Origin of the sequence: Streptacidiphilus carbonis (genome assembly GCF_000787775.1) — a bacterium.
GTDB classification, from domain to species: domain Bacteria; phylum Actinomycetota; class Actinomycetes; order Streptomycetales; family Streptomycetaceae; genus Streptacidiphilus; species Streptacidiphilus carbonis.
Genome location: NZ_BBPM01000002.1, coordinates 165480 through 208047, shown reverse-complemented (window position 1 = coordinate 208047; position 42568 = coordinate 165480). Strand labels below are relative to the sequence as shown.

Sequence of the window (42568 nt, the reverse complement as noted above, 5' to 3'; positions counted from 1 at the left end):
AGGGGGAAGAAAAGACAGGCGGCAACGCCATGGGAAAGATTGGCTGGTATGGACGTCGGCACACTGGTCGAGCAGGCACGGGCGGGCCGCCCCCGCGCCGTCGCACGGCTGATCTCGTTGGTGGAGAGCGCGTCGCCGGAGCTGCGCGAGGTCATGGCCGCGTTGGCGCCGCTGGCGGGGAACGCCTATGTGGTGGGTCTGACCGGTTCGCCGGGGGTCGGCAAGTCCACGACCACGTCTGCCCTGGTGAGCGCGTACCGACGGCTGGGGCGGAGGGTCGGCGTGCTGGCGGTCGACCCCTCGTCGCCGTTCTCCGGCGGCGCGCTGCTGGGTGACCGGGTGCGGATGCAGGACCATGCGACGGACCCGGACGTCTACATCCGCTCGATGGCCACCAGGGGCCACCTCGGCGGGTTGGCCTGGGCGGCGCCCCAGGCCATCCGGGTGCTGGACGCGGCAGGGTGCGACGTCGTCCTGGTCGAGACGGTGGGTGTGGGGCAGTCGGAGGTCGAGATCGCCGCCCAGGCCGACACCACGGTCGTGCTGCTGGCTCCCGGGATGGGGGACGGGATCCAGGCCGCGAAGGCCGGCATCCTGGAGATCGGCGACGTCTATGTGGTCAACAAGGCCGATCGTGACGGTGCGGACGCCACGGCTCGCGAGCTGCGGCACATGCTGGGCCTGGGCGAGAGCCGCAGTTGGCAGCCACCGATCGTGAAGACGGTGGCAGCCCGTTCCGAGGGCGTCGAGGAACTGGTCGACTCCCTGGAGAAGCACCGTGCCTGGATGGACGAGCACGGCGAACTGGCCGTACGCAGGCAGCGCCGCGCGGCCCAGGAGATCGAGACCATCGCCCTCACCGCCCTGCGCCACAGGTTCGACCACCTGCACGGCGATCAACGCCTACCGGCCTTGGCCCAAAAGGTCGCTGACGGTCAGTCGGACCCCTACGCGGCAGCGGACGAGCTGATCGCCGGCATCACCAACATCTGAAGACGCCGCCTGGGGCGGGGTGGTCGCGGCAGGCGCCGTCAAAGCGAAGAATGAGTCATCGCCGCTCAAAGGCGGAAGCACGCTTACGGACTCATTCTGGAGCAGGCCCCAGAGCGACTGCCCCGCCCCGGCCCGCCCCCGCTGCCATGCAACCACCCGCGCCGCAGGCAACCCGCGCCGACCACGAAGCTCAGCTTCGTCCGCGCAGGTTGCGCAGGTGTTCGGCGATCGGCGCGAGCGACTCGTACATCGAGGAGATCTGCTCGGGTTCGAGCCGATCGATGAAGTGCTCGCGCACACTGCGGACATGGTGCGGGGCGACCTGCCGCATGGTCTCCCACCCGTGCTCGGTGAGCACGGCGTAGAGCCCGCGCCGGTCGCCGGGGCACCCCTCGCGGGTGACCAGGCCGGCGGCCTCCATGCGGGTGATCTGGTGGGAGAGACGGCTCTTGGACTGGAGGGTGGCCACGGCCAGGTCCGTCATCCGCATCCGGCGCTCGGGGGCCTCGGAGAGCTCGACCAGGATGGTGTAGTCGTTGATGGCCAGGCCGAACGGCTGGAGCCCGCGCTCCATCTGGTAGCCGAGGAGCCGGCCGACCTCCAGGTGGGCACGCCAGAGCCGTTGCTCCTCGGCGGTGAGCCAGGGGGCTTCGTCCGGAGCCTGGGGCGGAGCCGTCTTCTCGCTGGTGTCCATGGGGGAGATGATACCTGTGATTGTTTAAAGTTGTACTACTTTTAGAATCCGAGCTGCTGTCCCAGCGCCCCGAGGTTCGGCCGCATCTGGCCGCCCTGCTGAGGCGGTGCCTGGCCGGGGATGCCGGGTTCGTCGGCCACCAGACCGGTGGCGAGTTCGGTCATCAGGACCTCGGTGGACTGCAGTAGAACCTGGCCCGCGCCCACGAACTCGAACTGGTGCTCCTCGCCGGAGGCTCCTCCGATGCCGGTGAGCCGGCGCACCCCGCCGAGGACTCCGCGCATGTAGGCGTGGTCGAAGTGGTGGCAGGGGGAGGGGCAGTCGGCCCAGCCGACCAGGGCCTGCGGGTCCACCCGAATGGGTGGCTCCACGAAGTGGACGGGGCCGTTGGACGCGGCGACGAACTTGCCCGAGCCGATCAGGGTGAGGAAGCCGGGGATGATCGACTGCTTCAGGGCCAGGGTGGGCGCGTAGGCGAGCAGGTTGCCGGAGCGGACGGTGAGGTTCCCGTTCTCCAGGTCGTACGAGTTCACGTCGTAGGACCGGTCGGCCAGGATCATGTGGCCCCGACCCTCGGCGACCACCCAGTCGGCGGCGTGGGTGGGCGAGTGGAAGCTGGTGGAGATGAGCGAGTCCAGCGCGCCGTAGCCGATGGGGTGGAAGGAGATGTTGCCGTAGTAGGCGACCATCTTGCCCTTCTGCAGGAACCAGCGGCCGTCGAGGGCGACGGAGAAGGCATAGGGGTTGACGTTGTCGTCGACGGGGAGGGTCGAGGGGTCCCAGATCACCGGGCCGGTCACAGCTTCTCCTCGCTGGCCTGGACGAAGACCGTTCCGTTGCCGGTCAGTTCGAGTTGGAAGGCCTCGCCGGAGCCGCGGCCGACGGCCTCGCGCCAGCCGATGGAGGTGCTGACCTTGCTCCGCACCTCGCCGCGGTGGGCGACATAGGCCTGCGGGTCGACGTGGACCGGTCGGCCCGGGGTGATCGGGATCTCGAACACCCCGCCGTGGGCCAGCACCGCGGCGGCGCCGTGGCCGGTGAGGGTGGTGGTGAACAGGCCCTGGCCGGTGGCCTGGCCGCGGATGATGCCGCGGAGTCCGCCCTGGGATCCCATGAACATGGTCGACTGCTGGAGCGAGCCCTCGAAGACCAGCAGGCGGTCGGCCTCGACGTAGAGGGTGTCGCCGGCGAGCGCGATCACGTGGGTGTGGTGGCCGCCGTGGCCGAACATCGCGCTGCCGCTGCCCTCGACGGTCATCAGCGGGGTGTCCTCGTGGGCGATCCGGCGCCCCAGCATGGAGCCGATGCCGCCCTGGCCGCCCATGATGTTGGGGGTGAAGGTCACCTCGCCGCGGTAGGCGAGCATCGCCCCGCGCTGGCTGAACAGCCGCTGGCCCGGCACGACGGAGGCTTCCACCATCTTGCTGTTGATCTGAGTGAGCATCAGGCGTCACCTGCGAAGGTGCGGCGTTCGGAGGGTTGGACGTAGACCAGTCCGTCGCCCTCGAACTCGATCTGGAAGCTCTCGCCGCCGGTCTCGCCGACCACCGCGCGCCACGTCACGTCGGTGCGGAAGCTCTGCTTGAGGTTGCCGGTGTGGGCGACGTACGCGCCCGGGTCGACCCGCAGCGGCAGACCCCGGGCGACCCGGAGGATGACGGCCGGGCCGTCGGAGGTGACGGCGGCCCAGCCCTGGCCCTCCACCTTGGTGGTGAACAGGCCGTGGCCCTCGGAGGCGCCGCGCAGCCCGGTGAACTCGGTGCCGGTGCGCAGCGTCGCCTCGGTGCAGAGCAGGTTGCTCGCCTCGACGTGCAGCCGCTCGCCGGAGAGCCGGACCAGGTTGATCTCGGTGGCGCGCTCGGCGAACCAGCAGGTGCCCTGGCCCTGGACCTCCATCACGGTCATCTTCTCGCCGGTGATCCGCCGGGTGACCAGGCCGCGCAGGCCCTCGCCGCCGCCGGACATCCGCTTGAAGGTCATCTGGCCGTCGTAGGCGACCATGGAGCCGTTACGGGCCTTCACGCTGTCCCCGGCGAGATCCACCGCGAGCACCCGCGAGCCCTGCATTCGAAACTGAGCCACGCGCACACCGTAATGGGGCCGGTACGGCGTTGTCAGGTGCGCGCGTGCTCGCCGGCCGAGGTCTCCACCTCCAGCAGCGAGGCGGTGTGCCGCTCCGCCTCGAACTTGGCGGCGCCGCCGCGGAGCCCGAACAGCCGCTTGGCCAGCAGGATGTAGACCACCGCGAGGACGTTGATCAGCAGTGTGGCGATCTTGATCCAGCTGACCTTGTCGGTCAGCTCGTAGATCTCCAGCGGCAGGAACGCCGCGGTGGCGACCACGGTGAGGTATTCGGCCCAGCGCTTGGCGGCCCACAGGCCGAAGCCCTCGACGATCTCGATCAGGGCGTACACCAGGAGCGCGGCGGCGGTGATCTCCAGCGTGGAGTGCTTGTAGCTGAAGGTCTTCTGGATGGTGCCCACGATGGGGGAGTTGTTGAGGTCGTAGTGGAAGTGCTGGGCGATCGGCTGGAACAGGGTGAGGTTGTCGTTGAAGAACTGCTGCACCGAGGTCTGGCTGTTGCTGAACTTCCACACGGCGATCGCCACCAGGACGATGAACACCCCGCGGATCAGCCGTTCCACGGCGAGGACCCGGAGGATGAACAGGTCGCGCAGCGCCTTGCCGCGGAGCACCAGCGGGGCGTCCTCGGCCTTGCCGCTGCCGTGCGGCTCGCCGAGGGTGAAGTCTCCGCAGCGCAGGCAGCGCCAGGCGTCGCCGAGGGCGGTGTCGGCGTGCAGGTGCTCGTGCAGGTGCGGCTCGGCGGGCGCGTAGGTGACGTGCCCGCGCCGTGAGCAGGTACGCCGGTTCCAGTCCCAGTTCATGAGTCCCCCGTTGAAGGCCGATGGCGAGAGCAGAATATCGGTCGGAGATACTGGGGGACGTCGTTCGCTTCCCGAAGGGTTCCCCTGTGAAGAACAGTGCCGTCCACCGCCTGCGTCTGGTGTCCATGCCGGAGGGGCTCTCGTTCGTCCTGCTGCTGGTCTGCACGGTGCTGAAGTACACGACCTCGTTCAACGCGGTGCCGGTGCTGGGGATGCTGCACGGCATCCTGTTCATCTTCTACGTGGTGTTCGCGCTGTGGGCCTGGTACGCCCAGCAGTGGAGCTTCAGGCACGCCGCGTGGGTGCTGCTGCTCTCGGTGCTGCCCGGCGGCGGCTTCTACGCCGAGCGGCTGCTGGGCCGGGAGGAGCGGGAGGGCCTGACCGCCCCCGCCGTCGCGGTCTGATCCTGACGGTACGGTAAGGGCGTGCCCAAGCCGCTGAGCCTCTCCTTCGACCCCATCGCCCGTGCCGACGAACTGTGGGCGCGGCGCTGGGGCGCCGTGCCGTCGATGGCGGCGATCACCTCGGTCATGCGGGCCCAGCAGATCCTGCTGGCGCAGGTGGACGCGGTGGTGAAGCCCTACGGGCTGACCTTCGCCCGGTACGAGGCACTGGTGCTGCTCACCTTCAGCCAGGCCGGCGAGCTGCCGCTGTCGAAGATCGGCGAGCGGCTGATGGTGCATCCGACCAGCGTCACCAACACGGTGGACCGGCTGGAGCGGTCCGGGCTGGTCGCCCGGCGGCCCAATCCGCTGGACGGCCGGGGGGTGCTGGCCGCCATCACCGAGCGGGGGCGGAGGGTCGTCGAGGACGCCACCCGCGACCTGGTGGCGATGGACTTCGGGCTCGGCAGCTACGACGAGGCCGGCTGTCGGGAGATGTTCGAGCTGCTGCGTCCGCTGCGGATAGCGGCGGGCGACTTCACCGAGCCGGCCGTGGAGCCCGGGGCGGTGTGAGAGATCCACTTTTGGCTGGCTACGCTCGTTCCGTGAACAAGTCGAATCGTCTGCTGACTGCCTACCGGGTGCTCGCGTATGTGACGGGCGTCGGGCTGATCGTGCTGACCCTTGCCTGCATCGCGGAGTACGTCTTCAACGTCGACGGGGCCGCCTCCGTGGTGGGTGTCGTGGGCTTCATCCACGGCTGGGCCTATGTGGTCTACGTGGTGCTCGCGTTCACCCTGGGCAACAAGCTGGGCTGGCCGATGGGCCGGATGGCGCTGATCATCCTCGCCGGGACCGTGCCCACCTGCTCCTTCATCGCCGAGCGCAAGGTGATGGCGGGCATCCGTGCGCAGGTCGACGAGGAAGCCGTGTCGCTCGTCGACGCCTGAGCCCGTCGACTCCCGAGTGTGAGGCGCGTCTCCCTGGGGCGCGCCTCTTTTGCGCGCTAGAATTACTAGGACATCCTACTAAATTGGCGCCTGACGATGGAGTCGCCCGGTGGACGCACGTGAGCGGTGGCAGCAGCGGTACGACTCGGCGAGGAAGCGTGACGCCGACTTCAGTACGTTGAGCGGTGACCCGGTCGAGCCGGTGTACGGCCCGGAGGACGGCGGGGCGCCGGACCGGATCGGGTGGCCGGGGGAGTTCCCGTTCACCCGCGGGCTGTACGCCACCGGGTACCGGGGGCGGGCCTGGACGATCCGTCAGTTCGCCGGGTTCGGCAATGCCGAGCAGACCAATGAGCGCTACCGGATGATCCTGGACGCCGGCGGGGGCGGGCTGTCGGTCGCCTTCGACATGCCCACACTGATGGGACGGGACTCGGACGACCCGCGCGCCCAGGGCGAGGTCGGGCACTGCGGGGTGGCCATCGACTCGGCGGCGGACATGGAGGTGCTCTTCGCCGGGCTGCCGCTGGGCGAGGTCACCACCTCGATGACGATCTCCGGGCCCGCCGTACCGGTGTTCTGCATGTACCTGGTCGCGGCCGAGCGGCAGGGCGTGGACCCCGGTGTGCTCAACGGGACGCTGCAGACCGACATCTTCAAGGAGTACATCGCCCAGAAGGAGTGGCTGTTCGGCCCCGAGCCGCATCTGCGGCTGATCGGCGACCTGATGGAGTACTGCGCCGAGCGGATCCCCGCGTACAAGCCGCTGTCGGTCTCCGGCTACCACATCCGGGAGGCCGGCTCCACGGCCGCGCAGGAGCTGGCGTTCACCCTGGCCGACGGCTTCGCCTATGTGGAGCTGGGGCTGTCGCGCGGGCTGGACGTGGACGTCTTCGCGCCGGGGCTGTCCTTCTTCTTCGACGCGCACCTGGACTTCTTCGAGGAGATCGCCAAGTTCCGCGCGGCCCGCCGGATCTGGGCCCGCTGGCTGCGGGACGTCTACGGGGCGAAGACGGACAAGGCGCAGTGGCTGCGGTTCCACACCCAGACGGCCGGGGTCTCGCTGACCGCGCAGCAGCCCTACAACAACGTGGTGCGCACGGCGGTGGAGGCGCTGTCGGCCGTGCTGGGCGGCACCAACTCGCTGCACACCAACGCCCTGGACGAGACCCTGGCGCTGCCCTCCGAGCAGGCCGCGGAGATCGCGCTGCGGACCCAGCAGGTGCTGATGGAGGAGACCGGCGTCGCCAATGTCGCCGACCCGCTGGGCGGCTCCTGGTACGTGGAGGCACTGACCGACCGGATCGAGGCGCAGGCCGAGGCGATCTTCCAGAAGATCCAGGACATGGGCGAACCCGGGCACCAGGGCGGACCGATGACGGCCGGCATCCTGCGCGGTATCGAGAACGGGTGGTTCACCGGGGAGATCGCCGAGGCGGCCTTCGTCTACCAGCAGGCCGTGGAGAAGGGCGAGAAGCGGGTGGTCGGCGTCAACTGCCACACCGGCAGCGTCACCCCGCCGCTGGAGATCCTCCGGGTCAGCCACGAGGTCGAGCGCGAGCAGGTCCGCGAACTGGCCGCGCGGCGGGCCGCGCGCGACGAGGCGGCGGTGCGGGCCGGGCTGGACGCGATGCTGGCTGCGGCACGGGACGGCAGCAACATGCTCCCGCCGATGCTGGACGCGGTCCGGGCGGAGGCCACCCTGGGTGAGATCTGCGACGTGCTGCGGGCGGAGTGGGGGACCTACACGGAGCCGGCCGGGTTCTGATCCGGCTTCGAGGTCAGCGGGGTCAGCAGCAGGGTGGTGAAGCGGCTGATCCACTCCGGTGAGGCGCACTCGCCGCTGACCAGCATGCGGTGCTCGACGGCGCCCGCGATGGTGTCGAAGATGATGTCGACGTCCTCGCGGGCCGCCTCGGGGCCGGCGTCCGGGGCCAGCTCGCCGCGGGCCTGCGCGGCGGCGCGGCCCTGATGGACCAGCCGCTTCTGCGGATCGATGATCGCCTCCCGGACCCGTCGCCGCAGCGCCGGGTCCCGGCTGGCCTCGGCGAACAGCGCCAGCAGGGCGGCCTGGCTCTCCGGCCGGGCCAGCAGCCCGGCGAACTGCCGCACCACGGCTTCTATGTCGGCCCGCAGGCTGCCGAGGTCGGCCATCCGGAGTTCGTCGAACAGCACCGCGACGGCGTCCACCACCAGCTCGTTCTTGGACGGCCAGCGCCGGTACAGCGTCGTCTTCGCCACCCCGGCCCGTACCGCGACGTCCCCCATGGTCACCCCGCCCCACCCCAGCTCCGCCAAGGCCTCCCTGGTGGCGGCCAGGATCGCGGCATCGGCGTCGGCGCTGCGGGGACGGCCCTTGCGCGGGGCGGCGGCTTCGGTCATGGGGGTTCCTTGCGACGGGGGGTCCACGGAGGTTATCCGAGTGGACTGCGGAGCTGGGAACACCCGTGCGCATCGGAGTGGCGCAGTTCACGCGGAAGTGCGTGCGCCCGGGGGTGGTGGGGATATACGCTACGACTCGTAGCGAAAGAAGTGACAACCACGCTGCCGCGCGGATGGGGATCCGCGCACACCTGATGCAGTGGGCGATTCACACCGGAGCGCTTGGACGGGGGAGGATAGGCCCATGCAGCCACGGAACATGTCCATGCGCGGCGCGGTCGACCTCGCCGCGGTGAAGGCGGCGGCGGAGGCCGCCGAGAAGGCGGAGCAGGCCCGCGCAGCCCGCGCCCGCCAGGCCCAGGAGGGCGGCGAGGTCCCCTCGGCCGGGCCCCTGGTCTTCGATGTGAGTGAGGCCGAGTTCGAGGCCGAGGTCGTCCCGCTGTCCGCCGAGGTGCCGGTGGTACTGAACTTCTGGGCCGAGGGGTACGCCCCGGCCGAGGAGCTCAACCCGGTCCTGGAGAAGCTGGCGGCCGAGTACGACGGCCGCTTCGTCCTGGCCAGGGTCGACATCAGGAACAGCCAGAACCTGGCCCGCCAGCTCCAGATCCGGGACCTGCCGACGGTGCTCGCGGTCGTCGCCGGTCAGCTCGTCCCGCTGTTCGAGGGTCCGGCCCAGGAGGCCGAGATCCGGCAGCTGCTGGACCAGCTGATCACCGTCGCCGAGCAGCGCTTCGGCATCGTCGGCGAGGTCGGCGCCCGTTCCGGCGGTGCCGCCGGCGAGCCCGCGGAGCAGCCCGAGCCGGCCGATCCGGCGATGTCCGCCGCGCACGAGGCGCTGGACCGGGGCGACCTGGGCGGAGCGATCCAGGCCTACCGCAATGTGCTGTCCGACCGTCCGGGCAGCTTCGAGGCCAAGCTGGGGCTGGCGCAGGCCGAACTGCTGCAGCGGGTGCAGGTCATGGACCCGCAGGCGGTGCGCAAGGCCGGGGCCGAGCAGCCCGACGACATCGCGGCCCAACTGGCGGCGGCGGACCTGGACCTGGTGGGCGGTCATGTGGACGACGCCTTCGGCCGGCTGGTCGACCTGGTGGGCCGGACCTTCGGCGAAGACCGCGACCGGGTGCGCCAGCACCTGCTGGGTCTGTTCGAGGTCATCGGGGCCGAGGACCAGCGGGTGGTGAAGGCGCGCGGGGCGCTGGCGCGCAAGCTGTTCTGAGGGCTCTGCGGTTCACTGCGCGGGTTTGTGGGAATCCTGGAGATTTGGCGACAAAGTCGGGACAAGAGCACGTGTTTACCAAATCTTGACATCCGGCGGCGGTAGTCACCGTGCGTGGCGATCGTCGCCGGATTGATGGGTGTATCGGCACTTTGCCCAGGTGCTGGACCTCCGGGATGTCACGCTCCGTAGTTCAGGTGCCGTTCATCTGCCCCTCTGGGTTCACGCACTCCTTACTCGTCAGTAATGAACTACTTGTGCAGCGGCCCCGTTTGGACCAACATCGGGCACGCCCGGTCCTTGTCCACCGCCTCGACGGCCAGTCGGGGGAGTGGACGCGGAATCCCCACCGGGCAGGGGCCGGCGATCCGGTCTCTTGAGGACAGGGGGGTCTCCAGCCCCGTCCGGTGGAGCCTGTCCTCACCCTGCCGCGTACCCAGCGCGGCATGTGGTTGTCACTCGGGGGTGATCGCCGATGCTGCCGATCAAGAGAATTCGTGCTCACGAGCTCAAGCCCGCAGCCGACGCGCTCCCCTTCCCGAGGACGTAGCTCTTCTCCCCATCCCAGGCCGGGGCCCAAGCGGGGCAGGCCGGAGATGTACGTCCGAGAAGGAGGACCTCGTTATGTCCCAGACTTTCGGCAGGACCCGCTGGAAGCGGTTCGCCGTTGTCATGGTTCCGACCATCGCTGCCACGGCTGCGGTCGGCGTCAGCATCGCCCAGGGTGCGCTCGCAGCGTCATTCAGCGTCTCCGGGCAGCAGTTCAAGGTGTCGGCCGGCAAGCTGGTCGGTCAGGGCTTCACCCAGTACGGCACCGTCCTTTCGCATGACACCAGCCAGGCCACCAACTCCAACACGGCTGTGCCGGTGGCGGTTTCGGGCTTCAGCTCGGCCACCATCAACCAGCTGTGCCAGTCGGTGGACTTCCCCACCCCGTTCGGGTCGTACACGCTCACCATCAACGCCGGTGGCTCGTACGACCCGGTGACGGGCAAGGCCACCGGTCCTGAGGTCGACGCGAAGTCGCTTTACATCGACATGACCGACCTCAAGGCCGACACCGCGACGTTCAACGGCATCAACATCGGTGTCGCGACCGGCGCGCTCGGCGGGGCCGGGACCCACAACGGCGACCCGACCAGCGCGGGCGCCTTCGCTCAGGAAGCCGACTCGGCGACGCTGACCGGCGTCCAGCAGACCGCGTGGGCGACCTCCGCCTCCACGTTCTCGCTGAACGGCCTGCACATGTCTCTCGCTTCGGGTTCCAAGGGCTGCTTCTGACCCACCGGGTGCGGCCGGTCCACCCCCCGGCCCCCCGGTAGGACTCAGAAAGGCTCCGCACCACACTGTCGGGGAGGGGCCCAGGTCCCTCCCCGCTGTGTTCCCGAACGTTCCGCACCACTCCAGCCGAATGCACTACTCCACCAGGGAGTCGCCACGTGACGAGCGCGACCGTACCGGCGCGGCCCGAGCCCGGGAACGCCTTCGCCAAGGGACGCCGGGCCTTCCGGAACTGGCGCCGCAGCCGCCCTTTCTGGGGCGGACTGCTCGTGGCCCTGGCCAGCCTGCCGATCATGTACTTCCCGTACAACGACCTGAGTGTCGGCGCCCTGCGCATCCATATGGCGACGACCGCGGGCGCGGGTGCGGCGGTCATCGGGCTGCTGCTGCTCGCCCTGGGCATCTCGGTGTGGTTCCAGCCGCTGATCCGGACCTTCGCGGGGATCGCTGCCATCGTGCTGGCGCTGGTGTCGCTGCCGGTGTCCAACTTCGGCGGCTTCGGCCTGGGCCTGTTCCCCGGGCTGATCGGCGGGGCGCTGGTGTGCTCCTGGGCGCCCAACAAGGAGCAGCCGGAGAAGCCCGCGGCCGATGCCGAGACCGGTGACGACACCGATGACGAGGAAGAGGTGAAGCTCAACCACCTGATGGCTGACCAGAACGGCCGTCACGCTGGTGAGCCCGCCCAGCCCGCCCAGGAGGAGACGACAAGTGAGTGACCCCGACTCCAACCGGTCGGACCGTCCCATCCCCTCGGAGCAGCCCGCCCCGCCCCGTTCCGGCGCGCGCCACGCGGCCCCCAGGATGAGCGTGCGCGACCGGATGCAGCTCCCGGTCGGACGGATGCTGGCGATGACCGCCGTGCCGACGGCGCTGCTGGTGGGTTCGATCGCGCCCAAGCTGGCGTTCGCCGCCGACGCGTCCAAGACCGCTTCGACCAGCACCGCGCAGGCGACTCCCAGCGCGGGAGCGACCGGCGCGGAGTGCACCCAGGCCTCCTCGGCGGCGACGCCGAGCGCAAGCAGCAGCGCGAGCAGCGCCGCGAAGAGCGCCGCCAAGACCGCGACGGCCTCGCCGAGCGCCGCCGCGTCGTCCGCGTCCGCCTCCGTGCAGAAGCGGTTGGGGGCGGCCACGAAGAGCGCCGCGACCACCGCGGCCACGGCCGCGCCCAGCGCCTCGTCCCCGGCCGGCGCCGCGGCGACCCCGTCGGCCTCGGCCACGACCAAGGCCGCGACCAAGTCCACGGACCCGATCACCGGCCTGCTGGACGGCCTCGGCGGCCTGCTGAGCGGCAAGAGCGCCAGTGCGGCCACGGCCAGTCCCTCCGCCAGCGCCTCCCCCACGACGGCCCCGCGTGCCGCCGCAGTCGCGACCGCTTCGACCCCGAGTGCCGCGGCCACCTCTGCCGCCGCCTCTCCCTCCGCTTCGGCGCCGGCGGCCGGCAGTTCGGCCGGTGCGACCGCGTCGCCCAGCAGCAGCGCCTCCTCCAGTGCGCCGGCGAGCCCCACCGCCAGTGCCTCGGCGAACCCGAGCTCTTCGGCGGCCGCGGCGGCCAACAAGCTCTGTGACGCCAGCAAGCTGGCCGCTCCGGTGGAGACCCTGCCGGCCGGGACCTTCCCGGTGGACCCGTGGACCCTGAAGACCAGTCGGCTGGAGCTGATCAACGCTCAGTTCTGGGGCGTGAAGACGGTCCACACGGCCGGCGGCGACGTCCGGGTGCTGAAGTTCACCGCTCAGGAGGTGAACATCGACAACCTGGACATGTCCGCACCGCAGGATGGCCGGAAGCTGCACGTCCAAGGCGGTTCGGGCACGACGTCCACGATGCGCGGGGGCACGGTCACGATGTACGTGACCAGCCTCTCCGGGACACTGTCCAAGGCCGAGGGCATCCCGCTGGCCTGGCTGGGCGTCAGCCTGACGCTGACCCCGGACACCCTGCCGGCCTGGCTGTACGACCTGATCGGCTCGGTGCCGATCCCGCTGACGCTGGAACTGACCAACGCCACGGCGATCCAGGCGGGCCAGACCGGCGGCAACCTGACCATCCCGGGCATGCACCTGTACTACACCCCGCTGAGCTGACCACCCCACCCCTGGTCGGCACACGACGAAGGGCCTGTCCGGACTGACCGGACAGGCCCTTCGTCGTCCCGCGGCGGCTTGCGGCTCCCGCGCAGCGTCAGCGCTTGCCGCCGTTGCCGCTCTCGCCCAGGTGGTGCACCCGGAGCATGTTGGTGGTGCCGACCACGCCGGGGGGCGAACCCGCGGTCACGATCAGGGTGTCGCCGTCGGTGTAGCGGCCCAGTCCGCGGACCGCCTCGTCGACCTGGTCGACCATCGCGTCGGTGTTGCCGACCTGCGGGGTCACAAAGGTCTCCACGCCCCAGCTCAGGGCCAGCTGGTTGCGGGTGCAGGCGTCGGGGGTGAAGGCCAGCACCGGGATCGGGGAACGGTAGCGGGACAGCCGGCGGGCGGTGTCACCGGACTTGGTGAAGGCCACCAGCGCCTCGGCGCCGAGGAAGTCGCCCAGCTCGCAGGCGGCGCGGGCGACGGCGCCGCCCTGGGTGCGCGGCTTGCGGCCCGGGTTCAGCGGCTGGAGGCCCTGCGACAGCAGTTCCTCCTCGGCCGCCTCGATGATCCGCGACATGGTCTGCACGGTCTCGATCGGGTACTTGCCCACGCTGGACTCGGCGGAGAGCATGACCGCGTCCGCGCCGTCCAGGATGGCGTTGGCGCAGTCGGAGGCCTCGGCGCGGGTGGGGCGCGAGGCGGTGATCATCGACTCCATCATCTGGGTGGCGACGATGACCGGCTTGGCGTTCCGGCGGCACAGGGTGATCAGGCGCTTCTGCACCAGCGGCACCCGCTCCAGCGGATACTCGACGGCGAGGTCGCCGCGGGCCACCATCACCGCGTCGAAGGCCAGGACGATCTCCTCCATGGCCTCCACCGCCTGCGGCTTCTCGACCTTGGCGATGACCGGGACGCGGATCCCGACCTCGTCCATGACCTCGTGGACGTCCTTGATGTCGGCGGCGTTGCGGACGAAGGAGAGGGCGACCATGTCGACGCCGAGGGCCAGCGCGAAGCGCAGGTCCTCCTTGTCCTTCTCGGACAGGGCGGGGACGTTGACGGCTGCTCCGGGCAGGTTGATGCCCTTGTTGTTGGAGAGGACGCCGCCTTCGACGACGCGGGTGACCACGCGGGGGCCGTCGACGCTGACGACCTCCAGGGCGACCACGCCGTCGTTGATCAGGACCGGGTCGCCGGGCTTCACATCGCCGGGCAGGCCCTTGTAGGTGGTACCGCAGATGTGCTGGTCGCCCGGGACGTCCTCGGTGGTGATGGTGAAGGTGTCACCGTTCTCCACCGTGACCGGGCCGTTGGCGAAGGTGGCCAGACGGATCTTCGGGCCTTGCAGGTCGGCGAGGACGCCGACGGCGCGTCCGGTCGACTCGGCGGCGGCGCGTACGTTCCTGTAGCGCCCCTCGTGGTCGGCGTGGACGCCGTGACTCATGTTCAGACGGGCGACGTTCATTCCAGCTTCGATCAGTGCTTTCAACTGTTCGAAGTTGTCCGTCGCGGGACCCAGGGTGCAGACGATCTTGGCTCGGCGCATATGGCTCATTCTATCGGGTCGCCTTTCGGGTACATATTCGGTCAAATAGCACAGTCGGTCGGGCGGCACGGCCCTGCGGCTCCATCCGGCCTACTCGGCCTTGCCGACCAGGCCGAATGCCTGCTGGGCGATCTCCAGCTCCTCGTCGGTGGGCACCACCGCGACCGCCACCCGCGAGTCCGCCCTGGAGACCACCCGGGGCTCGGCCGAGCGCACCGAGTTCAGCGCCGGGTCCAGGTCGATGCCCAGCGCCTCCAGGCCGGCCACGGCGGCCTCGCGGACATCGGCCGCGTTCTCGCCGACGCCGGCGGTGAAGGCGATCGCGTCCACCCGTCCCAGCACCGCGTAGTAGCCGCCGATGTACTTGCGCAGCCGGTGGATGTAGATGTCGAAGGCCAGCTTCGCCTCCGGGTCGCCTTCCGCCACCCGTCGGCCGACCTCGCGCATGTCGTTGTCGCCGCACAGGCCGAGCATGCCGCTGCGGCGGTTCAGCAGGGTGTCGATCTCGTCCACGGACAGCCCGCCGACCCGGTGCAGGTGCAGCAGTACGGCGGGGTCCAGATCGCCCGAGCGGGTGCCCATGACCAGGCCCTCCAACGGGGTGAGCCCCATCGAGGTGTCGACGCAGACGCCGCCGGCCACCGCGGAGGCGCTGGCGCCGTTGCCCAGGTGCAGCACGATCACATTCACCGCTTCGGGTGACTTTCCCAGGAGTCGGGCGACACGGCGTGACACGTACTGGTGGGATGTGCCGTGGAAGCCGTAGCGGCGCACCGCGTAGCGGTCCGCGGTCTCCGTGTCGATGGCGTAGCGGGCGGCGCTCTCCGGCATGGTGGTGTGGAAGGCGGTGTCGAAGACCGCGACCTGGGGCAGGTCGGGCCGCAGTTTGCGGGCGACCTCGATGCCGGTGATGTTGGCGGGGTTGTGCAGCGGCGCGAGCGGGACCAGTTCCCTGACCGCGTCCAGCACCTCGTCGGTGATGAGGGTGGGAGCGGTGAAGCGGCTGCCGCCGTGCACCACGCGGTGGCCGATGGCGGCGAGCCCGGGGGAGTCCACGCCGAGGCCCCGGTGGGCCAGCTCGTCGGCGATCCGGGCCAGGGCGGTGGCATGGTCGGGGCAGTCCCGCTCGCCGATTCGTTCGACCAGGCCGGAGGCGAGCCGGCTGGCGTCGGTCATCTCGATCAGCTGGTACTTGACCGAGGAGGAACCGGAGTTGAGGACGAGGACGCGGGAGGCCGCGGTCATGACTGCTGCTCCTTGGTCGCGGCGGCGGTCGCGGCTGCTGCCTGCTGGGCCTGGATCGCGGTGATGGCGACGGTGTTGACGATGTCCTGGACCAGCGCGCCCCGGGACAGGTCGTTCACCGGCTTGCGCAGCCCCTGGAGCACCGGGCCGACCGCGACCGCGCCGGCCGAGCGCTGCACGGCCTTGTAGGTGTTGTTGCCGGTGTTCAGGTCCGGGAAGATCAGCACGGTGGCCCGGCCGGCCACCGCGGAGCCGGGCAGCTTGGTCGCGGCGACCTTGGGCTCCACCGCGGCGTCGTACTGGATCGGGCCCTCGACCAGCAGGTCGGGGCGGAGCCTGCGGACGATCTCGGTGGCCTTGCGGACCTTGTCGACGTCCACGCCGCTGCCGGAGGTGCCGGTTGAGTAGGAGAGCAGGGCGATCCGCGGCTCGACGCCGAAGCGGGCGGCGGTCTCCGCGGACTGGATGGCGATGTCGGCGAGCTGCTCGGCGTCCGGGTCGGGGTTGACCGCGCAGTCGCCGTACACCAGCACCCGGTCGGCCAGGCACATGAAGAAGACCGAGGAGACGATCGCGGCCCCCGGCGAGGTCTTGATGATCTCGAAGGCCGGGCGGACGGTCGCAGCCGTGGAGTGGACGGCGCCGCTGACCATGCCGTCGGCGAGGCCCTCCTGGACCATCAGGGTGCCGAAGTAGCTGACGTCGGTGACCACGTCCTGGGCGGCCTCCACGGTCATGCCCTTGTGCCGGCGGATCTCGGCGTAGCGCTCGGCGAAGCGGTCCCGCAGCGGCGAGGTGGCCGGGTCGACCACCCCGGCCCGGGCGCCGTGGCCGGGTTCGTCGTCGGCGCGGTCGAGGCCCAGGTCGATGCCGAGTTCGGCGAGGCGCTTGCGGATCGCGTCCTCGCTGCCGAGCAGGGTGAGGTGGCAGACATTGCGGCGCAGCAGCACCTCGGCGGCGCGCAGCACCCGCTCCTCGGTGCCCTCGGGAAGCACCACCTCGCGAAGGCGGGAGCCCCTGGCCCGTTCCAGCAGCTCGTGCTCGAACATCATCGGGGTGACCCGCTCGGAGCGACTCAGCTCGATCCGGCTGGTCAGCTCGGTGGTGTCGACATGCAGCTCGAACAGGCCCAGCGCGGTCTCGGCCTTGCGCGGGCTGGCGGCGGTGAGCCGGCCCTCCAGCGTGGACAGGCCCGTCGCGGTGGAGAAGCTGCCTTCGGGGACCACCGCGACCGGGATGCCCGGAGCCAGCCGTGCGGCCAGCCGCATCACATCGGCGCCGGGGCTCGCGCCCATGGTCAGCAGCACCCCGGCGATCGGCGGGGAGCCCGCCGCATGGGCGGCCAGCGAGCCGATCAGCAGGTCGGCCCGGTCGCCCGGGGTGATCACCAGGCAGCCCTCGGAGAGCGCGCCGAGGAAGTTGGGCAGCATCGCCCCGCCGAACACGAACCGGCGGACGTCCCTGGCCAGCCCGGAGGCGTCGCCGAGCAGCACCTCCGCGCCGGTGGTGTCGACGACCTGGGCCACCGTCGGCGCGGAGAGCGCGGGCTCGTCCGGGATGACGTAGACCGGTTCGTCCGGACGGGCGGCCAGTCGGCGGTGGACCTCCTGCTTGTCCCGTCCCGCGACCCGGTTGGCGATCATGGCCAGAATGCTGCAGCCCAGGTCGGAGTAGGCGCGATGGGCGTTGCGCACCTCGGCGACCACGGTGTCGGCGCTCTCCCGGTGGCCGCCGACCACCGGCAGCACCCAGGCGCCGAACTCGTTGGCCAGCCGGGCGTTGACGGCCAGCTCGTCCGGGATGTTGGTGGCGGCGAAGTCGGTGCCGAGCACCAGCACCGCCTGGCACTGGCGCTCCAGCGCCCGGAACCGGTCCACCAGCATCCCGATCAGCTCGTCCGGCCCGCGCTCGGCCTGCAGCGCGGCGGCCTCGTCGTAGCTGAGCCCGTACATCTCCTCGGAGGCGAGGTCGATCCGGTAGCGGCCACGGAGCAGCTCCACCACGTGGTCGGTGCGCGAGTGCATCAGCGGACGGAACACCCCGACCCGGTCGACCTGACGGGTCAGCAGTTCCATGACCCCCAGCTCGACGACCTGCCGGCCGTCCCCCCTGCCGATCCCGGTCACATAGACACTGCGCGCCACGGGGGCACTCCGTTCGCTCTGCCTGGCCACTGCCACTTGTGGAAGGGCCCGGCGCGGACGATGCCTCCTGCCAGCCCCGATCAACGACCCTACCTTCGCACCGGCGGTCCGGGCGCGCCCGGTGGGATCGCGGTGGATTCCCGGTGCGGGGCCAGGGCTCAGCGGGCCAACTGGGCCCGCCAGTGGTCGAACACGGATTCCGCGTTGCCGGTGTATGACCAGGGCGCCCGGGTGGGGCGGTCGCCCAACTGGCGGAACACCTCGGCGGCCTCGGTGGTCAGGCCCGCATGGACCAGGCCGTGCGCCAGCGTGTTCAGGTCGGCCACGTCCTGGGCGTACTCCATGCCGCTGCGGTGGTCGATCCACTGCCGCATGGTGCTGTGCAGGGCCTGCACCGCGACCTCGTGGTTCCAGTGGTAGGTCAGGCCCACCGCGGCGGCGCCCTCGGTCTCCACCCGCTGGCGGTAGTGCTCCGCCCGGGCGGCCTGGGTGAGCGCGGCCAGCGGGGAGCCGTGCGGGGCGAAGGCGGCGCTGTCGCGGGCGAAGTTGTACATCTCGCCGTGCGAGCCGTGCCAGCGCGCGGAGAGGTGCCGCAGCACCTGGTGGTGGCCCTCGCGGCTGTAGGGGTCCCGGGCCTGCAGCTCGCGCCACCAGTGCCAGACATGGGGATGGCCCTGGCCGTACAGGCGGGCCAGGGTCATCAGGGAGACCCAGGGCAGCGGGTCGGCGGGATTGCGCTCGGAGGCCTGCAGGCAGATCCGGGCGGCGCGGTCCAGGTGGCCCCGGTCCAGGCTGTCCTGCGAGGCGGGCGGCGCTCCCGAGCTCCGGTTGGCCTCGGCGACCGCCGCGAAGATCCGCATCACCTCGGTCTCGGCGCGCAGCACCAGCGCGTCCGGGTTGTCCGGCTCGGCGGACTGCCAGGTCTCCACCGTGCGTATGCCGGCCGCCGCGTCCGCCAGCAGTCGTAGCCGGTGGGTGCGTCGGTCCCAGTCCCTGCCGGTCTCCCTGAGCAGGTCGCGGGCCCCCTGCCAGCGGCCCACCACGAGGTCCTGCCGGGCGGTGGCGAGCGCAACGTCGCCGAAGGTGGGATCGAATCTAACGGCGGTGGTGGTGCGTCGTCTTGATCTGGCCATGGGAGGACCGCTTCTCGTCCGGAGTAAGTGGAGCGGAAGTGCCGACAGCGGGTGTCGGATCCGGACGAACCGGAGCCGACACCCGCAGATGCTACTGGCTGTCTGTAAATGTCTCGTTACTGCCCATATCTGACGCTATGTCAGCTGAAGTGCGGTCAGATATCGGTCGCCAGACCGGCTCCGCTGCTCCCGGTGCCCGCGGCGGTCAGGGTGCTCTTCCCGTACATCGCGTCGACCTGGTCGGCGGCGGTGGCGTCCAGACGGACCGCTCCGGGGCGGTAGTAGTCGCTGCCGTTGGCCCAGTAGTACGCCATCGGGATGATGCCGATGGCCAGCGCGCCCAGGCCGATCAGGATGGTGGTGAGGTCGAGGGTCATGCAGTTCTCGACGAAGAGGAAGCCCATGAAGACGGCGCCGGCCAGCGGCCAGAGGCCGACGAAGATGGCGTTGGAGAAGGACTTCAGCACCAGCTTGCGGTAGGCCACCACGACAGCCAGCCCGGCCAGCGCGTAGTAGACGGAGATCTGCAGGCCGATGGCGGCGACGGCATAGCCCATGATCTTGGTGACGCTGCCCAGTGAGTTGGAGGCGACGAACAGGCCCAGCGAGACCACGACGACCACCAGGATGGCGACCCAGGGGGTCTGCCAACGCGAGTGGGACTTGCCGAAGACGGCGGGGATGGTCTTGTCCCGGCCCATCGCGAACAGCGAGCGGGTGACCTGGATCAGCGTGGTCTCCAGGGTGGCGATGGTGGACAGCACCACCGCGATCACCAGCACCTTGCCGCCGGCGCCGGGCCAGACCACATTGCCGAGGGTGGTCAGCAGCGGCGCCGAGTTCGCGTCCAGGATCTCCTTCTGACTGATGATCATGTTCACCGCGATGGTGACCACCTCGAACAGCGCGAACACGGCGACGACGCCGACCAGGCCGCCGAGGCCGGAGTTCTTCTTGCTGTTGCTGGTCTCCTCGCTGAGGTTGGCGGTGACGTCCCAGCCCCAGAAGTAGAAGGCGGCGATCAGGGCCGCGCCGGCGAAGCCGGAGATCCCGCCGAAGTGGCCGAAGCCCCACAGCCAGGACCAGGAGAAGGTGGCCGCCGTGCCGCCGTGCACCAGGGCCGCGACGCCGAAGACCACCAGGATGGCGACCTCGATACCGGTCATGATCCACTGGGCGTGCGCGGTGATCCGCGCGCCCAGCAGCACCAGCAGCGCCATCACCAGGAAGGCCACCGCGCCGACCCCGATGCAGGCCCAGGTGTTGCTCGCGGCGCTGTCGCTGAACAGCGAGAGGGTGTACTGCCCGGCGGGCAGGGAGCCGGCCACCATGAAGATGGTCGCGGAGACCACCAGCGACCAGCCGCTCAGAAAGCCCAGCGCGGGGTGCAGTGCGCGGCCGACCCAGGAGTAGCTGGCGCCGGCGTTCACGTCCAGCCGGCCCAGGTAGTTGAAGGCCCAGGCGATGCCGAGCATCGGGATCGCGCACCAGAGCAGGGCCGCCGGGCTGACCAGCCCGGCCGCGCCGACCAGGACCGCGGTGGTCGAGGCCAGTGAGTAGGCAGGGGCACTGCCTGCCAGGGCCATGATGACGGTGTCGAAGCCGCTGAGCACATTGGCCCGCAGGCCGCCCCTGCTCTCGACAGATATGTCGTTGGACAAAGTGGTGCCTCTCCTGGGGCCGCCGCCGGAGGATGCGGCACGCGGGGGCGCGGCAACGGGGACTCACGGCGGGGGGTGCGTACGGCAAGGGGTACGTGCGGGTGCTGAGGGAGCAGATGGTGCCGCGGGAACTCAAGCAGATCCGTCGAACGATCGCTCAACGGGAGTGTGTCCAAGGGGTTTCCGGAGGCGGGATTGCCGCTTCGGCACCAGTGGCTTCAATGCGTGCCATATGGTGCCCGTCCCTTCGCCCTTCTGGCAATGCTTTGGCGGATTTCGTTTACTGGTCCTTCACAACTGCGGAATCCATGCAAGAATTCGATGATCGCAACTGATTTCGTTGACCTATGGATGTCAAATGCCTGAAACTTCACGAGCTGTCCTGTCCGGAACCGACCGCACCCGGCTCCGTCGGCTGCGGGAGAACGGGCGCACGGAGCGTTCCGAGTTGGACGCCGTGCTCGCCGCGGGGTTCCTCTGCCACCTGGGCGTCCTGGTCGACGGGACGCCGATGGTCGTCCCCACCGTCTACGGGGCCACCGCGGACACCCTCTACTTCCACGGCTCGGCCGCCAGCCGCAGCCTGCTCGCCTCGCCCGGGGCGACCGTCTGCGTGACCATCACCCATGTCGACGGCCTGGTGCTGGCCCGGTCCGTGTTCGAACACAGCGTCAACTACCGCTGCGCCATGGTCTACGGCGTCCCCAGGCTGGTCACCGACGCGGAGGAGAAGCTGGAGGGGTTGCGGGTGCTGAGCGAGCAGTCGGCTCCCGGGCAGTGGGACTACGCCCGCCGCCCCAACCGCAAGGAGCTTGCCGCGACCAGCCTGTTGGCCATCGGCCTGGACGAGGCCTCGGTCAAGGTCAGCGCGGGGCCGCCGGAGGACGGGGACGGGCCGGACGCGGAACTGGGGCTGTGGGCGGGGGTGCTGCCGCTGCACCAGGTCTGGGGCGAGCCCGTTGCCGACCCGGCGCTGGCCGCGGGCGTCGCGGCGCCGTCGCACGTCGTTGCGCGGGTGGGTGCGGTCTGATCTGTGGTCGGGTGCAGGCCGGAGGTGGCTTGTCGCGCAGTTCCCCGCGCCCCTGGCTTGTGCAACTGAGCCAGTTGCAGACCCATAGGGGCGCGGGGAACTGCGCGACAAGCCACCCTCACAGCTGCCACTCTCCGCGTACCGCAGCCAGTGCCTCATGGAACCCCGGGAACGTCTTGCGGACGCAGCCCGGGTCGTCGAGCGTGACGCCGCCCGGGATGCCGTTCTTCGCCAGGCCGAAGGCCGTAACGCTGAAGGACATGGCGATGCGGTGGTCGCCGTGGCAGGCGATGTGTGCCGGGGTCGGGCGGGCCGGGTGGATCTCGATCCAGTCGCGGCCGGTGCTGACCGGCACCCCCATCGCGGTGAGGTTCTGCTCGCACGCGGCCAGCCGGTCGCACTCCTTGACCCGGGTGTTGTAGACGTCCTCGATCCGGACCGGGCCCTCGGCGAAGGGGGCGATCGCGGCCAGGGTGGGGACCGTGTCGGAGATGTCGCGCATGTTCACGGTGATGCCCTGGAGCCGTTCCGGGCCGGTGACGGTGACCGAGTCGGGCGTCAGCTCGACCTCGGCGCCCATCCGCCGGAGCACCTCGGCGAAGCGGATGTCGCCCTGCAGCGAGTCCGAGCCCAGGCCCGGGACGGTGACGGTGCGTCCGGTGACTGCGGCGGCGGCGAGGAAGTAGCTGGCGGTGGAGGCGTCCGGCTCGATCAGGTAGTCGGTGGCCCGGTAGGGCCGCGGCGGTACCCGGAAGGTGTCGCCGACCCGGCGCGCGTCGCTGCCGAAGCGCCGCATCATCGCCAGCGTCATCTCCACGTAGGGGACCGAGACCAGGTCGGAGACAGTGATGTCGAGGCCTTCGGCGGTCAGCGGCCCCACCAGCAGCAGTGCGGTGAGGAACTGCGAGGAGAGCCCGGCGTCCAGGGTCAGCGCGCCGCCCTTGATGCCGTCCGCGCGCACGGTCAGCGGGTGGTGGCCCTCGGTCAGCTCATGGGTGAGGTCGACGCCCAGTTCGCGCAGCGCCCCGGTGAGCGGGCCGAGCGGGCGGCGGCGCATCTGCTCGGAGGCGTCGAAGCGGAAGGTGCCCCGTCCGGCGGCGGCGAGGGTGGGAAGGAAGCGCGCGGTGGTGGCGCCGTCGCGGCAGTAGACGTCCGCCTCGTCGACGGCGGGTCCGGCCGGGCGGCCCTCGACGGTCCAGCGCTCGGGCTGCCGGTCCAGCCGGTAGCCGAGCGTGCTCAGACCCTCGGCGAAGCCCTCGCTGTCGTCCGACAGCAGTGGACGGCGCAGCACGGTGGTGCCTTCGGCGGCCGCGGCCAGGAACAGCGCGCGGGCGGTGACGGACTTCGAGCCGGGGATCTGGACGGCGGTCATGGGGAGAGCCTAGATCGACGGCGGAGGGCCGGGCCGCCGCGTCCGCACACCGGACGCGGCGGCCGTGCCCCTCGGGCAACACCTAGGCCGGGCTGAGCCAGATGGTGGCCAGCGGCGGCAGGGTGAGCTGGGCGCTGGTGTCGCGGCCGTTCCAGGAGACGGGTTCGGCCTTGACCGGGTCGGGGTTGCCGATGCCGCTGCCGCCGTACACCTCGGCGTCGGTGTTGAGCACCTCCAGCCAGATCGAGTCGCGGACGTCGGCGCGCACGGTGGGCAGGCCGATGCGGTAGTCGTGGCGGACCACGGGGGAGAGGTTGGTGACGCTGATCAGCGGGCGGCCGCTGGTGTCGCTGCGGATGAAGCTGAAGACGTTGTCCTCGGCGGCGCCGCCGTCGATCCAGGAGAAGCCGGCCGGGGCGGTGTCCAGCTGCCACATCGCCGGGACGTCGCGGTAGATCCGGTTCAGGTCCCGCACCAGGTCCTGGACCCCGCGGTGGTCCGCGGCCGCGGGCCAGTCCTCGCCCAGCACCCACCACTGCGGGCCGTGGTCGTGGTCCCACTCGGCGCCCTGGGCGAACTCGGTGCCCATGAAGACCAGTTTCTTGCCCGGATGCGCCCACATGAACGCCAGGTAGGCGCGCACGTTGGCGCGCTGCTGCCACCAGTCGCCGGGCATCTTGGACACCAGCGACCCCTTGCCGTGGACCACCTCGTCGTGGGAGATCGGCAGCAGGTAGTTCTCCGAGTACGCGTACACCATCGAGAAGGTCATCTCGTTGTGGTGGTACTTGCGGTGCACCGGCTCATGGCTCATGTACTGCAGCGAGTCGTGCATCCAGCCCATGTTCCACTTCAGCCCGAACCCCAGCCCGGAGTGCTCGGTGGCGCGGGTGACGCCGGGCCAGGCGGTGGACTCCTCGGCGACGGTGACCACCCCGGGGCAGCGGCGGTAGACGGTGGCGTTCATCTCCTGCAGGAACCGCACCGCGTCCCAGTTCTCCCGGCCGCCGTCCGCGTTGGGGCTCCAAGCGTCGCCCTCACGGGAGTAGTCCAGGTAGAGCATGCTGGCCACCGCGTCCACCCGCAGCCCGTCCACGTGGTACTCCTGGCACCAGAACACGGCGTTGGCGACCAGGAAGTTGCGCACCTCGGTACGGCCGTAGTCGAACTCCAGGGTGCCCCAGTCCGGGTGCTCGGCGCGCAGCGGGTCGGCCGGCTCGTACAGCGGCCGCCCGTCGAACTCGCGCAACGCGAAGTCGTCCTTGGGGAAGTGCGCCGGCACCCAGTCCACGATCACCCCGACCCCGGCCGCGTGCAGGGCGTCCACCAGGTACTTGAAGTCGTCGGGAGAACCCAGGCGCGCGGTGGGCGCGTAGAACCCGGAGACCTGGTAGCCCCAGGAGCCGCCGAACGGATGCTCCATGACCGGCATCAGCTCGACATGGGTGAAGCCCAGGTCCCGCACATAGGCCGGGAGCTCGGCGGCCAGCTGCCGGTAGGTCAGGCCAGGACGCCAGGACGCCAGGTGGATCTCGTAGACCGACATCGGCCGGTCGTGGACGGTGGCGTTCGCGCGGCGGTCCAGCCAGTCCTGGTCGTGCCAGGTGTGGGTGGAGGCGTGCACCACCGAGGCGGTGGCCGGCGGCGCCTCGGTGGCCTGGGCCAGCGGGTCCGCCTTCTGCAGCAGCCGCCCGTCGGAGGTGGCGATCTCGTACTTGTAGCGGGTACCCGTCCCGATGCCGGGCACGAACAGCTCCCACACCCCGGCCCCGCCCAGCGACCGCATCGGATGCGCGGTGCCGTTCCAGCCGTTGAAGTCCCCGATGATCCGCACCCCCGACGCGTTCGGCGCCCACACCGCGAACGCCGTCCCGACCACGCCCTGCACGGTGCGCGGATGAGCGCCCAGCACGTCCCACAACTGCTCGTGCCGGCCCTCGCCGATCAGGTGCAGGTCCGTCTCGCCCAGTGTGGGCAGCAGCCGGTAGCCGTCCTCCTGCACCGCCTCCACCCCGTCGTAGGCCACCCGCAGCCGATAGGCCCCGAGCCCGGTGGCCGGCACCAGCACCGTGAACAGGCCGTCCTGCTGGTGCGTCAGCGCATACTGCTCGCCCTCGCCGGTCTCCAGCAGCACCGACTTCGCCAACGGCCGCAGCACCCGCACCGCGGTGCCGCCGGGCACCGGATGCGCGCCCAGCACCCCGTGCGGGTCGTGGTGCCAACCGCCCACCAGCCGCGCCACCTCCCCGGGGGGCAGCGACGCGTCCGTCACCCGCAGCGGGACGTCCCCGTGGACGGCGCTGCTCTGCTGGGCGGCGCCGCTCTGATGGACGACCTCCGTTCGCGGCTCGACGACTGCGGCGGCGGCGATGGGACGGGGCGGGTCGAACTTGGTCACGGCCGGTTCCTCCCTGTGGATGACGGGTCGGTGGTGGTGGGCGGGCGGTCTGATGGGACGTTAGGGGAGCGGGATCAACGGACTGTTACTTCTGGGCGGCCTGCGCGAGGCGGATGATCGCCGACATCGGGATGGCCAGCCATTCGGGCCGGTTCCCGGCCTCGTAGACCACCTCGTAGACGGCCTTGTCGGTCTCCATCGCCTGCAGCAGCACCGGGTCCGCGGTGGGGTCCTCCGCGCCGGCCGCCGCGTACCCCGCGCAGAAGGCGGCGCGGTTGCGCAGCGCCCAGGTCGAGGCCAGCGAGCTGAGCCGGGGCAGCTCCGGGTCGTCCGGGGGGAGCTCGGTCAGCAGGTGGGCCGCGGCGTAGTCGAAGGACCTCAGCATCGCCGCGACATCGCGGACCGCGGGCTGGACCCGGCGCCGCTCCTCCAGCGGCTTGGCCGGCTCGCCCTCGAAGTCCAGCAGCGCCCAGCCGCGCGCGGTGCGCATCGACTGGCCCAGGTGCAGGTCGCCGTGGATCCGCTGGGCCCGCAGCAGTCTGCCGTCGCGGGCCGACCTGGCCAGCTCCTGGAAGATCCGCCGCAGCGGGAGCCGGTAGGGGGCGAGCGCGGGGACGGCCAGTGAGGCGGCGTCCAGCCGCAGGGCCATCGCCTCCGCCGTCGCCTCGATCTGCGAGCGGTCCAGCACGGTCACCGGCAGGGTGCGGGCCAGCGCCAGGTGCACCTCCGCGGTGGTGCGGCCGAGCAGGAACGACTCCGCGGAGAAGTTGCCGGTGATGTGGTCGCTGGGGTGGCCGTCGCGGCTGCCCTGCCACTCCGGGTCGGTGCGCAGCCGGTTGACATGGGCGAGGGCGAACTCCCAGCCGTCCTTGCCGCCGAGCAGGTAGCGCTGCAGCAGGCCGAGGGTGGCGGTCTCGCCGGGGAGGTTCGGAATGTCCCCTTCGAACCAGGCCAGGGGGGTGGGCACCCGCCCGGACCCGGCCCGGCTGAGCGCCAGCGAGAGCTCCAGGTCGGGGTTGAGGCCCGGGGTGATCCGGCGGAACAGCTTGAGGATGGCGCTGTCGCCGAAGACGATCGAGGTGTTGCTCTGCTCGGCTGTGCCGACCCGGGCCGAGCTGCCGGGCTCGGCCAGATCGGTGAGTTCGGGGCCGTGCGGGGCGTGGAAGACCAGCGGCCCGATCCGGTTGCTCCGGGTGGCGCCGGCGCCGATCAGGGTGCGCAGCAACCGCAGCGCCAGCGCCGGGTGGTGGGTGGCGTCGTAGGTCAGCAGGCCGTCATGGGGGCCGCCGCCGATCCGGCCGATGACGGCGGCGCGGGCCCGCTCGGAGCCGGCCCCGACCGCGGTCGGGGTGTTCGGGGCCGCCCCGAGCAGCAGCTGGTAGAGGTCGGACTCGTCCGAGGAGTACTCGATCCTCAGCAGCAGGTGCAGCAGCAGCGGCTCGTCGGGGCCGCCGGGGAGCAGGGTGACCGTCGCCGGCGAGATGCCGGTGATGGGCCGGTGCTTGCCGGCGAACCAGCGCTGCCGCGGCAGCCAGTCGTGCAGCAGCGGCAGCACATCGCGGAGCAGGGCGTCGAGGTCGGTGCCGCGGACCGTACCGGTGCCGGCCGGGGCTCCGGTCGAGGAGGCCTTTGCGGATGCGGTCGCCGCGGATGCGGTCGCTGCGGATGCGGCCGTGGCGGATGCGGCCGTGGTGGTGGTCGTGGCGGCGAGCGTACGCGGACGGGAGGTCTCGGACATATCTCCCTTTCCCCGGGGGCGCGGCAACCCCGGCGGCACCCGGGCCGAAAGCGGAGCGGCCCTGCCGCCGGGTCTGCCAGTCTCCCGGATTCTGACGGCGTGAAGCCTTCGGCACGCGGGGACCGACCGCCTTTCGGGGGCGAGGAGGCCGCCCCCGGTGTGCCGGAGTACGCCGTTCGAGTGTGTTGTGGGTCGCGCTGCTCCTCAGGAGGGTCGGGGGGGACGGGTTTCCGGCGGCTACTCGGCCCGCCGGAGCCGGAACCAGTAGAAGCCGTGGCCGGCCAGCGTGAGCAGGTACGGCAGCTGGCCGATCGCGGGGAAGCGGACCCCGCCGATCAGCTCAACCGGGTGCCGTCCCTCGAACTCCCGCAGGTCCAGCTCGGTGGGCTGGGCGAAGCGGGAGAAATTGTTGACGCACATCACGATGTCGTCCCCGCCGTCGGGCAGTGAGAGCTTGCGGACGAAGGCCAGCACGGCGGGGTTGCTGGAGGGCAGCTCCGCGTACGAGCCCAGGCCGAAAGCCGGGTTGAGCTTGCGGATCTCGATCATGCGGCGGGTCCAGTGGAGCAGTGAGCTGGTGCTGCTCATCTGCGCCTCGACATTGGTCACCTGGTAGCCGTAGACCGGATCCATGATGGTCGGCAGATTGAGCCTGCCCGGGTCCGCGGAGGAGAAACCGGCGTTGCGGTCCGGGGTCCACTGCATCGGGGTGCGGACCCCGTCCCGGTCGCCGAGCCAGATGTTGTCGCCCATGCCGATCTCGTCCCCGTAGTAGAGGACGGGGGAACCCGGCAGGGACAGCAGCAGGGCGGTGAACAGCTCGATCTGGTTGCGGTCGTTGTCCAGCAGCGGAGCGAGCCGGCGGCGGATGCCCACGTTCGCCCGCATCCGCGGGTCCTTGGCGTACTCCGCGTACATGTAGTCGCGCTCCTCGTCGGTGACCATCTCCAGGGTCAGCTCGTCGTGGTTGCGCAGGAAGATGCCCCACTGGCAGTTGTCGGGGATCTTCGGGGTCTTCGCCAGGATCTCCGCGACCGGGTAGCGGGACTCGCGCCGCACCGCCATGAAGATCCGCGGCATCACCGGGAAGTGGAAGGCCATGTGGCACTCGTCGCCGCCCTTGGAGTAGTCGCCGAAGTAGTCGACGACGTCCTCGGGCCACTGGTTGGCCTCGGCCAGCAGCACCGTGTCCGGGTAGCTGGCGTCGATCTCGGCCCGCACCCGCCTCAGGAACTCGTGGGTCCTGGGCAGGTTCTCGCTGTTGGTGCCCTCCTCGGCGTAGAGGTAGGGTACGGCGTCCAGCCGGTAGCCGTCGATGCCCAGGTCCAGCCAGAACCGCAGCGCGGCCAGGATCTCCTCCTGGACGGCCGGGTTCTCGAAGTTGAGGTCGGGCTGGTGCGAGAAGAAGCGGTGCCAGAAGTACTGCTTGCGGACCGGGTCGAAGGTCCAGTTGGAGGTCTCGGTGTCGACGAAGATCACCCGGGCGTCGGCGTAGGCCTTGTCGTCGTCCGCCCACATGTAGTAGTCCCCGTACGGACCGTCCGGGTCGTTGCGGGAGGCCTGGAACCAGGGGTGCTGGTCGCTGGTGTGGTTCATCACGAAGTCGATGACCACGCGCATGCCGCGCTGGTGCGCGGAGTCGACGAACTCCACGAAGTCCGCGAGGTCGCCGAACTCGGGCAGCACGGCGGTGTAGTCCGCCACGTCGTAGCCGCCGTCGCGCAGCGGCGAGGCGAAGAAGGGCGGCAGCCACAGGCAGTCCACGCCGAGCCACTGGAGGTAGTCCAGCTTGGCGGTGAGGCCGCGGAGGTCGCCGACGCCGTCCCCGTTGCTGTCCTGGAAGGAGCGGACCAGCACCTCGTAGAACACCGCACGCTTGAACCAGTCGGGGTCGCGGTCCTTCTGCGGGGTGTCGGTGAAGGTGTCGGGTACGGGTTCGTTGACGATCACGAGTCGGCCCTCCGGACCGTGAGGATGTGAGCCGGCTGCTGGGTGGGGTCCAGCCGGACGTAGTTGTCGACGCCCCAGCGGTAGTGCGCGCCGCTGAGCTGGTCGTGGACCTCCGCCTGGTCGCCCGGACGGAGTCCGAGGGCCGGCAGGTCCAGCGAGAGGGTGGTCTCGTGGGCGTGGTGCGGGTCCAGGTTGACCACCACCAGCACGGTGTCCTCGCCGTGCCGCTTGGAGTAGGCCAGGATCTGGTCGTTGTCGGTGCGGTGGAACCGCAGGTTGCGCAGCAGCTGCAGCGACCGGTGCTCTCGGCGCAGCGTGTTCAGCGTGGTCAGCAGCGGCGCCAGGGTGTCGGTACGGGTCCAGTCGCGCGGCCTGAGCTGGTACTTCTCCGAGTCGAGGAACTCCTCGGAGCCGGGGCGCACCGGGGCGTTCTCATAGAGCTCGTAGCCGGCGTAGATGCCCATGCTGGGGGTCAGCGTCGCGGCCAGCACGGCCCGGACCGCGAACGCCGGGCGGCCGCCGTGCTGCAGGTAGGCGTGCAGGATGTCCGGGGTGCTCGGGAAGAAGTTGGGCCGCATGTAGGCGGCGGCCTCCCCGGACAGCTCGGTCAGGTACTCGGTCAGCTCCTGCTTGCCGGTGCGCCAGGTGAAGTAGGTGTAGGACTGGTGGAAGCCGATCTTCCCCAGGGTGTGCATCATCGCGGGCCGGGTGAAGGCCTCGGCCAGGAAGAGCACGTCGGGGTCGGTGCGGGCGATGTCCGCCAGCACCTTCTCCCAGAAAACGACCGGCTTGGTGTGCGGGTTGTCGACCCGGAAGATCCGCACCCCGTGCGCCATCCAGTGCCGCAGCAGCCGCAGGGTCTCGGAGACCAGGCCGTCGAAGTCGAGGTCGAAGTTGACCGGGTAGATGTCCTGGTACTTCTTGGGCGGGTTCTCGGCGTAGGCGATGGTGCCGTCGGCGCGGGTGGTGAACCACTCGGGGTGCTTCTCCACCCAGGGATGGTCCGGGGAGCACTGCAGCGCGAAGTCCAGCGCCACCTCCATCCCCAGCTCGGCGGCCCGGGCCACGAAGGCGTCGAAGTCCTCGATGGTGCCCAGGTCCGGGTGGACCGCGTCATGGCCCCCCTCGGGCGAGCCGATCGCCCAGGGCGAGCCCACGTCGTCGGCGCCGGCCTCCAGGGTGTTGTTCGGGCCCTTGCGGTAGGCGCGGCCGATCGGGTGGATCGGCGGCAGGTAGACCACGTCGAAGCCCATCGCGGCCACCGCGGGCAGCCGCTCGGCGGCGGTGCGCAGGGTGCCGGAGACCGGCGCGCGACGGCCGAGACGGTCCACCACCGCGCCCTCGGAGCGGGGGAAGAACTCGTACCAGGAGCCGTAGAGCGCCCGCTCGCGGTCCACCTGCAGGGCAGAGGGACGGGAGGCGGACACCAGTTCGCGCAGCGGATAGCGGGTCAGGATCCGGGTCAGCTCCTGGTCCAGCGCAGCCGCCAGCCGGGCGGACGGGGCCAGCTCGGCCTGACGCAGGGTCACCGCCGCGGCCAGCACCAGCGGCCGTCCCTCCTTCTTGGGGACGCCAGGGGCCGCACGCTCCAGCAGCAGTGCGCCCTCCTCCAGGACCAGCGCGGTGTCGATGCCGGCCGGGATCTTGATCTCGGCGGTGTGCCGCCAGGTGGCCAGTGGATCGCTCCAGGCCTCGACGGCAAAGGTCCACCGGCCGGGCGCGGTGGCGACCACCTCGGCGCCCCAGCGGTCGGTGCCGGGGGCCAGTTCGCGCATCGGGGTCCACGGTCCGCTGCGGCCCTTGGGATCCCGGAGCACCACATTGGCGCCCACGGCGTCGTGGCCCTCGCGGAACACGGTGGCGCTGACCTCGAAGGGCTCGCCGACCACGGACTTCGCGGGGCGGGTGCCGCAGTCCACGCGGGGGCTGACGTCCAGGACGGGGATTCGGCCGATCATGTGCTGCTGTTCGTCCTCTGCGGTCTTCGCGGCCTTCGGGGTCTTCGCTGTCTTCGCTGCGCGCGCGGCCCTCGGGGGCTTTGCCGATGGTGAGCTGCGCGGGGCGCGTGTGGTACGGGTCGGACTTGTCGTATTGGTGGTACTTGTCGTGCTGGTCGTACTGGTGTCCTCGCCGGTACCGGCGGTACCGGCGGTACCGGCGGTGCCGGTGCTGCCGGTGGTGTCGCCGGGACCGCCGCTGCCGGTCCCGCGGGGCAACCGCGGCTCCGGCGCGGACGTCGTACTGCTGGCCAACGGCTGCTCCACCTGCTCCTGGTGCGATTCCCGCACGTCCCGCATGTCCCGCTCCTGACCACGATCGGCGGCGACCGTCCGGATCAGCACCCGGTTCCGAGGGGAGGGTGCGTCCGGTCGGCGCCGGAGGGCTGTGCCGGTCGGGAGGGTCACCGAGGACGCCCCCGGCCTTGGTACGGCCGACGGCGGCGCTGCTGACGCGTGTCGTGTTGACCCGGCGTCATTGTTGACCCGACCCAGACCCGAAGGAGTGACCCCGAGAGCCTTCCCCCGGTCCTCTCCGTCAACCTGGCATGCGGTAGTAACCGCAGCCGCGGCCGGTACGCGCCGGGGCGCGCACCGGCGCGCACGCACCCCGTTCCGTCACGGGTTTTGTGGCCCGCTGCCTACAACGAGCAGGTGGGGGAGGGGACACGCGGAGGGCGGAGTACAAGCTGTGGCTGGAAAACGCAGAGAACCGGCCGCACCCTGCGTCAACTCTCTCGACCTGCCTCGATCCTCGCACCGTCTTGGCCCATTGCGCACGGGTATCCACAGCTTTCAGCCAGATGGAACGACAGTTCGTCAGGTCCGAGGGCGGTTGCGGGTCGTGCGTGCGACGGCCGTGCGACCAAGGGATTTCGGCTGTGTGAACGCGCGCCCCCGTGCGCTCACCTGCGCCGTTGTGCGCCAATCCGCCGTCCGGGTGAACTCCGGCCCGATTACTCCACCGGAGCGCGCCGAGCGCGTTCCGCGGCCTCCGGGAGTGGCTTCGCAAGCCACCCCGCCTCGCGCTATCTTCGCTTGGGTGAAGGCAATCCGACGTTTCACAGTCCGCACCGTCCTGCCCGAACCCCTCCGAGCCCTCGGCGAATTGGCGCTCAATCTGCGCTGGTCCTGGCATCCGGACACCCGCGAGCTGTTTCGCGAGGTGGACCCGGAGACCTGGGAGGCCGCAGGCCGCGACCCGGTGCGGTTGCTGGGCCAGGTGTCCCCGCAGCGACTCAGCGCCCTCGCCGCCGACCGGCGCTTCTGCCGCCGACTCGGCGACGCCGCCGCCGACCTGAACGACTACCTGAACGAACCGCGCTGGTACCAGCAGCAGCTCGCCCTGCCGAACCCGCCCGGCCTGCCCGCCGCCATCGCCTACTTCTCGCCCGAGTTCGGCATCACCGCGACCCTCCCGCAGTACTCCGGCGGCCTCGGCATCCTGGCCGGCGACCACCTCAAGGCCGCCAGCGACCTGGGCGTCCCCGTCATCGGGGTGGGCCTGCTCTACCGCCACGGCTACTTCCGCCAGTCGCTGTCCAAGGACGGCTGGCAGCAGGAGCGCTACCCGCTGCTGGACCCCAATGAACTCGCCGTCAGCCAACTGCGTGAGGCCGACGGCAGCCCCGCCACCGTCACCCTGGACCTGCCCGGCGGCCGGCGGCTGCACGCCCGCATCTGGAAGGCCCAGGTGGGGCGGGTGCCGCTGCTGATGCTCGACTCCGACATCGAGGAGAACGCCGCCTCCGAACGCGACGTCACCGACCGGCTCTACGGGGGCGGGAGCGAGCACCGGCTGCTCCAGGAGATGCTGCTCGGCATCGGCGGGGTGCGGGCGGTCCGCGCCTTCTGCCGGCTCACCGGGCACGTCGAGCCCGAGGTGTTCCACACCAACGAGGGCCACGCCGGCTTCCTCGGGGTGGAGCGGATCCGGGAGCTGGTGACGGTCGGGGCGGCAGGCGCCGACTGGGCCCCCGGGAAGGCCGGGGCGCTGGACTTCGACACCGCGCTGGAGGCCGTCCGCGCGGGCACCCTGTTCACCACCCACACCCCGGTCCCGGCCGGGATCGACCGCTTCGACCGCCAGCTGGTGCAACGTCACTTCAGCGGTGACGCCCAGCTGGAAGGGGTGCCGGTCGAGCGGGTGCTCGCGCTCGGCACCGAGGGCTGGCCGGGCGGCGACCCCGCCCTGTTCAACATGGCCGCGATGGGGCTGCGCCTGGCCCAGCGGGCCAACGGCGTCAGCACCCTGCATGGCAAGGTCAGCCGGGAGATGTTCAACGGACTCTGGCCGGGATTCGACGCCGAGGAGGTGCCGATCACCTCGGTCACCAACGGCGTGCACGCCCCCACCTGGATCGACCCCGAGGTGGTGCGGCTGGGCTCGAAGGAGATCGGCGCCGAACGCACCGAGGAAGCCATGATGGTCGGCGAGTCGCGCCGCTGGCACGGCATCGAGCGCATCACCGACCAGGAGATCTGGGAGCTGCGGCGCCGGCTCCGGGAGCAGCTGGTGGACGAGGCGCGCGAGCGGGTCCGCGCCTCCTGGCGGCAGCGCGGCGCCTCCGAGGCGGAGCTCGGTTGGGTCGCCGGAATACTCGATCCGGACGTGCTGACCATCGGCTTCGCCCGCCGGGTGCCCTCGTACAAGCGGCTGACGCTGATGCTGCGCGACCCGCAGCGGCTGCGGGCGCTGCTGCTGCACCCGACCCACCCGATCCAGATCGTGGTGGCCGGCAAGGCGCACCCCGCCGACGACGGGGGCAAGCGGCTGATCCAGAAGATGGTGCAGTTCGCCGACGACCCGGCGGTGCGGCACCGGATCGTCTTCCTGCCGGACTACGACATGGACATGGCTTCAGCGCTCTACCCGGGCTGCGACGTCTGGCTGAACAACCCGCTGCGCCCGCTGGAGGCCTGCGGCACCTCGGGGATGAAGTCCGCGCTCAACGGCGGGCTGAACCTCTCGGTGCTCGACGGCTGGTGGGACGAGTGGTACGACGGCTCCAACGGGTGGGCGATCCCCACCGCCGAGGCCAACGGGGATCTGCACAGTGGGAGCATGGACCCGGACGGGCCGGAGGCGGACCGCCGGGACGACATCGAGGCCGCCGGGCTCTACGACCTGATCGAGCACCAGGTGGCCCAGCGCTACTACGACCGGGGCGGGGACGGCCTGCCGTCCCGCTGGATCGAGATGGTCCGGCACACCCTGATCACCCTCGGCCCCAAGGTGCTGGCCGGGCGGATGGTCCGCGAGTACGTCGAGCGGCTCTACACCCCGGCCGCCGAGGCCAGGCGGATGCTGGCCCAGGACGGCAGCTACGAGGGCGCGCGGGAGCTGGCGGCGTGGAAGGCCCGGGTCAGGGCGGCCTGGCCGGGCGTGGGCGTCGACCACGGCGAGACCGCCGACAGCGCCGACTCCGCGGAGCTGGGGACGACCCTGGCGCTGCGGGTGCATGTGTCCCTCGACGGCCTGGACCCCTCCGACGTCGACGTCCAGGTCGTGTCGGGACGGGTGGACGACGCCGACCGGATCACGGACGCCACCGCGGTCTCGCTGAAGGCCGCCGACCGCGCCGACGTGGACGGCCGCTGGCGCTACGAGGGACCGCTGGAGCTGGGCCGCACCGGACCCTTCGGCTACACCGTCCGCATCCTCCCCGCGCACCGGCTGCTCGCCTCCAGCGCGGAGCTGGGCCTGATCGCCGTCCCGGCCGAGACCGGCGGGATGGACTCGGGGCTGCTGCGCTGATCGGACGTCAGCAGGTACGGGCCTCCGGCGCGGGTGCGCGCCGAGCCGGGGGCCCGAAGCGCACCCCCCGGCCGTTCGGCCGGGGGGTGCGCACTGCTTGCCGCGATCACGGGACCGGTCAGACCAGACTGTCGCGCCAGGCCTCGTGGAGTCGGCTGAAGCGGCCGGTGCCGGCGATGAGGTCGGTGGGGGTGCCGTCCTCGACGATGCGGCCCTGTTCCATGACCAGGACCCGGTCGGCGATCTCCACGGTGGAGAGCCGGTGGGCGATGATCACGGCGGTGCGGCCGGCCAGCACGGTGCGCATGGCCTCCTGGACGGCGCGTTCGCCGGGGACGTCCAGGGAGGAGGTCGCCTCGTCCAGGATCAGCACCGCCGGGTCGGCGAGCAGGGCCCGGGCGAAGGCCACCAACTGGCGCTGGCCTGCCGAGATGCGGCCGCCGCGCTTGCGCACGTCGGTGTCGTACCCCTCGGGCAGCTCGCTGATGAAGCCGTGCGCGCCGATCGCCCTGGCCGCCGCCTCGACCTCCTCGCGACCGGCGCCGGGGCGTCCGACGGCGATGTTGTCGGCGACCGTCCCGGAGAACAGGAAGGATTCCTGAGTCACCATCACCACGCCCTTGCGCAGCTCCGCCGTGGCCAGCTCGCGCAGGTCCACGCCGTCCAGCAGCACCCGGCCGCCGGTCGGGTCGTAGAACCGGGCCAGCAGTTTGGCCAGCGTCGACTTGCCGGCGCCGGTGGCACCGACGACGGCGACGCTCTGGCCGGCCGGTATCCGCAGCGAGAACTCCGGGAGCACCTGCTTGCCGGTCCGGTAGGAGAAGCCGACCCGGTCGAAGAGGATCTCGCGGCCGCCGGTGGTGGCGCCCGGGCGGGCGTGCTCCGGAGTCTCCGGCAGCGGAACCGCCTCGACCGGCTCCGGCACCGAGGGCTCATGGGCCAGCAGGCCCGCGATCTTCTCCAGGGCCGCCGCCGCCGACTGGTAGCCGTTGACGAACATCGCCAGCTGGTCGATCGGGTCGAACAGCCGCCGCAGGTACAGCACGAAGGCGGCCAGCACACCGAGTTCCAGCTCCCGGCCGGCGACCAGGTAGGCGCCCCAGAGCACCACACCGATGATCCACACATTGGCGGTGACCCGGGCCGAGCAGACGAAGCGCGCCATCGAGATCATGCTGTCGGCGTTGGACTTCGCGTACTCGGCGTTGGGCACGCCGAAGGAGGCGTCGTTGGCCTCCTCGCGGCGGAACGCCTGGACCGGGCGGATGCCGTTCATGGTCTCGGTGAAGCGGACGATCACCGTGGCCACGGCGGTCCTGGAGCGCCGGTAGATGTTCTTGGAACGGAGCCGGTAGGAGCGCTGCAGCAGGAAGACCGGGACGGCCGAGGCGACCGACACCAGCCCCAGCCGCCAGTCGAGGACCAGCAGCAGGCCGCTGATGTAGACGATCTGCAGGGCCACCGAGAGCAGTTCCTGCAGGCCCTCGTTGAGCAGCTCCCGCACGGCGTCCACATCGCTGGTGGCCCGGGAGATGATCCGGCCCGAGGTGTAGCGCTCGTGGAAGTCCAGGCTGAGCAGCTGGGCATGGCGGAAGATGCGCCGGCGCATGTCCAGCAGGATGTCCTGGTTGATCAGCCCGGACAGCCTGATGAACCAGCGCTGCAGCAGCGTCGCCACGGCGGCGCAGCCCAGGTACCCGGCGGTGACGGCGATCAGCGGCCCGGCGTCGTGGCCGCGCAGTGCCGGGATGCCCCGGTCGATGGCGACGGACACCAGCAGCGGACCCACCTGCAGGGCGGCCTGCTGGAACACGATCATCAGCACCGCGAGCACGATCCGCTTGCGGTGCGGACCCATCAGCGAGCGCAGCAGCGCCCGGGGCGCGCCCGGCGGGACCGGGATGTCCTCGCCCTCGGCGACGGCCGCGGGCGGCTCGGGCTCGGTCAGGGGCTGGTCCGCGCCCGACAGCTGCTCCTGCTCCTCGACGAGGGTGGCTTCGTCGAGCGTCTCCGCTTCCACTGCGGCCTCCGGATCGTTGGAATGGCGGGCGGTCGGTCGGGGTCCGGCGAGGACGGTGCCGGTGTCGTTCATGCCGGCACCCGCTCACCGGACATCAGCTCGCGGTAGGCGGGCGAGGTCTCCAGCAGCTCGTGGTGCGTGCCGACGGCCGCGATCCGCCCGTCGACCAGCATCGCGACCCGGTCGGCGAGCAGCACCGTGCTCGGCCGGTGGGCCACGACCAGGGCCGTGGTGCCGGCCAGCACCCGCCGCAGGGCCTGCTCCACCAGTGCCTCGGTGTGCACGTCCAGCGCCGACAGCGGGTCGTCCAGCACCAGGAAGTCGGGTGCGCCGACCACCGCGCGCGCCAGCGCCAGCCGCTGCCGCTGGCCGCCGGACAGGCTCAGTCCCTGCTCGCCGACCTGGGTGTCGACACCCTGCGGGAGCGCTCTGACGAACTGCGCCTGGGCGACGTCCAGCGCCCGCTGCAGCGCCGCGTCGTCCGCGTCCGGGGCTCCCATCAGCACGTTCTCCCGCACCGAGGCGGAGAACAGGGTGGGCTCCTCGAACGCCACCGAGACCAGCTCGCGCAGCCTGCCCCTGGACAGCGCGGTGATGTCGGCGCCGTCCAGGGTGATCCGGCCGGCGCTCGGGTCGTAGAGCCGGGGGAGCAGCGCCGTCATGCTGGTCTTGCCGCTGCCGGTAGTGCCCACCAGCGCCATCGTCTCGCCGTGGCGGATGTGCAGGTCCACGCCCTGGAGCAGGTCCGGGGTGTCGGCCGGCGCGTCCGGGTAGCGGAAGCGCACGCCCTCGAAGCGGATGCCGTCGCGTATGTCGGAGTCGGGACGGGAGTCGGGACCGGTGGCCGTGACGACGTCGTCCGCATCGGCGAGCGGGGCGTCCAGCACCTCGAAGAAGCGGTCCGTGGCCGTCGCCGCCTCGTTGCTGTAGGCCAGCAGCCAGCCCAGCGACTCCACCGGCCAGCGCAGCGCCAGCGCGGTGGAGAGGAAGGCCACCAGCGTCCCCGCCGTGGTGGTGTCGTGGGCGACCTGGACCACGCCCACCGCCAGCGCGGTGCCCAGCGCCAGCTCGGGCAGGCCGACGATGACCGCCCACAGGTTGGCCAGCAGCCGGGCCTTGTTCAGCTCGGTGCCCCGGAGCTCACGGGCCTGGGCGCGGAAGCGCTGGGCCATGGTCCGGTGCCGGCCGAAGGCCTTGAGGATGCGGATGCCCAGCACCGACTCCTCGACGATGGTGGCCAGGTCGCCGTTCTGGTCCTGGGCGAGCCGGGCCGCGGCCGAGTAGCGCCGCTCGAAGTAGGAGCACAGCATGATCAGCGGTGCGGCCGGAAGCACCGCGATCACCGCGAGCTGCCAGTCGAGGGCGAACATGATGGCGATCCCGACCAGGAAGACCATCGAGTTGACGATCAGGAACACCAGCGGGAAGGCCAGGAAGAGCCGGATGGTGAACATGTCCGAGGTGGCCCTGGACAGCAGCTGCCCGGAGGCCCAGCGGTCGTGGAAGGTCACCGGCAGCCGCTGCAGCCGGGCGTAGAGGTCGGCCCGCATGGTGCGCTCGACCCCGGAGAGCGGCCTGGCCAGCATCCACCGGCGCAGCCCGAAGAACAGCGCCTCGGCCAGCCCGAGGACCAGCAGCAGCGCGGCGGGCCACCACAGTCCGGACGAGTCGTGCTTCGACACCGGTCCGTCCACGATCTGCTTCAGTACGAGCGGGATCAGCAGGCCGGCCAGTGAGGCCACCATCGCCGAGGCGGTCGAGCCGGCCAGGTACCAGCGGATCGGGCGGGCGTACGGCCAGATGCGCAGCAGTGAGCGCACGGTCGAACGCTTGGGTGAGTGGGCGGGCGTGGGCGGCTCGGTCATGGCGGCAGGGTCCGGTCTGTCGGCGTCCGGGGTGGCCGGAGCTGTGGATTCCGGTAGCGACGGCGCTGGTGGCGCCTGCGGTTGGGGCACGGGGGAGGAGGCACTGGACATCGTGTGTGAGCGTACGGCCCACCACTGACAATCCTCATCTGGTTTTTACCGGGGTACGCCGGGCCCGCCCGGTCGCCCACCGGTCCGCCGCGCCGTCCGGACAGCCGTCGAACTCCCCTGCCGCCAGGGGAGTTCGACGGCCCTTCAGGTCACTGCCCGGCGGGCAGGTGCACCAGCAGCGTCCCGGTTCCGTCCACCACGTCCAGGCCGGTTATCTGCGCGGGGCTGATCGAGGTGGACGCGGGTACCTGGGCCGCCGGCGCGTAGCCCGAACCCCAGGTGCCGGCGGTCTCGCTGAGCCCGCCCTTCCCGTGCACCACCAGGTGGCAGGTGATGTCGGTCGGCAGCCCGCCCAGCTTCAGCTCGAACTGGGTGCCCCAGGCCTCCGGGAAGAGCGCGGCGGTCGCCGACACATGCGTGGTCGGGTCGGTCGCGCCCCAGGTCGCCGCGGCCTGCACGGTCGGCGTCGCCCTGCCGCCGCTGCCGTGGTCCACCGCCGCGTACACACCCACGCCCGCGGCGCACGCCGCCAGCGCGAGGCCTGCGGCCAGGGCCGCACGCCCCCGGTTGCGCCGGCGGTGCTGGGCCGGGACCGGCAGCGGCCGCAACTCCGCCGAACCGGTCTGCCCGTGCGGCTCCCGCTGCTCCCGCGCCGGGCTCAGCGACTCGGCGACCTGCGCCGACTCCGGCAGTTCGTCGAACGCGGTGTGCCGCATCAGCCCCGGCAGCGGGGCCAGCTCCACCAGTTCGGCACGGCAGTGCTCGCAGCCGGCGATGTGCTGCTCCAGCGCCCTGCGCTCCTCGGGTTCGAGGGCCCCGAGCAGATAAGCGCCGAGCGAGACGCTCTCCTGACACGGCGTCGTCATCGGGATGTCACCCCTCTCTCCTCCAGTACGTTCCGCAGGGCCCGCAGCCCGTAGTAACAGCGCGATTTGACGGTGCCGACCGGCACCCCCAGGTGCTCCGCCGTCTCAGCCACGGTGCGGCGCAGGTAGTAGACCTCGATGAGCACGGCCCGGTGCTCGGGACGCAGACCGCGCATGGCCTCCAGCATCTGCCAGCGCTCCAGCATCCGGTCGAGTTCCAGGTCCCCGTCGCCCTTGGCCCACTCGCCGCCCTCGTCCTCAGGTAAGGGCGACTCGGCCGGCCGGGCCTTGATCTTCCGGTAGGCGGAGACCACCAGGTTGTGGGCGACGGTGTGCAGCCAGGGCCCGGCCCGGTCCGGGTCGAGCGAGTCCTGGTGCTGCCAGGCGCGCAGGAAGGTCTCCTGCACGATGTCCTCCGCCCGCTGGTAGTCGCCGTGGACCAGCCCCAGCACCCGGCCGAGCACCGAGCGCCCGTACCGGGAGTAGAGGGAGCGCACGAACTCCGAGTCGCGCGCCTGCGAGTGGTCCACGCCTTCCAGTACGCACCACCTGCGGGAAGGGTTCAAGCTCCGGCAGGATCAATACGGGATCAGTGCGGGATCAATCCGTTCCGGACCGCTCGGACGGCCCGCAGATCCGCAGCAGCAGCAGTGTCCGCCCGGGGACGGTGAGCCCGGTGCCCGCCTCGTAGCGGTGGCCGGGCGCCTCGGCCTGGTCCTCCAGCGAGGTGTCGACCACCGCCTCGTACGCCTCGCCCCAGGGCGGCCCCGGCAGCAGGAACTTGGTCGGCCGGTGGTCGGCGTGCAGCAGCAGCAGAAAGCTGTCGTCGGTCAGCTCGCGGCCGAGCTGGTCGCGCTCGGACATCTCGTCCCCGGCCAGGTACATCCCCAGGGTGGCGCCGGGGGTGTACCAGTCGGCCTCGGTCATCTCGCGCCCCCGCGCGGTGAACCAGGTGAGGTCGCGCAGCCCGCCGGGATGCGCCGGGCGCCCGGAGAAGAACGCGCGCTGGCGCAGCACCGGATGCGACCGGCGCAGCCGGATCAACCGCGCGGTGAGATCGGTCAGCGGCCGCCAGCCCGCCTCCCCGGCGGGCACGGTCCCCTCCGGGCGGTCCCGCAGCAGCGACCAGTCCATCCAGCTGGTCGGGTTGTCCTGGCAGTAGGCGTTGTTGTTGCCCCCCTGGGTGCGCCCCATCTCGTCGCCGGCCACCAGCATGGGCACCCCGGTGGAGAGCAGCAGGGTCGCCGTGAGATTCCGCAGCTGCCGTCGGCGCAACGCGTTGACCTGCGGCGATTCCGTCTCGCCCTCCACTCCGCAGTTCCAGGAGCGGTTGTCGTCGGTGCCGTCCCGGTTGTCCTCGCCGTTGGCCTGGTTGTGCTTGCCGTTGTAGGAGACCAGGTCGCGGAGGGTGAAGCCGTCGTGCGCGGTGACGAAGTTCACCGAGGCGTAGGGCCGGCGCCCACCCTGCTGGTAGAGGTCGGACGAGCCGGCCAGCCGGTAGCCCAGCTCCCGGACGTCCGGCCGGGCGCCGCGCCAGTAGTCGCGGACGGTGTCCCGGAAGCGGTCGTTCCACTCCGTCCACAGCGGTGGGAAGCCGCCGACCTGGTAGCCGCCCAGACCCACGTCCCAGGGCTCGGCGATCAGCTTCACCCGGCTCAGCAGGGGGTCCTGCGACACCGCGGACAGGAACGGCGCCAGCATCGACACCTCGAACGGGTAGCGGGCCAGCGCGGCGGCCAGGTCGAACCGGAAGCCGTCCACGCCCATCTCGGCCACCCAGTACCGCAGCGAGTCCGTGATCAACCGCAGCACTTGCGGCTGGTTGCTGTCCAGGGTGTTGCCGCAGCCGGTGAAGTCGGCGTAGGCCCGGCGGTTGTGCGGCTGCAGCCGGTAGTAGCCGGCGTTGTCGACACCGCGCAGCGACAGGGTGGGACCGCCCTCGCCGCCCTCGGCGGTGTGGTTGTAGACCACGTCCAGGATCACCTCGATCCCGGCCGCGTGCAGCGCCCGCACCATCCGCTTGAACTCGGTGACCTGCTGGCCCCTGCTGCCGGACGCGGAGTAGCCGGCGTGCGGGGCGAAGAAGGCGATGGAGTTGTAGCCCCAGTAGTTCCCGGCGCCGCGCCGCTGCAGATGCTCCTCGTCGGCGAACTGGTGCACCGGCAGCAGTTCGACGGCGGTCACCCCGAGCCGGGTCAGGTGCTCGATCGCGGCCGGGTGGGCCAGGCCCGCGTAGGTGCCCCGGAGCTCCTCGGGGATGCCGGGATGCCGCTGGGTGAAGCCCTTGACGTGCAGTTCGTAGAGGACGGTGTCGGCCCACGCGGTCTTCGGCCGGCGGTCGTCGGACCAGTCGTCGTCATCGTGGACCACCACGGACTTGGGCATGTACGGGGCCGAGTCGCGGTTGTCCCTGACCGTGTCGGCGACCTCGCGCTCGGGCCAGCCGCGGACGTGCCCGTACATGGCGTCGTGCAGCCGGAACGTGCCGTCGACCGCTCGGGCGTACGGGTCCAGCAGCAGCTTCGCCGGGTTCCAGCGGGCGCCGGTCCAGGGGTCCCAGCGGCCGTGCACCCGGAAGCCGTAGCGCTGTCCCGGCAGCACCCCGGGCAGGTGGCCGTGCCAGGTCTGGAAGGTCTGCTCGTGCAGCGGGTAGCGGGTCTCCCGGTCCTCCTCGTCGAAGAGGCAGAGCTCCACCGCCTCGGCCCCGGCCGCCCAGAGGGCGAAGTTGGTGCCGGGGCGGCCGTCCGGGCCGATGTGGAAGCGGGCCCCCAGCGGCTGCCAGCTCCCCGGCCACGCCTCGGCCGGCCGGGTCGCGCCGGCCGGCGCCCCGGCGGCCGGCAGCCGCTCCGCCGGCGGGGCCTGCTGTCCCGGTGCTACC

General features: G+C 71.2%; 32 protein-coding genes. 11 read left to right on the top strand and 21 right to left on the bottom strand.

Annotated elements, in window-relative coordinates; all coding sequences use genetic code 11:
- The first annotated feature begins 48 nt into the window (after positions 1 to 48).
- Entirely contained in the window at positions 49 to 993 is a 945-nt protein-coding gene (gene meaB, locus TR46_RS02355; RefSeq protein ID WP_042392584.1) for a methylmalonyl Co-A mutase-associated GTPase MeaB, read from the top strand.
- 190 nt (positions 994 to 1183) lie between these two features.
- On the opposite strand, the gene TR46_RS02350 is transcribed toward meaB, so the two are convergent.
- Genes TR46_RS02350 through TR46_RS02330 form a run of 5 tightly spaced genes read right to left on the bottom strand, consistent with a single transcriptional unit; the run spans position 1184 to position 4572 of the window.
- Positions 1184 to 1687 carry a MarR family winged helix-turn-helix transcriptional regulator gene (locus TR46_RS02350; RefSeq protein ID WP_042392581.1) on the bottom strand — a complete coding sequence of 168 codons (504 nt, stop codon included), beginning with the start codon at positions 1685 to 1687 and terminating at the stop codon, positions 1184 to 1186.
- A gap of 41 nt (positions 1688 to 1728) precedes the next feature.
- Positions 1729 to 2487: an AIM24 family protein gene (locus tag TR46_RS02345; RefSeq protein WP_042392579.1), complete on the bottom strand. Its 759-nt coding sequence runs from the start codon at positions 2485 to 2487 to the stop codon at positions 1729 to 1731.
- Positions 2484 to 3131, bottom strand: coding sequence for an AIM24 family protein (locus tag TR46_RS02340; RefSeq protein WP_042392575.1), 648 nt, complete (start codon positions 3129 to 3131; stop codon positions 2484 to 2486). The genes TR46_RS02345 and TR46_RS02340 overlap by 4 nt, the downstream gene beginning before the upstream one ends.
- Positions 3131 to 3769: an AIM24 family protein gene (locus tag TR46_RS02335; RefSeq protein WP_042392573.1), complete on the bottom strand. Its 639-nt coding sequence runs from the start codon at positions 3767 to 3769 to the stop codon at positions 3131 to 3133. Before TR46_RS02335 ends, TR46_RS02340 begins: the two co-directional genes overlap by 1 nt.
- A gap of 32 nt (positions 3770 to 3801) precedes the next feature.
- Complete coding sequence (locus TR46_RS02330; RefSeq protein ID WP_042392571.1) at positions 3802 to 4572, bottom strand: DUF2127 domain-containing protein; 771 nt, start codon at positions 4570 to 4572, stop codon at positions 3802 to 3804.
- Between the two features lie 125 nt (positions 4573 to 4697).
- Here TR46_RS02330 and TR46_RS02325 point away from each other — a divergent pair, with 125 nt between their 5' ends.
- From TR46_RS02325 to icmA, 4 genes are all read left to right on the top strand, one after another.
- Complete coding sequence (locus TR46_RS02325; protein ID WP_042392779.1) at positions 4698 to 4976, top strand: DUF3817 domain-containing protein; 279 nt, start codon at positions 4698 to 4700, stop codon at positions 4974 to 4976.
- A 21-nt stretch (positions 4977 to 4997) separates the two neighbouring features.
- A complete protein-coding gene (locus TR46_RS02320; RefSeq protein WP_042392569.1) occupies positions 4998 to 5528 on the top strand; it encodes a MarR family winged helix-turn-helix transcriptional regulator in 531 nt (176 codons plus the stop codon).
- Positions 5529 to 5560: 32 nt separating this feature from the next.
- A complete protein-coding gene (locus TR46_RS02315; protein WP_236655175.1) occupies positions 5561 to 5905 on the top strand; it encodes a DUF3817 domain-containing protein in 345 nt (114 codons plus the stop codon).
- A 109-nt stretch (positions 5906 to 6014) separates the two neighbouring features.
- Entirely contained in the window at positions 6015 to 7673 is a 1659-nt protein-coding gene (gene icmA / locus TR46_RS02310; protein WP_042392567.1) for a coenzyme B12-dependent isobutyryl-CoA mutase large subunit, read from the top strand.
- On the opposite strand, the gene TR46_RS02305 is transcribed toward icmA, so the two are convergent.
- Positions 7649 to 8287: a TetR/AcrR family transcriptional regulator gene (locus tag TR46_RS02305; protein ID WP_042392565.1), complete on the bottom strand. Its 639-nt coding sequence runs from the start codon at positions 8285 to 8287 to the stop codon at positions 7649 to 7651. The two genes, icmA and TR46_RS02305, sit on opposite strands and share 25 nt — an antisense overlap.
- 244 nt (positions 8288 to 8531) lie before the next feature.
- On the opposite strand from TR46_RS02305, the gene TR46_RS02300 reads away from it, so the two are divergent.
- From TR46_RS02300 to TR46_RS02285, 4 genes are all read left to right on the top strand, one after another.
- Entirely contained in the window at positions 8532 to 9503 is a 972-nt protein-coding gene (locus TR46_RS02300; protein WP_084717767.1) for a tetratricopeptide repeat protein, read from the top strand.
- Between the two features lie 624 nt (positions 9504 to 10127).
- A complete protein-coding gene (locus TR46_RS02295) occupies positions 10128 to 10784 on the top strand; it encodes a DUF6230 family protein (RefSeq protein ID WP_042392555.1) in 657 nt (218 codons plus the stop codon).
- Positions 10785 to 10942: 158 nt separating this feature from the next.
- Positions 10943 to 11500 (top strand): DUF6114 domain-containing protein, encoded by a 558-nt coding sequence (locus TR46_RS02290; protein ID WP_052432495.1) that lies wholly within the window; start codon positions 10943 to 10945, stop codon positions 11498 to 11500.
- Positions 11493 to 12866 carry a hypothetical protein gene (locus TR46_RS02285; RefSeq protein WP_042392553.1) on the top strand — a complete coding sequence of 458 codons (1374 nt, stop codon included), beginning with the start codon at positions 11493 to 11495 and terminating at the stop codon, positions 12864 to 12866. The genes TR46_RS02290 and TR46_RS02285 overlap by 8 nt, the downstream gene beginning before the upstream one ends.
- Before the next feature lie 97 nt (positions 12867 to 12963).
- On the opposite strand, the gene pyk is transcribed toward TR46_RS02285, so the two are convergent.
- The 5 genes from pyk to TR46_RS02260 form a co-directional block, all read right to left on the bottom strand.
- Positions 12964 to 14403, bottom strand: a complete 1440-nt coding sequence (gene pyk / locus TR46_RS02280; protein WP_042392551.1) for a pyruvate kinase — start codon at positions 14401 to 14403, stop codon at positions 12964 to 12966.
- Between the two features lie 90 nt (positions 14404 to 14493).
- A complete protein-coding gene (locus tag TR46_RS02275) occupies positions 14494 to 15648 on the bottom strand; it encodes an acetate kinase (protein ID WP_042392549.1) in 1155 nt (384 codons plus the stop codon).
- On the bottom strand, positions 15645 to 17792 hold the full coding sequence (pta, locus tag TR46_RS02270) for a phosphate acetyltransferase (RefSeq protein WP_042392547.1): 2148 nt from the start codon (positions 17790 to 17792) through the stop codon (positions 15645 to 15647). Before pta ends, TR46_RS02275 begins: the two co-directional genes overlap by 4 nt.
- Positions 17793 to 17950: 158 nt before the next feature.
- On the bottom strand, positions 17951 to 18925 hold the full coding sequence (locus TR46_RS02265; protein WP_042392544.1) for a hypothetical protein: 975 nt from the start codon (positions 18923 to 18925) through the stop codon (positions 17951 to 17953).
- Between the two features lie 155 nt (positions 18926 to 19080).
- Positions 19081 to 20574, bottom strand: coding sequence for an APC family permease (locus TR46_RS02260; protein WP_042392771.1), 1494 nt, complete (start codon positions 20572 to 20574; stop codon positions 19081 to 19083).
- Between the two features lie 370 nt (positions 20575 to 20944).
- On the opposite strand from TR46_RS02260, the gene TR46_RS02255 reads away from it, so the two are divergent.
- Positions 20945 to 21616, top strand: coding sequence for a pyridoxamine 5'-phosphate oxidase family protein (locus tag TR46_RS02255; protein WP_042392543.1), 672 nt, complete (start codon positions 20945 to 20947; stop codon positions 21614 to 21616).
- Positions 21617 to 21734: 118 nt separating this feature from the next.
- Here TR46_RS02255 and aroA read toward each other — a convergent pair whose 3' ends face one another.
- The 5 genes from aroA to TR46_RS02230 form a co-directional block, all read right to left on the bottom strand.
- A complete protein-coding gene (gene aroA, locus TR46_RS02250) occupies positions 21735 to 22988 on the bottom strand; it encodes a 3-phosphoshikimate 1-carboxyvinyltransferase (protein WP_042392541.1) in 1254 nt (417 codons plus the stop codon).
- Positions 22989 to 23070: 82 nt separating this feature from the next.
- Positions 23071 to 25386 (bottom strand): 1,4-alpha-glucan branching protein GlgB, encoded by a 2316-nt coding sequence (gene glgB, locus TR46_RS02245; RefSeq protein ID WP_439654330.1) that lies wholly within the window; start codon positions 25384 to 25386, stop codon positions 23071 to 23073.
- An 85-nt stretch (positions 25387 to 25471) separates the two neighbouring features.
- Positions 25472 to 27124 (bottom strand): maltokinase N-terminal cap-like domain-containing protein, encoded by a 1653-nt coding sequence (locus tag TR46_RS02240; RefSeq protein WP_042392538.1) that lies wholly within the window; start codon positions 27122 to 27124, stop codon positions 25472 to 25474.
- A 237-nt stretch (positions 27125 to 27361) separates the two neighbouring features.
- On the bottom strand, positions 27362 to 29074 hold the full coding sequence (gene treS / locus TR46_RS02235; RefSeq protein WP_042392535.1) for a maltose alpha-D-glucosyltransferase: 1713 nt from the start codon (positions 29072 to 29074) through the stop codon (positions 27362 to 27364).
- Entirely contained in the window at positions 29071 to 31032 is a 1962-nt protein-coding gene (locus TR46_RS02230; RefSeq protein WP_042392532.1) for an alpha-1,4-glucan--maltose-1-phosphate maltosyltransferase, read from the bottom strand. Before TR46_RS02230 ends, treS begins: the two co-directional genes overlap by 4 nt.
- A 1081-nt stretch (positions 31033 to 32113) precedes the next feature.
- Between TR46_RS02230 and glgP the strand changes: the two genes are divergently transcribed.
- Positions 32114 to 34828 (top strand): alpha-glucan family phosphorylase, encoded by a 2715-nt coding sequence (gene glgP / locus TR46_RS02220; protein WP_042392527.1) that lies wholly within the window; start codon positions 32114 to 32116, stop codon positions 34826 to 34828.
- 118 nt (positions 34829 to 34946) lie between these two features.
- Here glgP and TR46_RS02215 read toward each other — a convergent pair whose 3' ends face one another.
- From TR46_RS02215 to glgX, 5 genes are all read right to left on the bottom strand, one after another.
- Positions 34947 to 36920 (bottom strand): ABC transporter ATP-binding protein, encoded by a 1974-nt coding sequence (locus tag TR46_RS02215; protein ID WP_084717763.1) that lies wholly within the window; start codon positions 36918 to 36920, stop codon positions 34947 to 34949.
- Positions 36917 to 38713 (bottom strand): ABC transporter ATP-binding protein, encoded by a 1797-nt coding sequence (locus TR46_RS02210; RefSeq protein WP_042392525.1) that lies wholly within the window; start codon positions 38711 to 38713, stop codon positions 36917 to 36919. The genes TR46_RS02215 and TR46_RS02210 overlap by 4 nt, the downstream gene beginning before the upstream one ends.
- A 260-nt stretch (positions 38714 to 38973) precedes the next feature.
- Positions 38974 to 39690: an anti-sigma factor family protein gene (locus TR46_RS02205; protein WP_042392524.1), complete on the bottom strand. Its 717-nt coding sequence runs from the start codon at positions 39688 to 39690 to the stop codon at positions 38974 to 38976.
- Positions 39687 to 40220, bottom strand: coding sequence for a sigma-70 family RNA polymerase sigma factor (locus TR46_RS02200; RefSeq protein WP_030262448.1), 534 nt, complete (start codon positions 40218 to 40220; stop codon positions 39687 to 39689). The genes TR46_RS02205 and TR46_RS02200 overlap by 4 nt, the downstream gene beginning before the upstream one ends.
- A gap of 70 nt (positions 40221 to 40290) precedes the next feature.
- Entirely contained in the window at positions 40291 to 42531 is a 2241-nt protein-coding gene (gene glgX / locus TR46_RS02195) for a glycogen debranching protein GlgX (RefSeq protein WP_063770508.1), read from the bottom strand.
- Positions 42532 to 42568 lie beyond the last annotated feature (37 nt).

What these genes read in the sequence shown, in the direction of transcription:
- TR46_RS02300 (WP_084717767.1), top strand. Translation starts at nt 8,532, where the DNA reads ATGCAGCCACGGAACATGTCCATGCGCGGCGCGGTCGACCTCGCCGCG.
- TR46_RS02350 (WP_042392581.1), bottom strand. Translation starts at nt 1,687, where the DNA reads ATGGACACCAGCGAGAAGACGGCTCCGCCCCAGGCTCCGGACGAAGCC.
- TR46_RS02210 (WP_042392525.1), bottom strand. Translation starts at nt 38,713, where the DNA reads ATGACCGAGCCGCCCACGCCCGCCCACTCACCCAAGCGTTCGACCGTG.
- meaB (WP_042392584.1), top strand. Translation starts at nt 49, where the DNA reads ATGGACGTCGGCACACTGGTCGAGCAGGCACGGGCGGGCCGCCCCCGC.
- aroA (WP_042392541.1), bottom strand. Translation starts at nt 22,988, where the DNA reads ATGACCGCCGTCCAGATCCCCGGCTCGAAGTCCGTCACCGCCCGCGCG.
- TR46_RS02340 (WP_042392575.1), bottom strand. Translation starts at nt 3,131, where the DNA reads ATGCTCACTCAGATCAACAGCAAGATGGTGGAAGCCTCCGTCGTGCCG.
- TR46_RS02240 (WP_042392538.1), bottom strand. Translation starts at nt 27,124, where the DNA reads ATGTCCGAGACCTCCCGTCCGCGTACGCTCGCCGCCACGACCACCACC.
- TR46_RS02205 (WP_042392524.1), bottom strand. Translation starts at nt 39,690, where the DNA reads ATGACGACGCCGTGTCAGGAGAGCGTCTCGCTCGGCGCTTATCTGCTC.
- TR46_RS02265 (WP_042392544.1), bottom strand. Translation starts at nt 18,925, where the DNA reads ATGGCCAGATCAAGACGACGCACCACCACCGCCGTTAGATTCGATCCC.
- TR46_RS02215 (WP_084717763.1), bottom strand. Translation starts at nt 36,920, where the DNA reads ATGAACGACACCGGCACCGTCCTCGCCGGACCCCGACCGACCGCCCGC.
- TR46_RS02325 (WP_042392779.1), top strand. Translation starts at nt 4,698, where the DNA reads ATGCCGGAGGGGCTCTCGTTCGTCCTGCTGCTGGTCTGCACGGTGCTG.
- TR46_RS02305 (WP_042392565.1), bottom strand. Translation starts at nt 8,287, where the DNA reads ATGACCGAAGCCGCCGCCCCGCGCAAGGGCCGTCCCCGCAGCGCCGAC.
- TR46_RS02295 (WP_042392555.1), top strand. Translation starts at nt 10,128, where the DNA reads ATGTCCCAGACTTTCGGCAGGACCCGCTGGAAGCGGTTCGCCGTTGTC.
- TR46_RS02275 (WP_042392549.1), bottom strand. Translation starts at nt 15,648, where the DNA reads ATGACCGCGGCCTCCCGCGTCCTCGTCCTCAACTCCGGTTCCTCCTCG.
- TR46_RS02255 (WP_042392543.1), top strand. Translation starts at nt 20,945, where the DNA reads ATGCCTGAAACTTCACGAGCTGTCCTGTCCGGAACCGACCGCACCCGG.
- TR46_RS02230 (WP_042392532.1), bottom strand. Translation starts at nt 31,032, where the DNA reads ATGATCGGCCGAATCCCCGTCCTGGACGTCAGCCCCCGCGTGGACTGC.
- pyk (WP_042392551.1), bottom strand. Translation starts at nt 14,403, where the DNA reads ATGCGCCGAGCCAAGATCGTCTGCACCCTGGGTCCCGCGACGGACAAC.
- TR46_RS02330 (WP_042392571.1), bottom strand. Translation starts at nt 4,572, where the DNA reads ATGAACTGGGACTGGAACCGGCGTACCTGCTCACGGCGCGGGCACGTC.